This is a genomic window from Vibrio misgurnus, from assembly GCF_029635775.1.
Taxonomy (GTDB): domain Bacteria; phylum Pseudomonadota; class Gammaproteobacteria; order Enterobacterales; family Vibrionaceae; genus Vibrio; species Vibrio chanodichtyis.
The window spans coordinates 57,672-115,342 of sequence record NZ_CP113242.1; the positions used below are offsets into that span (position 1 = coordinate 57,672).

Annotated in this window: 48 protein-coding genes, 1 pseudogene and 1 riboswitch (2 of these 50 cut by a window edge); of the genes and pseudogenes, 24 read left to right on the top strand and 25 right to left on the bottom strand. The window is 48.4% G+C overall.

Translation table 11 applies throughout. The annotated features are described in order from the left end of the window. Nucleotides 1-297, bottom strand: partial view of a fused PTS fructose transporter subunit IIA/HPr protein gene (gene fruB, locus OOK74_RS11660; RefSeq protein ID WP_278183425.1) — the 5' end (the start) only. It extends 861 nt beyond the left edge of the window; only the first 297 of its 1,158 coding nucleotides appear in the window; the start codon lies at nucleotides 295-297; its stop codon lies beyond the left edge, outside the window. A gap of 351 nt (nucleotides 298-648) precedes the next feature. Between fruB and cra the strand changes: the two genes are divergently transcribed. The 7 genes from cra to secF all read left to right on the top strand — a co-directional run bounded on the left by cra (nucleotide 649) and on the right by secF (nucleotide 10,029). After that, complete coding sequence (cra, locus tag OOK74_RS11665) at nucleotides 649-1,629, top strand: catabolite repressor/activator (RefSeq protein ID WP_166015377.1); 981 nt, start codon at nucleotides 649-651, stop codon at nucleotides 1,627-1,629. Between the two features lie 52 nt (nucleotides 1,630-1,681). Continuing rightward, the gene (locus tag OOK74_RS11670; protein WP_278183426.1) at nucleotides 1,682-2,821 is read left to right on the top strand and encodes an exonuclease SbcCD subunit D; all 1,140 of its coding nucleotides are present in this window, start codon (nucleotides 1,682-1,684) and stop codon (nucleotides 2,819-2,821) included. A 1-nt stretch (nucleotide 2,822) separates the two neighbouring features. After that, entirely contained in the window at nucleotides 2,823-5,864 is a 3,042-nt protein-coding gene (locus OOK74_RS11675) for an SbcC/MukB-like Walker B domain-containing protein (RefSeq protein WP_278183427.1), read from the top strand. A gap of 116 nt (nucleotides 5,865-5,980) precedes the next feature. After that, the gene (locus tag OOK74_RS11680) at nucleotides 5,981-6,646 is read left to right on the top strand and encodes a hypothetical protein (RefSeq protein WP_274723110.1); all 666 of its coding nucleotides are present in this window, start codon (nucleotides 5,981-5,983) and stop codon (nucleotides 6,644-6,646) included. A 75-nt stretch (nucleotides 6,647-6,721) separates the two neighbouring features. Then, nucleotides 6,722-7,228, top strand: a complete 507-nt coding sequence (locus tag OOK74_RS11685) for a hypothetical protein (RefSeq protein ID WP_278183428.1) — start codon at nucleotides 6,722-6,724, stop codon at nucleotides 7,226-7,228. Nucleotides 7,229-7,284: 56 nt separating this feature from the next. Further along, nucleotides 7,285-9,123 (top strand): protein translocase subunit SecD, encoded by a 1,839-nt coding sequence (gene secD, locus OOK74_RS11690; protein ID WP_277206913.1) that lies wholly within the window; start codon nucleotides 7,285-7,287, stop codon nucleotides 9,121-9,123. A gap of 3 nt (nucleotides 9,124-9,126) precedes the next feature. Next, the gene (gene secF / locus OOK74_RS11695) at nucleotides 9,127-10,029 is read left to right on the top strand and encodes a protein translocase subunit SecF (RefSeq protein WP_278183429.1); all 903 of its coding nucleotides are present in this window, start codon (nucleotides 9,127-9,129) and stop codon (nucleotides 10,027-10,029) included. 112 nt (nucleotides 10,030-10,141) lie between these two features. On the opposite strand, the gene OOK74_RS11700 is transcribed toward secF, so the two are convergent. From OOK74_RS11700 to napF, 6 genes are all read right to left on the bottom strand, one after another. Further along, a complete protein-coding gene (locus OOK74_RS11700; protein ID WP_000105480.1) occupies nucleotides 10,142-10,270 on the bottom strand; it encodes a TIGR02808 family protein in 129 nt (42 codons plus the stop codon). 11 nt (nucleotides 10,271-10,281) lie between these two features. Next, nucleotides 10,282-10,857, bottom strand: a complete 576-nt coding sequence (locus OOK74_RS11705; protein ID WP_166015385.1) for a NapC/NirT family cytochrome c — start codon at nucleotides 10,855-10,857, stop codon at nucleotides 10,282-10,284. A 17-nt stretch (nucleotides 10,858-10,874) separates the two neighbouring features. After that, nucleotides 10,875-11,330, bottom strand: coding sequence for a nitrate reductase cytochrome c-type subunit (locus tag OOK74_RS11710; RefSeq protein WP_274723070.1), 456 nt, complete (start codon nucleotides 11,328-11,330; stop codon nucleotides 10,875-10,877). Between the two features lie 66 nt (nucleotides 11,331-11,396). Beyond that, nucleotides 11,397-13,886 (bottom strand): periplasmic nitrate reductase subunit alpha, encoded by a 2,490-nt coding sequence (napA, locus tag OOK74_RS11715; RefSeq protein ID WP_274723069.1) that lies wholly within the window; start codon nucleotides 13,884-13,886, stop codon nucleotides 11,397-11,399. Nucleotides 13,887-13,992: 106 nt separating this feature from the next. Then, the gene (locus OOK74_RS11720; protein WP_278183430.1) at nucleotides 13,993-14,271 is read right to left on the bottom strand and encodes a chaperone NapD; all 279 of its coding nucleotides are present in this window, start codon (nucleotides 14,269-14,271) and stop codon (nucleotides 13,993-13,995) included. A 26-nt stretch (nucleotides 14,272-14,297) separates the two neighbouring features. After that, nucleotides 14,298-14,807 (bottom strand): ferredoxin-type protein NapF, encoded by a 510-nt coding sequence (gene napF, locus OOK74_RS11725; protein ID WP_278183431.1) that lies wholly within the window; start codon nucleotides 14,805-14,807, stop codon nucleotides 14,298-14,300. Nucleotides 14,808-15,057: 250 nt separating this feature from the next. Between napF and narQ the strand changes: the two genes are divergently transcribed. After that, nucleotides 15,058-16,725 carry a nitrate/nitrite two-component system sensor histidine kinase NarQ gene (gene narQ, locus OOK74_RS11730; protein WP_278183621.1) on the top strand — a complete coding sequence of 556 codons (1,668 nt, stop codon included), beginning with the start codon at nucleotides 15,058-15,060 and terminating at the stop codon, nucleotides 16,723-16,725. Between the two features lie 51 nt (nucleotides 16,726-16,776). Next, a complete protein-coding gene (locus tag OOK74_RS11735) occupies nucleotides 16,777-17,400 on the top strand; it encodes a response regulator (RefSeq protein ID WP_274723065.1) in 624 nt (207 codons plus the stop codon). A 149-nt stretch (nucleotides 17,401-17,549) separates the two neighbouring features. On the opposite strand, the gene OOK74_RS11740 is transcribed toward OOK74_RS11735, so the two are convergent. Next, nucleotides 17,550-19,316, bottom strand: coding sequence for a methyl-accepting chemotaxis protein (locus OOK74_RS11740; RefSeq protein WP_278183432.1), 1,767 nt, complete (start codon nucleotides 19,314-19,316; stop codon nucleotides 17,550-17,552). A gap of 145 nt (nucleotides 19,317-19,461) precedes the next feature. Here OOK74_RS11740 and OOK74_RS11745 point away from each other — a divergent pair, with 145 nt between their 5' ends. Beyond that, on the top strand, nucleotides 19,462-20,127 hold the full coding sequence (locus OOK74_RS11745) for a beta-phosphoglucomutase family hydrolase (protein ID WP_277206923.1): 666 nt from the start codon (nucleotides 19,462-19,464) through the stop codon (nucleotides 20,125-20,127). A gap of 108 nt (nucleotides 20,128-20,235) precedes the next feature. Here OOK74_RS11745 and bamJ read toward each other — a convergent pair whose 3' ends face one another. After that, nucleotides 20,236-20,709, bottom strand: coding sequence for a BamJ family beta-barrel-assembly machinery protein (gene bamJ / locus OOK74_RS11750; RefSeq protein ID WP_277206924.1), 474 nt, complete (start codon nucleotides 20,707-20,709; stop codon nucleotides 20,236-20,238). A gap of 260 nt (nucleotides 20,710-20,969) precedes the next feature. Here bamJ and OOK74_RS11755 point away from each other — a divergent pair, with 260 nt between their 5' ends. Further along, nucleotides 20,970-21,584: an OmpA family protein gene (locus OOK74_RS11755; RefSeq protein WP_278183433.1), complete on the top strand. Its 615-nt coding sequence runs from the start codon at nucleotides 20,970-20,972 to the stop codon at nucleotides 21,582-21,584. A gap of 188 nt (nucleotides 21,585-21,772) precedes the next feature. On the opposite strand, the gene glpD is transcribed toward OOK74_RS11755, so the two are convergent. Continuing rightward, nucleotides 21,773-23,311, bottom strand: a complete 1,539-nt coding sequence (gene glpD, locus OOK74_RS11760; protein ID WP_278183434.1) for a glycerol-3-phosphate dehydrogenase — start codon at nucleotides 23,309-23,311, stop codon at nucleotides 21,773-21,775. A 342-nt stretch (nucleotides 23,312-23,653) separates the two neighbouring features. Between glpD and cscK the strand changes: the two genes are divergently transcribed. The 6 genes from cscK to OOK74_RS11790 all read left to right on the top strand — a co-directional run bounded on the left by cscK (nucleotide 23,654) and on the right by OOK74_RS11790 (nucleotide 30,954). Next, nucleotides 23,654-24,574: a fructokinase gene (cscK, locus tag OOK74_RS11765; protein WP_274723059.1), complete on the top strand. Its 921-nt coding sequence runs from the start codon at nucleotides 23,654-23,656 to the stop codon at nucleotides 24,572-24,574. Between the two features lie 319 nt (nucleotides 24,575-24,893). Further along, on the top strand, nucleotides 24,894-26,258 hold the full coding sequence (locus OOK74_RS11770) for a carbohydrate porin (RefSeq protein ID WP_278183435.1): 1,365 nt from the start codon (nucleotides 24,894-24,896) through the stop codon (nucleotides 26,256-26,258). A 215-nt stretch (nucleotides 26,259-26,473) separates the two neighbouring features. After that, nucleotides 26,474-27,514, top strand: a complete 1,041-nt coding sequence (locus tag OOK74_RS11775) for an AbrB family transcriptional regulator (RefSeq protein WP_278183436.1) — start codon at nucleotides 26,474-26,476, stop codon at nucleotides 27,512-27,514. Nucleotides 27,515-27,743: 229 nt separating this feature from the next. Continuing rightward, a protein-coding gene (locus tag OOK74_RS11780) for an IS3 family transposase (protein ID WP_100068541.1) occupies nucleotides 27,744-28,921 on the top strand; the annotation gives its coding sequence in 2 pieces (ribosomal slippage) (nucleotides 27,744-28,002 and nucleotides 28,002-28,921; 1,179 coding nt in all). An 82-nt stretch (nucleotides 28,922-29,003) separates the two neighbouring features. Next, a complete protein-coding gene (locus OOK74_RS11785) occupies nucleotides 29,004-30,194 on the top strand; it encodes an AAA family ATPase (RefSeq protein WP_278183437.1) in 1,191 nt (396 codons plus the stop codon). A gap of 1 nt (nucleotide 30,195) precedes the next feature. Next, nucleotides 30,196-30,954: a hypothetical protein gene (locus tag OOK74_RS11790; RefSeq protein ID WP_278183438.1), complete on the top strand. Its 759-nt coding sequence runs from the start codon at nucleotides 30,196-30,198 to the stop codon at nucleotides 30,952-30,954. 24 nt (nucleotides 30,955-30,978) lie between these two features. On the opposite strand, the pseudogene OOK74_RS11795 reads toward OOK74_RS11790, so the two are convergent. The 3 genes and pseudogenes from OOK74_RS11795 to tal all read right to left on the bottom strand — a co-directional run. After that, nucleotides 30,979-31,089, bottom strand: a pseudogene (locus OOK74_RS11795) (TrmH family RNA methyltransferase); the annotation flags it as partial. Between the two features lie 89 nt (nucleotides 31,090-31,178). Continuing rightward, entirely contained in the window at nucleotides 31,179-33,173 is a 1,995-nt protein-coding gene (tkt, locus tag OOK74_RS11800; RefSeq protein WP_278183439.1) for a transketolase, read from the bottom strand. Nucleotides 33,174-33,264: 91 nt separating this feature from the next. Next, a complete protein-coding gene (gene tal / locus OOK74_RS11805; protein ID WP_274722341.1) occupies nucleotides 33,265-34,215 on the bottom strand; it encodes a transaldolase in 951 nt (316 codons plus the stop codon). Nucleotides 34,216-34,734: 519 nt separating this feature from the next. Here tal and OOK74_RS11810 point away from each other — a divergent pair. Beyond that, nucleotides 34,735-35,727 carry a sugar-binding transcriptional regulator gene (locus tag OOK74_RS11810; protein ID WP_166015402.1) on the top strand — a complete coding sequence of 331 codons (993 nt, stop codon included), beginning with the start codon at nucleotides 34,735-34,737 and terminating at the stop codon, nucleotides 35,725-35,727. A gap of 117 nt (nucleotides 35,728-35,844) precedes the next feature. Here OOK74_RS11810 and OOK74_RS11815 read toward each other — a convergent pair whose 3' ends face one another. The 3 genes from OOK74_RS11815 to moeA form a co-directional block, all read right to left on the bottom strand. Beyond that, entirely contained in the window at nucleotides 35,845-36,687 is an 843-nt protein-coding gene (locus tag OOK74_RS11815) for a sulfurtransferase (RefSeq protein WP_278183440.1), read from the bottom strand. A 62-nt stretch (nucleotides 36,688-36,749) separates the two neighbouring features. After that, nucleotides 36,750-37,508 carry a molybdopterin-synthase adenylyltransferase MoeB gene (gene moeB / locus OOK74_RS11820; protein WP_277206941.1) on the bottom strand — a complete coding sequence of 253 codons (759 nt, stop codon included), beginning with the start codon at nucleotides 37,506-37,508 and terminating at the stop codon, nucleotides 36,750-36,752. An 8-nt stretch (nucleotides 37,509-37,516) separates the two neighbouring features. Continuing rightward, entirely contained in the window at nucleotides 37,517-38,752 is a 1,236-nt protein-coding gene (moeA, locus tag OOK74_RS11825; RefSeq protein WP_278183441.1) for a molybdopterin molybdotransferase MoeA, read from the bottom strand. A gap of 154 nt (nucleotides 38,753-38,906) precedes the next feature. On the opposite strand from moeA, the gene folE reads away from it, so the two are divergent. After that, the gene (gene folE / locus OOK74_RS11830; RefSeq protein ID WP_166015406.1) at nucleotides 38,907-39,560 is read left to right on the top strand and encodes a GTP cyclohydrolase I FolE; all 654 of its coding nucleotides are present in this window, start codon (nucleotides 38,907-38,909) and stop codon (nucleotides 39,558-39,560) included. Nucleotides 39,561-39,690: 130 nt separating this feature from the next. Here folE and eat read toward each other — a convergent pair whose 3' ends face one another. Genes eat through OOK74_RS11845 form a run of 3 tightly spaced genes read right to left on the bottom strand, consistent with a single transcriptional unit; the run spans nucleotide 39,691 to nucleotide 43,340 of the window. Then, nucleotides 39,691-41,082, bottom strand: a complete 1,392-nt coding sequence (gene eat, locus OOK74_RS11835) for an ethanolamine permease (RefSeq protein WP_274723037.1) — start codon at nucleotides 41,080-41,082, stop codon at nucleotides 39,691-39,693. 15 nt (nucleotides 41,083-41,097) lie between these two features. After that, on the bottom strand, nucleotides 41,098-41,940 hold the full coding sequence (gene eutC / locus OOK74_RS11840) for an ethanolamine ammonia-lyase subunit EutC (protein WP_278183442.1): 843 nt from the start codon (nucleotides 41,938-41,940) through the stop codon (nucleotides 41,098-41,100). Beyond that, nucleotides 41,937-43,340 carry an ethanolamine ammonia-lyase subunit EutB gene (locus OOK74_RS11845; protein WP_278183443.1) on the bottom strand — a complete coding sequence of 468 codons (1,404 nt, stop codon included), beginning with the start codon at nucleotides 43,338-43,340 and terminating at the stop codon, nucleotides 41,937-41,939. The genes eutC and OOK74_RS11845 overlap by 4 nt, the downstream gene beginning before the upstream one ends. A gap of 198 nt (nucleotides 43,341-43,538) precedes the next feature. Here OOK74_RS11845 and OOK74_RS11850 point away from each other — a divergent pair, with 198 nt between their 5' ends. Beyond that, nucleotides 43,539-44,561, top strand: coding sequence for a helix-turn-helix domain-containing protein (locus tag OOK74_RS11850; RefSeq protein ID WP_274723034.1), 1,023 nt, complete (start codon nucleotides 43,539-43,541; stop codon nucleotides 44,559-44,561). A gap of 100 nt (nucleotides 44,562-44,661) precedes the next feature. Here the strand turns inward: OOK74_RS11850 and OOK74_RS11855 are convergent, their stop codons facing one another. Further along, nucleotides 44,662-46,410: a formate--tetrahydrofolate ligase gene (locus OOK74_RS11855; RefSeq protein WP_278183444.1), complete on the bottom strand. Its 1,749-nt coding sequence runs from the start codon at nucleotides 46,408-46,410 to the stop codon at nucleotides 44,662-44,664. Nucleotides 46,411-46,892: 482 nt separating this feature from the next. Then, entirely contained in the window at nucleotides 46,893-47,303 is a 411-nt protein-coding gene (gene mscL / locus OOK74_RS11860; RefSeq protein WP_274723032.1) for a large-conductance mechanosensitive channel protein MscL, read from the bottom strand. Nucleotides 47,304-47,587: 284 nt separating this feature from the next. Between mscL and yjjG the strand changes: the two genes are divergently transcribed. Continuing rightward, nucleotides 47,588-48,262 (top strand): pyrimidine 5'-nucleotidase, encoded by a 675-nt coding sequence (yjjG, locus tag OOK74_RS11865; RefSeq protein WP_274723031.1) that lies wholly within the window; start codon nucleotides 47,588-47,590, stop codon nucleotides 48,260-48,262. A 110-nt stretch (nucleotides 48,263-48,372) separates the two neighbouring features. On the opposite strand, the gene OOK74_RS11870 is transcribed toward yjjG, so the two are convergent. The 4 genes from OOK74_RS11870 to phnW all read right to left on the bottom strand — a co-directional run bounded on the left by OOK74_RS11870 (nucleotide 48,373) and on the right by phnW (nucleotide 54,918). Continuing rightward, nucleotides 48,373-50,991, bottom strand: coding sequence for a glycosyl hydrolase family 18 protein (locus tag OOK74_RS11870; RefSeq protein WP_277206943.1), 2,619 nt, complete (start codon nucleotides 50,989-50,991; stop codon nucleotides 48,373-48,375). Nucleotides 50,992-51,043: 52 nt separating this feature from the next. After that, a riboswitch (cyclic di-GMP riboswitch) is annotated at nucleotides 51,044-51,135 on the bottom strand. A gap of 442 nt (nucleotides 51,136-51,577) precedes the next feature. After that, nucleotides 51,578-52,390 carry a phosphonoacetaldehyde hydrolase gene (gene phnX / locus OOK74_RS11875; protein WP_274723029.1) on the bottom strand — a complete coding sequence of 271 codons (813 nt, stop codon included), beginning with the start codon at nucleotides 52,388-52,390 and terminating at the stop codon, nucleotides 51,578-51,580. Between the two features lie 9 nt (nucleotides 52,391-52,399). Continuing rightward, nucleotides 52,400-53,797, bottom strand: coding sequence for an aspartate aminotransferase family protein (locus tag OOK74_RS11880; RefSeq protein ID WP_278183445.1), 1,398 nt, complete (start codon nucleotides 53,795-53,797; stop codon nucleotides 52,400-52,402). 17 nt (nucleotides 53,798-53,814) lie between these two features. Then, nucleotides 53,815-54,918, bottom strand: coding sequence for a 2-aminoethylphosphonate--pyruvate transaminase (gene phnW, locus OOK74_RS11885; protein WP_278183446.1), 1,104 nt, complete (start codon nucleotides 54,916-54,918; stop codon nucleotides 53,815-53,817). Nucleotides 54,919-55,160: 242 nt separating this feature from the next. On the opposite strand from phnW, the gene OOK74_RS11890 reads away from it, so the two are divergent. The 3 genes from OOK74_RS11890 to OOK74_RS11900 form a co-directional block, all read left to right on the top strand. Beyond that, entirely contained in the window at nucleotides 55,161-56,171 is a 1,011-nt protein-coding gene (locus OOK74_RS11890; RefSeq protein ID WP_277206990.1) for a putative 2-aminoethylphosphonate ABC transporter substrate-binding protein, read from the top strand. A 144-nt stretch (nucleotides 56,172-56,315) separates the two neighbouring features. Continuing rightward, nucleotides 56,316-57,488: a putative 2-aminoethylphosphonate ABC transporter ATP-binding protein gene (locus tag OOK74_RS11895; protein ID WP_277206945.1), complete on the top strand. Its 1,173-nt coding sequence runs from the start codon at nucleotides 56,316-56,318 to the stop codon at nucleotides 57,486-57,488. Nucleotides 57,489-57,498: 10 nt separating this feature from the next. Continuing rightward, on the top strand, nucleotides 57,499-57,671 hold the start of the coding sequence (locus OOK74_RS11900) for a putative 2-aminoethylphosphonate ABC transporter permease subunit (RefSeq protein ID WP_277206946.1). The gene runs 1,528 nt beyond the window's last position; the window shows 173 of its 1,701 coding nt (coding positions 1-173); its start codon is at nucleotides 57,499-57,501; its stop codon lies beyond the right edge, outside the window.

Consider the following 57,671-nt stretch of genomic DNA (forward strand, 5'->3'; position numbering starts at 1 on the left):
AATCCCAATCGCGACATAGACGCGATTACCATCACCCCAATCTAAACCTTGTGGAAAATGCATCGCCGTTACGCCCGTTTGCTTGACCAGCTCACGGGTATCGGTGGTGCCATGAGGGATGGCAATCCCATTGCCCAGATAGGTGGAGTGCTGTGCTTCACGATTCAGCATGCCTTGCGCATAACCTTCGGCTACCAAACCTTTAGAGGTCAGTGCTTGTGCCAGTCCTAAAATCGCCGCCTGTTTATTTTCAAACTGTTGCTGCAATTGAATATCTTGTGTGGTGAGTTCCAACATCGTTAACCCCTGTTTGCCTATGTGAGCTGGATGAATGGTGGCTTGCCTTGCGGCGTCTGAGCCATCTGCAGTGCGTCATCCTAGCTTGGTGTGACTTAAAGCTGAATCGGTTCAGCTTTAAGAGCAAAAAAATTCAGCAAAACCTTAAATCATCATGATTTTGCCGTGCGATCTGATTGACCATCCTTTGCTGACTCTTATTGCAGACTCTTAGTCGAGAGTGTGAGTCAATCGCACTTTTGCTGAATCCTTTCAGCTTTAATACTGAATCGATTCAGCTTATAATTCAACTCTCAGTTAGGAGCGAAAATCGCATTCTATGATCAGACCCACAAAAATAAGGTGAGGATGATGACTCTTGATGAAATCGCTAAATTAGCCGGTGTTTCGAAAACTACAGCCAGCTATGTGATTAATGGTAAAGCCCAAAAATATCGGATCAGTGCCAAGACTCAGCAAAAAGTGATGGCGGTGGTGGAGCAGTATAACTTTCGTCCCGATCACGCCGCATCGGCACTGCGCGCCGGTAATAGCCGCTCGTTCGGTTTGATCATTCCCGATCTGGAAAACATCAGTTATGCGCGTTTAGCCAAACTTTTGGAGCACAATTCGCGGCAGGCGGGTTACCAAATTTTGATCGCTTGCTCAGATGATTCGCCAGAGATTGAAATGGCCGCAGCGCAAGCGTTAGTCTGCCGGCGAATTGATGCACTATTTGTTGCCAGCAGTATCCCCAACGCCAGTGAGTTTTACTTGCAGTTACAACAAGCCGGCACGCCAGTGATCGCGATTGACCGGGCACTGGATGATGAGTATTTCTGCTGTGTGATCAGCGAAGATTTTGGTGCCGCATTTGAATTGACTCACTCATTATTGAGCGATCAAGTTAGCAGTATTGGTTTAATTGGGGCGTTGCCGGATTTAAATGTGTCGCGTGAGCGTGAGCAAGGCTTTTTGAGTGCAGCGAGCCAGCACCACTTGTTGACCCAGATCGCCTACGGCGAGCACTTTAATCGCGAAGAGGGGCGTAAAGTCTTCGCCCAGTGGGTCGCGGCTAAACAGTTACCGGATGCGGTGGTGGCAACCTCTTATACCTTGCTTGAAGGGATCCTCGATGTGCTATTGGAGCAGCCTGAGCTGATGCACAAAGTGCGTCTTGCTACATTTGGTGATCACCGACTGCTCGATTTTTTACCGATCAAGGTCAACTCATTACCGCAGCAATTTGAATGGATTGCCGATAGCGCGTTAGCTTTGGCGCTCAATGCTTCGGCCAAACGTTATCAAACTGGGATCGAACTCATCCCACGTCAGTTAAAAGTGCGTGCTTGAACAAAATAACGGTATGATATTGACCAGTTTTGTTTCGCTGCATGGGTAATGTATGAAGTTTCTCCACACCTCGGATTGGCATCTTGGCCGCCAATTTCACCAAGTTTCCCTTTTGGATGATCAACGGGCGGTACTTGGGAAATTGCTGGCCTACTTACGCGCTAACCCAGTTGATGCGGTCGTGGTGGCCGGGGACATTTATGATCGCTCGGTACCTCCTACCGCAGCGATCGATCTGCTTGATGAGGTGGTGAGTGTGATTTGTGGTGAGCTGAACACGCCACTCTTACTGATCCCCGGTAATCACGATGGTGCGAAACGCTTAGGTTTTGCTGCCAAACAGATGAAAAATTCGGGTTTACACATTTTTGCTGATTTTGAGCAGATGATGCAGCCGATCACTTTACACTCCGCGCAAGCCGGTGCCGTCACTTTTTGGGGTATGCCGTATCATGACCCAGAATTGGTGCGTCACCACTATCAAAATCAGCTCACCACTCATGATGCCGCACATCAATTTTTGTGTGAGAAAATCTTGGCGCAAGCGGATGCTACGCAGCGCAATGTATTAATTAGCCACTGTTTTGTTGATGGTGCGATGGAGTCCGAATCGGAGCGCCCGCTGTCGATTGGCGGCTCGGATCGCGTCGATCATCGACACCTCTTAGCTTTTGATTATGTGGCCCTCGGGCATTTACATCAGCCGCAAACTAAGGGGGCAGAGCATATCCGCTATTCTGGCTCGCTGATGAAATACAGTTTTGGTGAGCAGCATCAAAGCAAAGGTGCCACGTTAGTTGAACTGGATCAGCACGGTTTTGTGCGCGCCAGCTTAGTGCCACTGCAAGCGCCACATCAAATGCGCATTATTGAAGGGGAGTTGGCGACGATTTTGGCGCAAGGAGCCACCGATCCACAGGCTGATGATTATTTGCTGGTACGCCTTTTAGACCAGCACGCTATTTTGGATCCGATGGATAAATTGCGTCAGGTTTACCCCAATGTGCTGCATTTAGAAAAACCCGGCATGTTGATTGGTGTTGATCAAGCGATGGGTAAAGCCCGTTTAGCGCGTGGTGAGCTAGAGATGTTTAGTGATTTTTTCTTAGAAGCGCAATCCGCGTCGCTGACTGAAGCACAGCAGCAAGTGGTGATTGAGGTGATCCAACGCCTAACCGCGCAAGGGGAGTAACATGCGTCCATTAACACTCACACTGCAAGCGTTCGGCCCTTTTGCTGGGCGCGAAGTGATTGATTTTACCGAGCTGGGCGAGGCTCCGCTGTTTTTGATTAACGGTGCTACAGGAGCCGGCAAAAGCTCGATCTTAGATGCGATTTGTTACGCGCTATACGGGGAGACTACGGGTAGTGAACGCACCGGCGATCAAATGCGTTGTGATTTTTCCGCGCCAGATTGTCTCACTGAAGTGGTGTTTGAATTTGAACTCAATGGCAAGTGTTACCAAATCACTCGCCAGCCAGATCAAGAGATCCCGAAAAAACGTGGGTTAGGCATGACCAAAAAAGCGCACTCGGCGCTGTTGCTGGCTCTGCAATCCGACAACACTGAACTGATCGCCAATAAGCCCAATCCGGTCGCTAAAGCGGTAGTGGATCTGATCGGTTTGGATGTGAAACAGTTTCGCCAGGTGATGGTACTGCCACAAGGTAAATTTCGTGAGTTACTGACCGCGAATTCCAAAGAGCGCGAGCAGATCTTCGGTCAGCTATTTCAAACTCAGCTTTACAGCCGCATTGAACAGGCTCTGTTTGAGCGCGCGGCGGGGATCCGCAAACAGAAAGAGCAGTTTGATCAGCAGATCACCGGGACGCTCAATGTCGTCGGCTTAGCCAGTGAACTGCAATTACAGCAAGATCTTGAGCAAGTGAAGCCATTACTTACCGCAGCACAGGCTAAGCTGCATACTGAGCAGCAACAGCTCGATCACGCTAAAGCCCACTATCAAACCAGCTTAGAACTTGAGCAGCTCTTTACTCGCCAGCAGCAGCTCGCGATCGAGATTGCCGAGCATCAACAGCAAGCGGAGCACATTGAGCAGCTGCGCCAACACAAACAGCAGGCGCAAAAAGCGGCCAATTTAACCCCAGCCTATCAACAGTGGCAGCAGACTCAACAAGCGTTACAGCAAGCCGAGCGTGGGGTTGAGCAGCAGCAACTGTGGTTGCAACAAAGTGAACTGCATCAGCGACAAGCGGCACAAACCAACCAACAAGCCAGTGAGGCATGTGCCGCAGTGCCGAAACTCAATGAGCAGCGTCTGCTCTGGCAACAAGCGCAGCAAAAACTGCTGGCACAGGCGAGCGTTGAGCAGCGCATCGGCCAAGCGGAGCATGAATGGCACAGCTGCACGCAACACACTCACCACCTTCAGCAGCAGGCAGAGCAATTTAATCAAACCATCCAAGCTTTGCGGCTGGAGCGAGAGCAACAGCAGCAACAATTAATTCATTTGGAGGCGCAAAAAGCGCAGCTACAGCAGCTTGGTAGCTATCTCAAGGCTCGCGAGCGTGAACAACAGTTACAGCAACAACGGCAAGCCGCCGAGCGACAGTGGGCGCAACTGCAGCCGTTGCAGCAGCAAGCGCAAACTCAAGTTGTGCAGGCTAAGCACGTTGCCGATCAGTTGGAGCTCAGTTGGCATACCCAGCGTGCGGCGGAGTTGGCACAAGCGCTGCAAACCGATCAACCTTGCCCGGTCTGTGGCAGTGTTGACCATCCCCAACCAGCGCAATATCTTGGTGACGCGGTCACTAAAACTCAGGTTGAACAGGCCAGAGCCGCTCAGCAGCATAGCGTGGAGCAGTTGCAAGCGGCGAGCAATGCCGAGCAACAGCAACGGTTTAAATGGCAACAACTTGAGCAAGAATTGACCAGCTTAAGTGCCGATCTGGATGTACAAGGTGTCGCACCATTCGCCGTATTATTGGAGCAGCAGCAACGCTTACGCGGCGAAATTGAAGTGTTGCAACAACTGAAACCTGAACAGTTACAGCGCCAACTCGCAGAGTTTGAGCAGCATTTGATCCAGAATCAACGAGCGTTGGAACTGCAACAGCAGGCTGAGCAGCAAGCTTGGCAGCGATTGACGCTGGCCCAGGCCGAGTTGGCGAGTTTGCAGCAGGATATTCCCGAAGGCTTGGCTGATCTAGAGACACTGCGCAGCGAAATTCAGCGCGTGATTGCACAAATTGACGCATTGCAAGCCGCCGAGCAGACAGCGCAAGCGCAATCACTCCAAGCACAAAAGCAAGCCGCGAGCGCCCAAGCGGCTTATCAAGCCGCGTTAGAGCAGCACCGACAAATACAGCAACAAGCGCAGCAGGCGCTGAATCAATGGCAACAAGGCTTGCAGCATTATGCCTTGATTGATGAAACACACTATTTGGCCGCGCGGGTGACCGAGCCGCGTATGCTTGAGCTGGAGGCACAGATTGCCCACTATGAACAGCGCGGTGCAATGCTTGGTGGTGAGCAACAGGCATTAGCGCGTAAATTGCACGCTAAAAGCTGGCCACAACTTGCGCCACTGTTGGCGGCGGTGGCTGAGCAGCAGCAGCGCACCGATCTGGCTCTACAGCAAATGACCGAGCAGCAATCACGGTGGGATGGTTTACAACGGGTGGCCAATCAATTGGCCGAGTTGTATCAAAAAAATCGTGCGTTAGAAGCGGAATACCAAGTGGTGGGGACTCTGAGTGATGTGGCTAACGGTAAAACTGGTGCTAAGGTCAGCTTACATCGCTTTGTCTTGGGAGTGCTGCTCGATGATGTGTTGCTGCAAGCCACACAGCGGTTACTGAAAATGAGCCGCGGTCGCTATCTGCTGAAGCGCAAAGAGCAGCGTGCTAAAGGCAATGTCGGATCGGGACTCGATCTGATGGTTGAGGACAGTTACAGCGGCAAATGGCGCGATGTGGCGACCTTGTCTGGTGGGGAATCCTTTATGGCGGCGCTCGCGTTGGCGCTTGGTTTGTCGGATGTGGTGCAGTCCTACAGTGGTGGCATCCGTTTAGATACACTATTTATTGATGAAGGATTTGGCAGTTTAGATCCGGAGTCACTCGATTTGGCGATCCAAACCCTGATCGATTTGCAACAAGGGGGACGCACCATCGGGATCATCTCTCATGTTTCTGAACTTAAAGAGCAAATTGGCTTAAGGTTAGAGGTGTCGGCGGCACGGGTGGGGAGCACGCTGCGCGTTATCGCCTAGATTCAACTGGCCGCGATGTGTTCCGCTCAGGTTCAAAAATAACGATCTAAAAACAACACCGAACATTGGAAATATAGAAAACATTGGATAAGTGAGGAAAGATGAAAAAATGGCTAATGTTAGTGGTGCTGCTGTTTGGCTTAGGCTGTGCCGCCGCAGGGATTTATCTGTTTTATCTCAAACCGCACATGGATGCTGAAGCGGTCGATACCAACGCCTCGCGGGAAAGTGTCGCTGAGCCACCATTGCCAACGCTGAGCTTGACTCCAGCTCTAGAGGCGAGACCTGAAGTGATGGATTTTTATGTGAGCGCGGTCAGTTTAGGGGTGCGCGAACAGCCGGATCTAAGTGCTTATGTTGACCTCAATAATCTGCTCTATCGAGGTCAACGGGTTCATCTGCTTGAAAAACAATCGGGGTGGGGACGCATTTCTGATTACTACGTTTATCAAGAAGGTGGGCCTGAAGTGGCTGAGTGGATCCCTCTGGATGGCTTAAGCGTTGAAGCGCCGATCATTACGCCACAAGAACGGAGCAAAACCGTAGCTGGCTATATTGGCGCTTCTGATGACTTTGGGTTATACCAAGAGCAATTTGTGACCAGCACCGATCGGTTACTCAATGATGGGCATTGTGCCCCACAAGATTTTGCTGAGCTCGGGGGATGGGTACGCTCAGTCACCTACGCGAGCCAACCGGTTTACTTTATCTACTGTGGCGGCTTGAACCAACGTAATAAGATTTATCTGAATGCGCAAACTGGCCAAATTTTCTATCGTTAGATCACATTTTTTCGCTTGAGCTTGGTGAAACATCCACCTACACTGCTGACATCTTTCAGTGGTTAGAGCGACATAATGTTCTGGCGAGCCCTTATTGCGTGTTGGTTGGTGGTCGTTGCGTTTGCGCTTCCTGCGCCGCTGTTCGCCTGTGCGCTAGAGCAAAAAGCCAGTGAGTCGCTTGATCACGCTAAGCCCTCCTCTTTACCGTTCAGCTCCGCATTGAGCCTTACTAGGGCTGAACGGGTAGCTCATAGCGCACCGCCACCGAGCTCGATACCTCGCTCACAATCTGATGTCACACCAACGCCACGCGCGATTTTAAATCATGCACTGAACGGGTTAGCTCAGCGCTTAGCGGCGGGAAGCTCGGATTTACCGTTTGATAGTGATCCCGAATCGTCGCCATGGCCAATGTTAGTCACCACTCCATACTCGGTGGTGATCGATGGCTCTAACCATCATCTGAACCGCAGTTACGATTTTTTTAGCGCAACTCACCGCCTTGCCGGCTGGAAAGAGAGTAACGCGATGTATGTCGCGCTCAATAGTCAGTTTTTATTTTCCCACACCAAGTTTAATTAACACTATAGTAACAATCATAACTTGTTGAATAACTCAGTTTAGGCTGAGAGGGAACTATGAAAAAAACCACACCTAAGCAGTCGGCTAAGCGATTGCTCAATCACTATGCTGCGTGGAAATACGTCGTACTAGTGACGACCATTGTTATTTTGACTTTAAGCGCGATCCCAACTTGGTATGGTGAGCAACCATCCATTCAGTTACAAAGCCAACAAACCAGCAGTGTGCTGCGTAATGTGCCAGAGCTTGCCCAACTGTTGAATAAGCACAACATTCAAGCCGATGAAATTACCCAACGTGGCGATCAAACCACGTTAGTGTTTGCCAATGAAACGCAGCAATCCCAAGCTCGCAATGTGCTCGATCCACTGGTGCAAGAAGGGGATACCATCAGTTACTCTTATGTGTCGGTCGCCCCGAAGTGGCTCGATAATTTAGGTTTTTCACCGATAAAATTGGGATTAGATCTGCGCGGTGGCGTGCAGTTTCTGCTCAATGTGGATGTTGATAAAGCATTCCAAGAGCAGCGAGATAGCATGATGGATGCGGTGAAAGATTCACTGCGCGCTGCGCGGATACGGGGAGTCACCGTGCAAGCGATGGCCAGTGATGGCTTCGAGGTAAAAACCGATCAACCGGCGGCGCTGCAGCATGTTCGCCAATATCTGCAAGAGAATTATCGTGATTGGGAGATCCGCCAAGGTTCGAGTCATTTGCAGGTTCAACCTTCCGCTCACAATAAAGCCGAATTTCAAACCACAACCATTCAGCAGAACTTAAAAATTATGCGTGATCGGATTGAAGAACTTGGCATCACCGAAGCGCTGGTCCAGCGGCAAGGTGAACACGCGATCCGTATTGAGCTGCCAGGGGTACAAGATCCATCACAAGCAAAAAATGTGATTGGTGCCACTGCCAGTTTGGCTTTTTATCAAGCAAAGTCGGCGAGCGAAGCCCGCAGCATGGAGGATTTGCTGCTGGAAGATGCCAATGGTCGCACGGTGATTTTAGCCAAACGGCCTGTGCTGAGCGGCGAGCATATTGTCAATGCTCGGGCAGGGGTTGATAACATGGGAATGTCTGAGGTGAATATTTCCCTCGATCACGCCGGCGGTAAAATCATGAGTGATTTTTCTGGTAAGCACATCGGTCAGCCGATGGCGACGGTGTACCGTGAATATAAAACTAATGCGCAGGGTGAAACGGTGCGTAGTGAACGCGTGATCAGCGTTGCCACTATTCAATCTCAGCTCGGCAGCCAATTTCGGATCACCGGAGCGGGTTCAATGGAAGAAGCGCAGCAATTAGCGCTGCTGCTGCGGGCGGGCTCTTTAACCGCACCAGTGACCATTGTCGAAGAACGCACGATTGGTGCGTCATTAGGGGAAGAAAACATCGCTAACGGTTTTGCCGCATTAGCACTCGGCATGGCCATGACGCTGACGTTTATGGCGCTGTGGTATCGCCGTCTTGGCTGGGTGGCGAACTTGGCGCTATTGATCAACATGGCGTGCTTGCTGGGCTTGATTGCACTACTGCCGGGGGCAGTATTGACCTTACCCGGTATTGCGGGATTGGTGCTTACAGTTGGCATGGCGGTGGATACCAACGTGCTGATTTTTGAGCGGATCCGTGACAAGTTGGCGGAAGGGCGTAATTTTGCTCAAGCGATTGATACGGGTTTCCAGAGTGCTTTTAGCACGATTTTGGATGCCAACATTACTACGATGATCACGGCCGTTATTCTGTATTCGATCGGTAATGGGCCGATCCAAGGCTTTGCATTGACCCTAGGTCTGGGTTTGCTGACCAGTATGTTCAGTGGTGTATTTGCTTCACGAGCATTAATTAATCTGATTTGGGGACGCGATACGCGTCGTGATGTAAGGGTATAAGCCATGATTGAATATTTTAAAGCGCGCATTCGTCCTATTCGTTACATCACCGGCCTAGTCTCGATGTTGTTGGTGGTTGTGTCGGTGGCCACATTGGCCAGCAAAGGTCTCAATATGGGGCTGGATTTTACCGGTGGTATGGTGACCGAGGCGATCATCGATCGTTCGGTCACTAAAACCGAGCTTATCGCACAGCTACAGCCGGCATTAGGTGATTCGGTTACCGCTACCCCATCGGGTGAGGATGGACGCTGGGTGATCCGTTACCCATTAGCGGATCAAGCTGCCGCTCCGCTAGAGATCGACGCGCTACTTCACCAACTCTCGACGCAGGTTGAGATTGTTAGCAATAGCATGGTTGGATCGCAAGTCGGGGAAGATTTGGTCAACCAAGGTGGCTTAGCGTTATTGATCTGCCTGCTGTCGATCCTTGCTTATTTAAGCTTTCGCTTTGAATGGCGTTTAGCCAGTGGCGCTTTGTTGGCTTTGCTGCACGATGTGGTGTTAGTGATCGGTTTTTTTGCGCTAACGCAGATGGAGTTTAATCTCACCGTGTTTGCGGCAATATTGGCGGTACTCGGTTACTCACTGAATGATTCCATCATCATTGCGGATCGGATCCGTGAGCTATTGATAGCCAAACAACAGACCCCGACCGCTGCGATTAATGATCAAGCGGTGATCGCGACCTTCTCGCGCACTATGGTCACCTCTGGCACGACCTTGATGACGATTGCCGCATTATGGTTAATGGGCGGCGCACCATTGCAAGGCTTTGCGATTGCCATGTTTATTGGGGTGATCTCTGGTACCTGGTCATCGATTTCGATTGGTACCGTATTACCGGAGTGGTTTGGGCTAAAGGCCAAGCATTATCTCAAACCAGAAATCGACAGTGCACCATAGCCAGCGTGGCACTGAGAAGGGTTAAATATTTTAAGGTCTGCCAATGACAGACCTTTTTCTCTATACAAAAAAATCCGGCGCTGAGCACCGGATTTTGGAGGTTTAACTGTGTCTATTTATCTTTGGTCATGGCCAGTAGGCCAAGTGAAACCACGGCCACCCCAAGGAAACCGGCCAGAATGATCACTGGCATGGCGCTGTAACCGAGGACGTGCCAAAAAATCGATTCAAGAGTACTCATAGCGGATCTCCTTATTGCCAGCCTTCAACACCATGCATGTCGGGTAGGTTATGTGCGATACCTTTATGGCAGTCGACACAGGTTTTTTCACCAGAGGCGAGTGCGGTGGAGTGCTGTTGCGCGGCACGCGTACTTTGCTCTGAAAAATCCATGTAGTTGAACTGGTGACAGTTACGACATTCCAACGAGTCATTCTTTTTCAAGCGTGCCCATTCACGTTCTGCTAAGTGAGCACGGCGTGCTTGGAACTTCTCTTGAGTATCAATGGTACCAATAAAGTGGGCGACCAATTCTTTGGAGGCTTGCACTTTACGCACAATTTTATCGCCCCACTCATGGGGTACATGGCAGTCAGAGCAGATGGCTCGAACGCCTGAGCGGTTTGAATAGTGAATCGTCTCTTGAATTTCAGCTACAATCGGAGCGTGACAACCTGAGCAAAACTCTTCGCTGTTGGTGGCTTCCATCCCAGTGTTGAATGCGCCCCAAAACAGTAGGCCACCAATAAATCCCATCAGTAATACTACGCCAACGGCGGCTTTACTTGGACGAGATAAACGAAGCCAAAACGCTTTTAGAAATTTCATAAATGGCCTCTTTGGGGTTAACGAAGCGCATCAACGCGTTCGAAATCGTTCTCAACCAGTGGCTTGGCATCGGCTTGAGGCACGTGGCACTGCAAACAGAAGTAGCGACGTGGAGAGACATCCGAAAGTACCGCATCTTCACGATTGATAAAGTGCGTTACGCTGATCTTGGTCGCGCCCATCTCTTTGGCATTTTTCCAACTGTGGCAAGCCAGACACTTATTCGCGTTTAACGAGACTTCGTAATTACGAATATTGTGTGGGATCAGCGGTGGCTGATAGACAAAATCACTTTCCAACGCTTGTTCACGTGGAAATTTTTTCATGGGATCCGCGGCGCGCGTATCTTCAATTTCGCTGGCGCCACGCAGTGATTCTAAACCACCAATTCCGCCTGGATTATTCAGCTCAGCATGTGCGATACCAGCCAGTACCGTAAACACTGAAAGTAAGGCAATGAGTTGTTTTTTCATCGTAAATTCTCCGCCTTGCGGCTTAATTCTTTATCTGGGCTGACGAGCAGCCCAGTACAATCAGGGTTACGCGACTTTAGTGATTTTCACCGGGCACTTTTTGAAGTCAGTTTGCTTCGAAAGTGGATCGGTCGCATCGAGGATCAACTTGTTGATCAAAATGCGTGCATCAAAGAAAGGCACGAACACTAAGCCTTTAGGCGGCTTGTTACGGCCACGGGTTTCAACGCGAACTCGTACTTCACCACGTGAGTTAGACATCAGCACTTCATCACCGCGGCGCAAACCACGAGCTTGCGCATCTTCGTGGTGCATATAACACAATGCATCCGGTACGGCTTTGTACAGCTCAGGCACACGACGAGTCATGGTGCCGGTATGCCAGTGTTCCAGAACCCGTCCGGTACACAGCCACAGGTCATATTCTGCGTTTGGTACTTCTGGTGGAGCTTCGTAAGGGGATGAAATGATCCACGCTTTACCATCTGGCTTACCGTAGAAATCCCAGCCTGAACCCGCTTTAGCGTAAGGATCCAAACCTTCTTTAAAGCGCCATTTGGTCTCTTTACCATCGACCACTGGCCAACGTAGACCACGAACTTGGTGGTAAACATCGTAAGGGGCTAAATCATGGGCATGACCGCGGCCGAACGAGGCATACTCTTCAAATAAGCCTTTTTGAATGTAGAAGCCAAAGTGATGGGCATCATCGTTCAGTTCACGCGCTTCGCTGAGTGGGAATTTATCCACTTGACCATTTTTGAACAAGACATCAAACAGAGTTTTGCCACGCCATTGTGGGGCTTTCGCCAGCAACTCTTCTGGCCACACTTCTTCAACTTTGAAGCGTTTTGAAAACTCAATCACTTGCCATGAATCTGAACGTGCTTCGCCGACGGTTTTCACTTGTTGGTACCAAGCTTGGGTACGACGCTCTGCGTTACCGTAAACCCCTTCTTTTTCTACCCACATCGCGGTTGGCAGGATCAGGTCCGCCGCTTGCGCAGTGACGGTTGGGTAAGGATCTGAGACGACGATGAAGTTTTCAGGGTTACGATAACCCGGTAAACGCTCTTCGTTGATGTTCGGACCGGCTTGCATGTTGTTGTTACATTGTACCCAGTAACAGTTCAGCACCCCATCTTTGAGCATGCGATCTTGTTGTACCGCGTGGAAGCCCGGTTTATCAGGAATAGTGCCTTCTGGCAGTTGCCAAATTTTTTCGGCAATCGCACGGTGTTTCGGGTTGGCCACCACCATATCCGCAGGTAAACGGTGTGAGAAAGTCCCCACTTCACGAGCGGTACCACAAGCCGATGGCTGACCAGTCAGTGAAAATGGACTGTTACCCGGAGTAGCAATTTTACCGGTTAGCAAATGTAGGTTGTAGACCAAGCTTTGCATCCAAACTCCACGAGTATGTTGGTTCATACCCATAGTCCACAGTGACATCACTTTGGTATTTGGATCGGCATACTGTTTCGCCAATGCGATCAGTTTATCTGGCGCAACACCTGAAATTTCAGCGGCTTTTTCAACCGTGTACGCGGCAACCGATTTTTTGTACTGCTCAAATGAAATATCGCTAACGCTGTCGACGTTGGGATTCTTCGCTTGTTTTTGCAGTGGGTGCTCATCACGCAAACCGTAACCGATATCGGTGGTCGCTTGTTTGAAATGGGTGTGTTTGTTGACAAAATCCCAGTTCACCGCATTGTTTTGAATGATGTAGTTGGCGATGAAGTTGGCGATCGCAAGATCCGATTGCGGGTGGAAAATGTAGCCGTGATCCGCCAATTCAAACGAGCGATGGTAATAAGTCGACAATACGTTGACTTTGACGTGCGGGTGGCTCAAGCGACGATCAGTGATCCGCGTCCAAAGCACTGGGTGCATTTCTGCCATGTTTGAACCCCACAGCACGAAAGCGTCGGCGTGTTCAAAGTCATCATAGCAGCCCATTGGTTCATCAATACCAAAGGTACGCATAAAGCCCACTACTGCAGAAGCCATACAGTGGCGCGCATTCGGGTCAATGTTATTGCTGCGGAAACCGGCTTTCATCAGTTTCACTGCTGAGTAACCTTCCATCACCGTCCATTGACCAGAGCCGAACATCCCAATGCTGGATGGGCCTTTGGCTTTGAGTGATGCTTTCCATTTTTCTGCCATCACATCAAAAGCGGTGTCCCAAGAGACAGGGGTAAAATCGCCGTCTTTATGATATTGACCATCTTTCATACGCAGCAGTGGCGTCTTGAGACGATCTTGGCCGTACATGATTTTAGACAGGAAGTAACCTTTGATACAGTTCAGACCTTTGTTTACCGGAGCTTCCGGGTCACCTTGGGTGGCGACAACGCGACCATTTTGGGTTCCGACGAGTACAGAGCAACCAGTACCACAAAAACGACAAGGCGCTTTGTCCCAATGAATAGCAGTTTGATCGGAACTTGCGATCAAATTAGCGGCAGAAGCGGGGAGGGTGATCCCTGCAACCGCTGCGGCGGAGGCAGCTGCATTTGCTTTCACAAACGCACGTCTGGTCATTTTCATACATTACCTCGAGTTGAGAAAAGGCATTTCTAGTGTGTAATTATTGCTTGCCACTTGATTGTCACCCACCCTTAGGGTAGGTGAGCGCGTATTTCAAGTGGCAGGGTTATAGTTCATCTTCTTCTGCGCTTTCTACTTGGTGAAATACCAAGAAAGCGTTCAGCACATTAGGAAGATGATTGATGTGTTCAATGGTTTCGGTGATGAAGCCTTGGCGTTCAGTTTCCACCACCACGACGAGTTTTCCTTGCGGGTCCTCGCCGTAAATTTCGACATCAGCCAGTTGGCTAATTTGTTGTTTTACGGTGGCGAGATGCTCTGGCAAAGTGTGGATCACTAAGCTTGAAATGTGGATTTCATGCAGTGAATCTAAAGGTAGTGACATCTTGCTCTCCAATTTTGCCTCGCGGTTTAAGCGATATTCTTAGTATAGTCAACGGCAGTATAGTAGACGGCGATTGCGCTGCTTGGACAAACGGCAACACAAGCACCACAACCGGAACAGTTTGGTTGATTGACCTGTGGCGTTGCTGTGCGTCCAAGTTGTAAAGCAAACTGGATCGCCTCGGCAGGACAAGCATCCTGACAAGAACGGCACTCCACTTGGTTATGCGCCAGACACTGGCTGGCAATTTGAGCGCTGGCTTGCCAAGGTGCGGCACTTTGCGGCAGAAAAATCGGTTCCGGACAGCTTTGGGCACATTGATAACAGAAAGTGCATTCATCTAGCGAAAAATCGATGCTGGGAAAGCCACCATCGCCGGTTTTGATGATCTGGGTTTCACACGCTTGGAGGCATTTACCACAGCGAGTACAGTCATCAATAAATGCTGATGGGTTGGCTATCCAAGGCAATCTGACTTGGCTTGGCGGCGTTTGCTGGTCAGCGGTAAACCAGCGTCGTTTGCTTAAATCGACCATTGTTTCCCCCCCGCGCGCTCACAACCAACCCTATTTCCATACACAAATTGTAGTTTTTAACCTATTTGTATAAATACCTCTTAGGAGGTAATTAGGCGGGGCGGTTGTTTTGGATCAATAAATCTACCTACTCATTTCGGATAGTGTAGCCCCAAATCGGATAATGTTGGCGCAAAGAGGTGGCAGCTTAGTGAGTGATGAGAGAGAAATGGCGTTGTCGAGTTCGGTACCCAAATCATTAACGCGCACCATGGCGAAAGCTATGCTGCTGATCCTATTCTTATCCGCCTTGACCACAGGGGTGGCGATTGTCACGTTGGCTTCGTCACTGAATGATGCCGAAGCGGTCAACGTTTCTGGCTCGATGCGCATGCAAAGTTATCGACTGGCGTATGATATTCAAGCCCAATCGAAAGATTACCAAGCACACATTTATCTGTTTGAGCATTCACTGTATTCACCTTCGATGTTGGCACTGTTGCATTGGACGGTACCGAGCGATATTCAGCGTGATTATTACCAATTGATCGACCGTTGGCATCAGCTCAAAAAAGTGCTCAATAGTGAAAACAAAGCGCAATATTTTGATGAAGTGGCCCCTTTTGTCAGTTTGGTGGATAGCTTTGTGCTTAAGCTGCAACGCTTTTCTGAACGTAAGCTGATTGCCTTGGCTGCGGTCGGCAGTTTTGGTCTTGGTGGGATTTTCGCCGTCTCGCTGTTTGTGGTGTATTACATTCGTGAAGAGGTGGTCAAACCGTTAAATGCGCTGGTGGCCGCCAGTGAAAAAATCAAAAATCGCACCTTTGATGTCGCCTTAGATGAAACCAGCAGCACCGAAATGGGCATCCTCACGCGTACTTTTAACAGCATGGCCGGTGATCTCGGTAATTTGTATCGTGGACTAGAACATGCGGTGAATGAAAAAACCCATAAACTACAAGCCGCGAATCAAACCTTACAAGTGTTGTACCACTCATCGCAAGAGTTGACCGCTTCACGGATCACTACGAGTAATTTCCAAAATATTTTGCGTCACTGGGTAGCAGTGGATGGGATCTGTGCTCTGCGTTTAGAAATTGATGACCAAGCTGGTAAATCTTTGATTTTAGAGGAAGGCAAGCCAAGTGGCGGATTGATGCTGCAAACCCCACTCACTTTAGATGGACAGCATCTGGGGTTGTTATATTGGGATGCCAGTGCGCCGGGGCCCGATCGTGCATTGATTGATAATTTCGCGCAGATTTTGTCACGCGCAATATACTACAACCAAGCGCAGCGCCAAGCCGAACAGTTGCTTTTGATGGAAGAACGCGCCACTATCGCGCGCGAATTGCATGATTCACTTGCGCAATCGCTATCTTATTTGAAAATTCAGCTCACCTTGCTGAAGCGTTCGGTGATGTCACTGCCTGCCGAAGCCAATTTGAGCAAAGCGGAAACCATCATTGGCGATATCGACCAAGGTTTATCGGATGCTTATACCCAATTGCGCGAGTTACTGACCACTTTTCGTCTCACCTTAAGTGAAGGCAGTTTTGGGCAGTCATTGCAGAGTATGTTGACTCAGATTGCGGCACAAACCGAGGCTAATATTGAACTGAATAATGCCTTGTCATCGATGGATCTCGATGCCCATCAACAAGTGCATTTAGTGCAGTTGATCCGTGAAGCTACGATTAACGCCATTAAACATGCTAAGGCCAGCACGATTAGGATTAATTGCCAAGAGCAAGCCGGGGAGGTGCTGGTCACGATTGAAGATGACGGGATCGGTTTTGATCCACAAGGTCACAAGCTTAACCATTATGGGATGAGCATTATGCAAGAGCGTGCCGCCCGTTTAGGTGGCACGTTACAGGTTGACTCTGCACCGGGTAAAGGGTGCAAGGTGAGGCTGACTTATGCCCAAGCCACTTGAGACACCAGGATCAGATCGGGTGATAACCATTGAACGAGGAGATACAGAATAATGAGCTATAAGGTTCTTTTGGTGGATGATCACCCATTGATGCGCCGCGGCATTCATCAATTACTCAATTTTGAAGCGGAATTCGACGTCGTGGCCGAAGCAAGTAATGGCGCCGAAGCGATTGCGCTGGCACACGATTTGCGACCGGATTTGATCTTGCTTGATTTGAATATGAAGGGCATGTCCGGTTTAGATACGCTTACCGCACTGCGTATGGATGAGTGTGATGCCTATGTGGTGATCTTAACGGTTTCCGATAGTGCGGCGGATATTGAAGCGCTGGTTAAAGCGGGGGCGGACGGTTATTTGCTCAAAGATACGGAGCCGGATCAATTGATCGCTCTGCTTAAACAAGCGTTGCAAGGGGATAAAGCTTACAGTGAGGCGGTGACACGCTATTTGCTGAATCGTGGTGAGGTACGCAATCCTTTTGCCACATTGACGGAACGCGAAATGCAGATCATGTCGGAAGTGGCGAAAGGATTTCGTAATCGAGAGATCGCTGAGCGTCTGTTTATCTCAGAATCGACCGTGAAAGTGCATATGAAAAGTTTACTGAAAAAGCTGGATGTACCTTCACGCACTGCCGCCACGATTGTCTATTTGGAGCATTATTCTAACTGATTGCATCTTTGCTCCGTTGTGGGTAATAGCAATAGAGGCGATATGTTCAACTAGAAGAATTACGGCTCGATTATTCCGCGGTTTGATTAACTCACGAAGGCTCAAGCAGAGCCTTCGCGCAGGCTTAAGTGATACGCTGGTGCCTTTACTTATTGATTTCGATTAGTATGAAACTCGGCAACCGTTTCATCCATTTCATGGGCTTGGCGAGAAACCATGTCCACCTCAACTAGGCAGTGCTGTGCCGAATGCATATTGTTGTCAGAAATGGTATTCAGTTCGGTGATCGATTGACTGACGTGATCCATCACACAACCTTGCTCTTCAATTGCCGCTGCAATCCGCTGCGAGTTATCTTGAATAGTGTTCATATCAAAAATAATTTGCTGCAAGCTTTCATCAAGTTGACGTGATGCACTGAGCGTCTCTTGCCCTTGATGATTACACTGTACAATCTCTTCGACCACTTGGCTCATCTGAGACTGAATATCCGACACCACTCGGGTGATCTCTTCGGTGGATTGATGGGTACGAGTGGCCAGTGAACGTACTTCATCAGCCACCACGGCGAATCCACGTCCTTGTTCACCGGCACGCGCAGCTTCAATCGCAGCGTTGAGCGCCAGCAAATTGGTTTGCTCGGCAATGCCCTGAATAATGCTGACCGCACCTCCAATTTTTTCCACTAAGGTGTTCAGTGAACCAATCGAGATTTGGCTTTTCTGCAGAGTTGATGAGAGTAGATCGATGTTTTTCACTGTGGTGACGACTACGCTGCGCCCATGTTCGGCATTGTGAGTGGCTTGGTTGACGCCATCGACCGCAATATTGGTGCTTTGCGAAATTTCACTGATGGTGGAGACCATCTGTTGTACCGAGGTTGCCATTAACGCAATATGTTCCGACTGGACATTAAACTGTGTAATTACCTGCTCAAGTTCGTTATGCATGCTCGAAGTGCTGGTATACAACTGATGAGATTTAGTTTGTGAGCCGCTGATCAATTGCTCAAATTTATCCAGTAGTCCATTGAAGTAACGGGCGACCGCAGTTAATTCATCTTGACCAGTCAGTTTGGCACGCAGAGAAATATCATTGGTTTGGGCAATGCGCTGGATCACCGCGAGTAGCTGGGTGATCTGTAAGTTAATCGAGCGGCTAATTTGGTAAATCACCAACAAAATGGCGAACACTACGCCAACCGTGACCGTGATTTGAACCGTTTTCATGGTGTGCTGTTTTTGCTCAACCGCTTGGCTCAACATGGTTGAGAAGTTTTTAAAGCGCTCTTCTACCGCATGAGACTTGGCTCGTGCTTGGCCAAGTAAACCTTGATTGTAGGTTAAACCAATCACCTTTTTTTGGGCTACGACGGCTTGTGCGGCATTGATGAGCTGAGGATATTGGTTAAATGCGTTGCTGGTGATGGTACCGTCCAGCAGTTGTTGATGAAAATCGTGCAGGGCTAAGCGCGCATCGGTTGATAGCTGCTGTTGAGTGTGGTTGAACGCTTGATAGTAGCTGTGCCATAAACCACGTTGTTGATCTAAACCTAGAGTTTGATAAGCATTGACCAATTGTTCAAAACTGCGTTTGTATTCGAGTAAATCACTGCGTAGCGCGTTAGAATCCCCAAGCTGATACTTGAGCATGACCGCATCGAGATCACTTTGTAGAGCGAGAAAAAGGTCACTATTTTTCTGGAAAGTTTCGAGATATTTTGCATCACTGCGCAGCAGAAAGTCTTTTTCGTTACGTCTTAAATTGAGTAATCGGACTTCGAGTTTATCGACTTGGTTGACGGCTCGATTAAGCTCATCGTTGGTGGTGGCGAATTGTGAGGTAGTAAAAAAAATCGCAATCGATCCTAAAATGGCTATGATGGCCAAACTATACAGCTTATTTTTAATATTCATGGTATTACCTAGTTATTATTTTACTTAACAGACTGTTGCAAGCGTAAATGAATGTCTGAATCTAAACTGCGCTGCAGTGTACTGGTAATAAGCAAACGATCAATAGCTTAGAAGCTTATCCGATTCGGTTTTCTATGAATTATTAATGACAAATTCCTTATTAAGCGTGGGAGATAACGTGATTAGTATCAATTTTAATCAGTACCATGGCTTCATCTTTGATATGGATGGAACTCTTCTTGATACCATGCCGGCGCATATAGCCGCTTGGCAAGCCACTGCTGAGCAGTTTGACTTTCCCTTTGATGCCGCGTGGCTTTATGGCTTAGGAGGCATGCCTAGTGCAAAAATTGTTGAGCAGATCAATCACAAATTAAATATGACGCTGGATCCTGAGCAGGTGGCGGCTTATAAGATGGCGCAGTTTGCTAAGTTGGGTTTGCAAGCGGATCTGATCCCTGCTACCTATCAGCTATTGTGTCAGTGGCATGGTCAGAAAAAGATGGCGATTGGCACAGGCAGTCAACGAGCAAGTGCGCTGGGTTTACTCACTCGTGCCCAAGTCGTGGATAAATTTGATGTGATTGTCAGTGCGAGCGATGTCACTGAGCATAAACCGCATCCCGAAACCTTTTTGAGTGCCTGTGAGCAGATGGGATTACAGCCTAAGCAGTGTCTGGTGTTTGAGGATACTCAGCTAGGTATGCAAGCGGCGCATGCTGGAGGGATGGATTGTGTATTGGTCAGCGAGCAAGGATTGGCGTTTTATCCTGCTGCGGCTCAGCCAGCTTCAGCGGTGAGCATTATTTAGCGCCAAAAAAAGCTGCCGCGGCAGCTTTTTCTATTCTATGGATGGCGTATTAAATGGATTGCTCGGTTCAGCGCGATATCCAATCTGTTTGCGGCAAACTCAGCGAATTTATTCAATCGCCAGCAGTTCAACCTCAAAAATTAATACGGCAGAAGGTGGGATAGGGCCAGTGCCACTTTTGCCATAGCCTAGATTGCTTGGCACATAAAAGCGTGTTTTTTCGCCGACCACCATCAGTTGTACACCCTCTTGCCAACCTTTGATCACTTGGTTCAACCCAAAGCTGATCGGTTCTCCGCGTGCTACTGAACTATCAAACACCGTACCATCGATTAATTCACCGTGGTAATGCACTTTTACCCGACTTTTCGGCCCCGGATGCTCGGTTCCGTTGCCCGCTTGTAATACCTGGTACTGCAAGCCACTATCGGTGGTGATCACATCTTCACGTTGGCCATTTTCGGTCAGAAAATGCTGTCCAGCCGCAAAATTAGCATCGGCCGCTTTATGGTTAGTCCAAGTGCGATAAATCATAAAGCCAGCGAGTAGAAAAACAACTAAGGGAATAATAATTTTCGACATAAAACGTTTAACGTCCTTTAACAGCAATATTGCCTTGCGACTTGAAGCGCTTGCGCTCAAGTAATCAAGAGAGTTGATCCGCTTGAAATCACAGACCGGATTCCGTGAGTCGCTGTCCATGCGGGAATGAACAACCAGCCACATTCTAACCATGGATTATGTGATGGCAAGCTAGCGCTGGGTAAATTGTTATTGATCAGCAATAAAGTTTTACCAAATGCGCCGATACTATATAAGAGATCAACAACTGAGTATGGGATATGAAATTCTGGATTTGCTGCATGGCATTATGCTTGGCGGGATGTGGTTCACTGGCAACCGATCGTATGCTCAGTAACAATTTGTTGGATGTTGCGCCGCAAAGTGATGCGGATGTGCGTCATCCAGAGTGGGGCTATGCCACCAAGAAGAGTGTGGTCGCACTGCCGCACAACATACCGCAACCACAACCGAATCGCTATATGCTGATCCAGCAATATTTGCTCACGAGCGGTATTGAGCATGAATTTATTGCCGGCGCTCACCCCACGATAAAGTTAAAACAAACCGTCAAGTTTGCCACTGGATCGGCTCAGCTTTCCAATCAATCTCTACAATGGTTAGATCGCGTCGCGCGCTTTTTATCCACTCAAAATGGAATTGAAGTGGTGTTAGAAGGCCACGCTGATAGCACCGGCACAGAGCGATTTAACGATACCCTGTCACAAAGAAGAGCCAATGCGGTGAAAAATGCGCTGATCCAGCGTCAGGTGGCGCAAAATACCATTTATACCCGCGGCTTTGGCGAGCATGTGCCTGCGTGTAGCAATAACACGCAGACTGGTCGTGCCTGTAACCGCCGAGTTGAAGTGCGTTTTATCTTAGCTGGACAATAAGTTGAGTATTGCAGTACTAAAACAGACACTCAAACCATTCAAAATGATTTGAAAAAGTGGGGTTAATATGGTTACCCCCATCTTTTGAGTGTCTTGATCAATAAAATTCACACCATTACTTTCTTCAAGAGTAGAGCACTTCAAGATTAGAGCACTTCAAGAGTATAGCTATTCAAGGCTATGGCTATTTAAACCGCTTGTTGGGCAATCCGCTGATTGAGCTCTCTTTGCTGCAAATAGCTTTCCACTTTGATCATTAACGCATGATCATGATTCAAGCCAAGTTTGCTTCTGCGCCAGAAAATATCGCTCGCCTGCCGAGCAAACTCTTGCTCACACAAATAGTCGATTTCTTTTTGATACAGCTCATCACTAAAAGCCATCCCGAGATCATCGATCGCGGTGACGCCCATTAACAGTTGCCGGGTACGGCTGCCATAACTGCGTAGCCAGCGTGCGATTAAAGGTTCGGCAATAAATGGAAACTCAGTGAGTAGCTGATTTTTTAACGTGAGATGATCAAAACCTTCACCGCCGGGCAATGAGGCATTAGCGGTCCATGGCGCACCCATCTGTGGCAGGAAAGGGGCAAGTTGGGTCATTGCTGCTTCAGCAAGTTTACGATAAGTGGTCAGCTTGCCACCAAAAATGGACAGCAATGGTGCTTGATCGTCTGGGTGATCCAGCGCCAACGTGTAGTCTCTGGTTATCGCCTGTGGGGAATTGGATTCATCATCACACAGTGGCCGCACTCCGCTAAACTCCGCAATAATATCAGAGCGTGTGATTTGATGGATAAAATGCTTATTCACAATCGCAATCAAATAATCACGTTCAGCATCGGTGATGGCGACTTGTCGCGGATCTCCGTGGTATTCCACATCGGTGGTGCCGATCATCGAATATTGTTCAAGATAAGGGATCACGAACACAATTCGCTTATCCTCATTTTGCAAAATATAGGCTTGCGGCTCAGCGTGAATGCGCGGCACGATAATATGTGAGCCTTGAATTAAGCGAATGCCATAAGGCGAATTGAGCTGGGCATGGTGATGTAAAAATTGTTTGACCCAAGGACCGGTTGCATTGACTAATGCATGGCTACGGCGCTCAAAGCGTTGCTTGGTTTGCTCATCAAACAGCGTCACGTGCCATAACTTACCCACGCGTTGGGCTTTTTCTACCGTGCAGTAATTGAGCACTTCACCGCCTTGTTCATGGGCTTGCAGTGCATTGAGCAGTACCAAGCGCGCATCATCGACCCAACAATCGGAATATTCAAAACCCACCGCCATTTCCGGTTTGGTGATGGTTCCCGCTTTAAGCGCCACTTTATGGCTGGCGGGCAGTGAAGTTCGTTTGCTTAAGTGATCATAAAGAAATAACCCGGCACGGATCATCCAAGCTGGGCGCAAGAAAGGTCGGTGCGGCAGACGAAAACGCATTGGCGTGACAATGTGTGGGGCTTTATTGAGTAGCACTTCGCGTTCGGCCAGTGCTTCACTGACTAAGCGAAATTCATAATGTTCTAAATAGCGTAGACCGCCATGCACCAACTTCGAGCTCGCCGAAGAGGTGGCGCTGGCAAAATCTTTTGCTTCATATAAACCGACTTTGAGTCCGCGTCCGCTGGCATCGGCGGCGATACCAGCACCATTGATGCCACCACCGACAATAATCAGGTCGAGCACTTCATTGGAGGTGAAACGTGTTGAGCGACTATTCATGGTTATCTCCGCATTATTTATTTTCGTTTTTGCTCTTTAATGTTCGTATGAAAACATTAAAGCACACGAGTGCGCAATATTTCTACTATGAAATTTGATCTTGATCAGAAATGAATCAAGAGTCGATGCTTGATGAGTCGATCAGCAAAGGAGTCATCGAAAGGGTGAACATTCGATAGGTATCGTTCCCAATAAGGTAAAGTGGAAATGCGCGACAAATTGCCAATCTTTATCTGAGCTCACAAATTTCATCAATTTCTGGATCGTTTTTAGTGTCGCTAGTGTTGCCGCTGAAACGCTTTAGTTAGACTTCAATCCAACAATCATTTCAGGAGTAGTTTGATGTCTAAAGTATGGTTAACCGGTGATGCAGTGGTGGATTTGATCCCCGATGGAGATCAGCATTATTTAAAATGTCCCGGTGGTGCACCGGCTAATGTTGCGGTCGCGATTGCACGGCTGGGTGGTGAGTGTGCTTTTTTTGGTCGTGTCGGGAACGATCCCTTTGGTCGTTTTATGCAGCAGACCTTGATCGAACAGCAGGTCGATTGTCAGTACTTAGCTTTTGATCCTGAGCGACGCACTTCGACCGTGCTGGTGGATCTGGATGAGCATGGCGAGCGCAGCTTTACCTTTATGGTTAAGCCGAGTGCCGATCAGTTTCTTCAGCCGAGTGATATTCCGCGCTTTGAATCCGGCCAATGGTTACATGTCTGTTCGATCGCGTTGGCCAATCAACCCAGTCGCAGCAGCACCTTGAGTGCCATTCAACAAATGAAACAAGCTGGGGGTTACATCAGTTTTGATCCTAATTTACGTGAAGAAGTGTGGGCGCAGCCAAGCGAGCTAAGAGCGGTAGTGATGGAGGCGGTGCGTTTGGCGGATGTGGTCAAATTTTCAGCCGATGAGCTGCAATATTTAACCGAAACCGATTCGATTGAAGAGGGATTAAAGGCACTTGAGCAGTACCAGATCCCATTAGTGGTGGTGACGCTTGGCGCGCAAGGCGCATTAGTGGTCACCCCGGACGGGCAGCAGATGGTGGCCGGTAAAGTGGTTAAGCCGCTAGATACGACCGGAGCTGGTGATGCTTTTGTCGGCGGGCTGCTTTATCACTTGTCAGTGGCCAAAGATTGGCAGCATCCGGCGCTGATTGTAGAGGCGGTGACAGCGGCCAATGGCTGCGGCGCATTGGCAACCACTCAAAAAGGTGCGATGACGGCCTTGCCAACTCAAGCTGCGCTAAAGCTTTTCTTAGCATAACGCGAGAAAGCATCAGTGGTGGTTGGAGCGAGTGGTTGGAGAGTTCAAATTTACAGCATCAACAAATAACGTGATGAAGTTATGAATTCTCCATTATTTTCGGGATCGTTCCCGTTTGCTTGTGTATAGTGAGTGAGCTGAGAGATTAAGCCAAAGTAATCGGTCTTTGCCAGTGAAGACAATCGCCGAATTATTTTTTGCTTAGCAGTCAAAGATTTTAGCATTGCGCCTCTTTCGAGGTTTCTTCGCACATATTGGTCATATCATTGGGAACGTTTGCAGGTTCTGGTGATAATTCAATAAGTCATGGAGATACAAAATGAAAAAACACTTAATCGCAATCACGTTGGCCAATCTATTTTTAGTCTCACACGCTGCGTATGCCAATACAGATCTCGCTGCTTTAGAAGCGCGGATCCAGCAACTTGAGCAAGCGGCGGCTGAGCGTCCAACTGCATCGGCCGCCGATTCATCTTTTGAATTTCATGGTTATGCACGAGCAGGTTTGCTGACCAACAGTGATCTCAATGGTGCGGTTGGAACCGGGCCTTATATGACCGCGGCAGGAGCGTTAGGCGCACCGGTTGGTCGATTGGGGCTAGAGGATGATAATTACTTAGAAGCCAACTTGATCCATAAACGTCAGATGCAAAATGGCTCTAGCGCGCTATTTAAAATCATGTTGGCCGACAGTACCGAAACCAGTAATGAATGGACTGCCGATGAGAGCAAGCTCAATGTGCGTCAAATGTATGCGGAATTAGCCAACTTACCTTCATTCAGCGGCGCTTTTGCGGAGAGTACGCTGTGGGCGGGTAAACGTTTCGATCGTGATAATTTTGACATTCATTTCTTCGATTCCGACATCGTGTTTCTTTCTGGAACTGGGGCCGGGATTTATGATGTTAAATTAGCCGATCAATGGCAGGCCAATTTCTCGATTTATGGGCGCGATTTTGGGCAAATTGATAGCTCAGACACTGAAATTGAAAACTATATCGTGACCATGAATAACCGTTTTGGCCCTTGGCAATTGATGCTCAGTGGCATGCATGCCGCCGATAACGCGAAACGTAGCGATAGCGTGAGCAAAACGGCTGATAGTGGCGTACATGCTTTGTTGGCTTACCATGCGCAGAGTTTCTTTGGCCTCAATGAAGGCTCATCTCAATATGGTTTATTAGTTGGTGAAGGTTTAGGGGCCGAGCTGAAAGGCATTGGCTCTAATGGCGAATTGTACAACGATGCGTTTGCGACCCGAGCTTTTGCTTCTGGGGTGACGTATTTGGCCGAGGGCTGGCGCGTAGCCCCAGCACTAATGGCCGAATACAGCCAAGATCGCTTGAAGAAAAATGATGAGTTTTTCTGGGCATCGCTGAATGTGCGTTTAGCCCAAGAGATGACCGAAAACTTTGAATTAGTTTATGAGGCTTCCTACCAATATATGGATTTGGATAATAGCCAAACACAGGCCAAAGGCAGTTTTTATAAAGCGACCTTTGCGCCAACATTTAAACTGGCGACATCGGCAGGATTTTTTGATCGACCAGAGCTGCGCTTTGCGGTCAGTTATGTGGATTGGAGCGATAAGTTAGATAACTACGCGATCGACTCAAGCAATGGCCAAACCATGGGCTCTGGCGGTGAAGCTATCTTTGCACTGCAAATGGAAACTTGGTTCTAACGATTATCCCATCGCTTTGCCAATAAAACTCGACGCCACTCGTTTCACCGCGAGTGGCGTTGTTGTTTGTAAAATGGTTGTCTGACAATGTTTGTCAGGCAATGGCCGTGCGACAACACGGCTGCCAATAAGCCAGTACAGTGTTGTTGATTGCTACTGCAAAGCGTAAGATTCGGATCTGTGATGTTACGCTATCTACCTGAAAGGAAAGCAAGATGTTCGAAAGAGCTTGTTTTACTCTCGTTATCCAAATTCTGTTGATTGCCGCTCTTGCCTCTGGGCTGGGGAGCCTGCTTGCGATCCCGTTATCGGAAATGTTTATTGCCGCCGCTATAGTGATTGTGCTGCATAAAAAGCGCTGGCTGAGCATGCAAACGCCACGCTGGTTATTATTGGTGGTGCAAATTGTGCTTGGCATCAGCGTCGGTACAACCATTAGTTTGACTGAGCTGGGCGTGAGTTTAACTCTGCCGCTGTTGATTGGCCTGTTATGTTGTTTAACCCTGCAAATCAGCATGAGCTATCTGTGGCTCACCAAAAAAGAAGGTTGGACGCCGTTTGAATCGCTACTCGGCGCTGTACCGGGTGCTATGGCGGCGATTTTAGTTATCAGCGAATCAAACCAAAAACCGTCCACCAAAGTGGTTTATGCTCATTCAATCCGGCTGATGATCCTGACATTGCTCGCACTACTGATCTCCAACCACGTGCCGGATAGCGCCGCTATTACCAACAACGTGACGCTTTACGCTTGGCTGATTTTCTTGGCTCTGGCGCTGCTCAGTTTGCTACTCGGTAAAGCCTCTACCTTACTCGGCATTCCCGCCCCTTATATGTTGGCGGCGCTACTGGTCACCGCCAGCTTTAATAGCTTCTCCATCACTATGGAAATGCAACTGCCGCAATGGATGGTGCTGTTCGCTACCGCCTTACTCGGTATTTTGATTGGCTCACGAATTGCCGATAGTACATGGCGCGAAGCCATGGCATATGCTCGCGCTGGGGTGATGGTGACGATGATTGGCCTGTTGATGGCGGTTGGCGTATCTGGCATTTTTTCGATTCTGCTCGATAAATCATGGGTGGTTCTGCTACTTGCTTGGGTCCCCGGCAGTGTCGAAGCCATGACCGCCGTCGCCTTACTGCTCGGCATGGAACCCGCATTTGTAATGATCAACCACGCCCTGCGCTTATTGTTGCTCTATTCACTGCCCGCCATGCTGAAAAAGCAGTTAGAGGCGTTGAGGGAGAGGTGATGGGGGCGTTCTTCAGTAAGAGCCAGCTAGCGAGTACAGTTAGCTCAGAATTATCCTATTCTAATTTAGAACGAACTCTATTCACGTTAATTTGTCGTCATTTATCTGAAGATAGGCTGTGCTCCCTGGTTGCATGAGTCAATATCATTCGCTAGACTGTAGTGGTACGGTGAATTTGGTCACTTAATTAGAGGTGATATTATCATCTCATAAGTTAATAGGTGACATTATGACAAAACGTACAAGACGGCTATTTAGTGCCGAATTCAAACTGGAAGCGGCACAATTAGTGCTCGATCAAAACTACTCAGTGACTGAAGCGGCTCAAGCCATGAATGTAGGTAAATCTACGATGGATAAGTGGGTTCGCCAATTAAAACAAGAGCGCCAAGGCAAAGCACCCAAAGCGTCACCAATGACGCCTGAGCAAATTGAAATTCGTGAATTAAAAAAGAAGCTCGCTCGTCTTGAAGAGCATAATGAAATATTAAAAAAAGCCACGGCTCTCTTGATGTCGGACTCACTGAACAATTCTTGATGATCAAGAAACTCAAGCAGAGCCACAGCATAAAAACATTATGCGAAGTCTTCAATGTTCATCGAAGCAGTTATAACTATTGGCTGAAACGGCCAACAGAAATAAAGGCGGAAACCGTAAAACTTCGCAGTTTGATTAGCGAAGCTTATGCGGCAAGCAATGGTTCTGCGGGAGCAAGAACCATTGCCGATATCGTAACAAACCAAGGCGTGAGTCTGAGTCGTTACCGAGCAGCAAAGCTGATGAAAACGCTGGGATTAGTAAGTTGCCAAGTCCCAAAACATCGTTACCGTAAAGCCTCACAAGAGCATATTGAAGTCCCGAATCACTTAGATCGTCAGTTTGCTGTCACGGCACCAAATGAAGTCTGGGTGGGTGACGTGACCTATATTTGGACGGGAAATCGTTGGATGTATTTAGCGGTAGTCATCGACCTTTTTGCTCGAAAAGTGATTGGTTGGGCAATGTCAGTATCACCTGATACACGATTAACAAGCAAAGCGCTTTCGATGGCTTATGAGTCTCGTGGAAAGCCTAAAGGTATCATGTTCCACAGTGATCAAGGCAGTCACTATACGAGTCGTCAATACCGTCAGTTACTGTGGCGTTTTCAAATAAAACAAAGTTTATCTCGCCGAGGAAATTGCTGGGATAATGCGCCTATGGAGCGCTTCTTTAGAAGCTTGAAAACGGAATGGGTTCCAACGGTAGGTTATCGTAGCTTTGCAGAGGCTCAACAAGAGATCATCCGCTACATTATTGGATATTATAGCCAGCTCAGGCCCCATCAGTATAACGGTGGTTTGACACCCAATGAATCAGAACGATTGTATTGGGAAAACTCTAAAACCGTGGCCAATTTTAGTTGACCACTACAAACATCTTGATGTAGTAACTACCTTAGAAAGAAACTATAATATCAACAATAAGTTAAAAATGAGATTCTTGTGAATGGCACATATTAAGCGTTTAACTATCAAAGGATTTAAATCCATATATGATCAGGATATTGATTTAGGTAGGTTGAATGTCTTTATCGGTACGAATGGTGCAGGTAAGAGCAACTTGCTTGAATCTATTGCTATGCTTTCCGCTTCAATTGAAGGGGGGATTGATTATGAAAGACTATCAAGACGTGGTGCTCGCCTCTCTTCTCCCAAGATATTTCGGACATCATTACGTAATAAAGACCGAAAAAATACATTTTCTATTGAGGCAGAAACTGAGTCACTGTGTTACAAAATGAGTGTCAATGCAGTAGATGGTTTTTCATATAATGCTGAATCCCTTAAAAAAAATGGCAAGTCAGTTTGTGGTCGTTCGAATAATGGAGCGACGATTTTTGGAAGCCAAATAAAAAACAAGCTAGATAGAGAGAAAAGTATTATTCCCTTATATCGTTCGTTTGAAAGTGATATTGAAGATCTAAGTGTTTTGGAGCAGTTTGCGATATTTGCCCCTTCAACACCTATTTTGAGAGGTGTTGCAACAGATAATAGCAACAAGTCCCCCTTAGGGCTATATGGTGGACGTCTTGCCGAGTCATTAAGTGAAATATTGGCTGACAATTCAAAAAGGAAAGAGCTTCAGCGATTCTTTAAGTTACTCGATTGGTTTAAGGAAGTTGGTACTTCAAATCAGCCGAATAGTGATCTTATGTCTGAATATATGACAATTGGAAGAAGAGTTGTTAGCTATAAAGATAAGTTCATGAAGACTAACTTTAACGACTTATATGCTTATGACGTTAGTGAGGGAGCATTATTTATTCTGTTTGTTTTAGCTCTTCTTTCACATAAAGATTCGCCTGATTTTTTTGCGCTAGATAATATAGACAGCGCTCTGAATCCAGGTTTGGTCAAAAACCTTATGGGCCATATAGCTGATTATATTCAGGCTGATACTTCTAAACAAGTTATGCTCACAACCCATAATCCAACGACATTAGATGCTGTTGATTTATTTAATCCGGATCATCGACTATTCATAGTTAGTAGAGCTGAGGATGGTCAGACCGTTATCGATAGAATGTTGCCCCCTAAAGGAATGACAAAAGATGAGTGGGAGAAACAGTATTTTGGGTTGAAGCTTTCAGAAATTTGGTTATCGGGAGCATTTGGCGGTTTAAATACAGGTATTTAAAATGAAGAAAGTCAAATACTTGTTAGTATGTGAAGGTCCAACTGATGTTGCTTTCTTGAAAAGATTATCTAGTCAATTGGGTAAAGGCTTAGGTGCTGAAGTTACAATTCAAGAGCTGTCACCACAAAGAGATGCGACCACTGGAGAATGGCCAGCTCATGGTTGGAATGCAGTAAGGACTTGGTGTAAATCTTGGAGCGTAAAATCAGATGATGATCTTGCCAATATTCCAAATCATTTCGTAGAGTTAGCCAAGCGTAGAACTTGGAAAGCATTGGTTAATACTAGTGCTGATGGTTTGATCATTCAGATGGATACTGATATCGCAGAACATATTACTGATTTAGACGAACGTTTCCCTAATACTGTTTTAAATAGAAGAGAGTTTTGTGAGCAAGCTCTTTTTAATTGGATTAATGAAACTGAAACTTCCAGAGAAAAGCCATTTTTCTTGCTACCGAGTTATGCAATAGAGACATGGTTATTAGCACTGTATGACCCATCTGAAAGTGTGTTTTCTGATTTAACAACTGGTTTCAATTATGAAGATATTGTCAACTTGGAAGATAGGTTAATTTCACTAGGCTTTTCTTCTAAGAAGAAAAAAGGGGTGGTCAGGTTAGCTAAAAAAGATAATCAGTATGTGAACTATGCAGATCGAGTTTTTATTAATTTTAAAACTGTTAAGTCCCGTTGCTCAGAAGCTGAAAAGTTTGAAAGTTTTCTAATTGAAAGCATAGGAAACCAACGTGTTAGCTAGAAGCTTAATAAATAAGTACGGTATAAATTTCACGGCGCGAGCATAACGCGTACCGTTGTAACGCACTTGAGTAGCGTTGTAGCAGCCTGCCGCACGCATCACGGCGCCGACGTTGGTTGGGCTTTTCGGGTTGTGTGATTCAGATCGTCAGGCTTGCTTTAGTGAAAACAAAAAATCCCGCCTAAGCGGGATTTTTTGATCAAACATGCTTGGCTATTGCACCATTACGCCAGTAGCTCTTTGGCTTGTTTCACCACGTTTTCGGTGGTGAAGCCAAACAGTTTGAACAGTTGATCGGCAGGGGCCGATTCACCAAAGCTGGTCATGCCGATGATGCGGCCATTTAAGCCGACATATTTGTACCAGAAATCAGCAATCCCGGCTTCAATCGCAATACGCTGAGTCACGGCCGATGGCAGAACCGCTTCACGGTAAGCTGCCTCTTGTTTATCAAACGCATCGGTGGATGGCATTGAGACCACGCGAACCGCTTTGCCTTCTGCGCTCAGTTGCTCGTAAGCCGCCACTGCGAGTTCCACTTCAGAGCCGGTCGCAATCAGGATAAGCTCAGGTTGACCTGCGCAATCTTTGAGGATGTAGCCACCTTTGGCGATGTTCGTCACTTGCTCAGCGCTACGTGGTTGCTGCGCCAGGTTTTGACGCGAGAAAATCAGCGCCGATGGTGCATCTTTACGCTCAATCGCCAGTTTCCACGCCATCGCGGATTCCACTTGGTCACATGGACGCCATGTGCTCATGTTTGGCGTCATACGCAGAGACGCGATTTGCTCTACCGGCTGATGGGTTGGACCATCTTCGCCGAGACCAATCGAGTCATGAGTGTAGACTTGGATATTTTGCACTTTCATCAGTGCGGCCATGCGCATCGCATTACGCGCGTATTCCATAAACATCAGGAAGGTTGCACCGTAAGGCACAAAGCCACCGTGCAGCGCGATCCCGTTGATAATCGCCGTCATACCAAACTCACGCACCCCATAGTGGATGTAGTTGCCTGAGAAATCTTCGCGGGTTAGTGATTTTGAGCCTGACCACATGGTGAGGTTAGAAGGCGCCAAGTCCGCCGAGCCACCCATAAATTCTGGCAGCAGTTTGCCGAACGCTTCTAGTGCATTTTGTGAAGCTTTGCGTGAAGCAATGTTGGCAGGGTTGGCTTGCAGGTTAGCGATAATCTCGCTAGTCGCAGCTTCCCAATTGGCTGGCAGCTCACCGGCGATACGGCGTTGGTATTCTGCCGCTTCGCTTGGGTAAGCTTTGGCGTAAGCGGCGAATTTCGCATCCCAAGCCGCTTCTTTGCTTGCGCCTGCAGCTTTGGCATCCCACTCGGCGTAGATGTCCGCAGGGATTTCAAATGGCGCGTATTGCCAACCGAGGAATTCACGGGCGGCTTTGATTTCATCGTTACCCAGAGGCGCGCCGTGACAGTCGTGTGAGCCGGCTTTGTTTGGCGAGCCAAAACCGATGATGGTTTTGGTACAAATCAGGGTTGGGCGAGACGTGTCCGCTTTCGCCGCCTCAATTGCTGCGTTAATGGCTTCCGCATCGTGACCGTCAACCGCTGGGATGACCTGCCAGCCATAAGCTTCAAAACGTTGTGGTGTATCGTCAGAGAACCAGCCTTCCACGTGACCGTCGATAGAAATACCGTTGTCATCCCAGAATGCAATCAGTTTGCCCAGACCCAGCGTACCGGCTAGTGAACACGCTTCATGCGAGATACCTTCCATCAGACAGCCATCACCCATGAATACATAAGTGAAGTGGTCAACGATGTCGTGACCCGGCTTGTTGAACTGCGCGGCCAGTGCTTTTTCAGCCAGCGCCATACCCACCGCATTGGTAATACCTTGGCCAAGTGGGCCAGTGGTGGTTTCGATGCCCGGCGCGTAACCGTATTCTGGGTGACCCGGAGTTTTTGAGTGCAGTTGACGGAAGTTTTGCAAATCCTCAATCGACAGCTCATAACCAGTAAGATGCAGCAGCGAGTAAATCAGCATTGAGCCGTGGCCGTTAGACAGAATAAAGCGGTCGCGGTCAGCCCAATTAGGATTGCTTGGGTTGTGGTTTAAGTGTGAACGCCACAGCACTTCGGCGATGTCCGCCATGCCCATCGGGGCGCCTGGGTGGCCAGAATTAGCTTTTTGAACGCCATCCATGCTCAGGGCGCGGATAGCATTGGCAAGTTGTTTGCGATTCATAGGGTTACTCATTTTCAAGAAATTGGAGAGCAGCAATGCTCAATAAAAAACAGCATAAAAAAGCGAGCCTCAGCTCGCTTCAAAATCAGCATCACAGCTTAGCGGCGATCATTGCTTCTAGTTTGCCTTGGTCAACTGCGAAGTTACGAATGCCTTCCGCCAACTTTTCAACCGCCATCGCATCTAGGTTGTGCTCCCACAGAAATTCGCTGTGGGTCATGGCGGTAGGGCGAGCGGTGGTGCCTTGTGAGTCAACCAGTTTTGCAACCACTTCACCTTCGGCCGCTTCAAGTTCAGCCAGTAGTGACGGCGCGATGGTCAGACGGTCACAGCCAGCCAGCTCTAAGATCTCACCGATGTTACGGAAGCTTGCGCCCATCACCACAGTTTTGTAGCCGTGCTGTTTGTAGTAGTGGTAGATCTTAGTCACTGACAGTACGCCCGGATCTTCGCTGGCGGTGAAATCACGACCTTGTTTGGCTTTGTGCCAGTCCATGATGCGGCCAACGAAAGGCGAGATCAGGTACACGCCCGCTTCGGCACAGGCGCGCGCTTGCGCGAAAGAGAACAGTAGCGTCAGGTTACAGTTGATGCCTTCTTGCTCAAGAATTTCCGCCGCGCGGATCCCTTGCCAAGTTGAAGCTAGCTTGATCAAGATACGATCGTTGCTGATCCCCGCATCGTTATACATTTTTACCAGTTGACGAGCTTTAGCTACGCTGCGCTCGGTGTCGTAAGACAGACGCGCGTCCACTTCAGTCGAAATACGACCCGGAATGGTTTTTAGAATTTCTTTACCAATGTTGACTGCCAGCATGTCACAGGTGTCTTGTACTTGCTGCGCTTTATCGCTGCTTTGCGTTTTGGCGTAGGCGATCGCTTGATCGATCAGCGGTGCGTATTCAGCAATTTGCGCCGCTTTTAGGATCAGAGATGGGTTGGTGGTGGCATCTTGGGGTTGGTATTTTTTGATCGCATCAATTTCACCAGTATCTGCCACGACGGTAGTCAGTTTACGAAGTTGCGCTAATTTATTGCTCATTTCGATCGTCCTATTGGGTTAGGTTCATCTGCCGCTTAACAGTTTGAGGATGTCAGCAGTTGAGTGGCTCATGCTCTTTCACCGCGAAAGAGTGAGTCAGTAATGCAAAATTTCAGCGCCCGAACCTTTACGTTGAACATTTGCTTTGAACATTTGTCCGCACACTGAGTAAATGATGGAATTATATTTATCCTATCTAGCGTGAAAGTCAATTTGCTAAGCGGGTTTATGACAGCTTAAACCGAAAATTTATGGTGTTAAATCTTCGATATAGGATTAAATCGTTTGCTTAAATCCGTCGCTGGGCGAATAACCAAACTTAGTGCCGCAAACTGCCGCTGAGAAAATGTAATGCAACTGAACATTTGATTGATGCGCTGTGAATGGTTACCATAGCCAGTAAATTGGTTTTAAGCACATCATTATCAGTAGTGTAGTGCTTGTTTGCGCACTATGTTGGTTGAACTCGCCGTGGGTTGAACCCGCAGCGTGCCCGCTGGTAATAAAGGAAACGCCACAATGACCCAACTTGCCGATATGCCATTAGAAAATGGTGATTTACTGACCGAAATTGCCATCTCTTATTATCAGGATGGTGCAACTCAAGAAGAGATCTCTAAAAAGTACACGCTTTCACGGGCCAAAGTGGGCCGCTTACTGAAACAGGCTCGCGATGAGGGGATTGTTGAAATTACGGTTAAGTATCATCCAGTCTTTAGCGCCAAAATTGAACAGCGCCTGATTGAGCGTTTTGGGGTGCGCCGCGCGTTAATTGCCCTAGATCATCCCAATGATGAAGCGCAGCGTCAGCAAGTCGCGAGTTTAGTCTCCAATTATCTCACCAGCACGCTGAAAAATGGCATGGTGGTTACGGTTGGGCAGGGGCGCAATGTCTCAGCAGTGGCGCATCATATTGGGGTGATCACGCCGCGTGATTGCAAATTTGTGTGCAGCATCGGCGGCATTCACCCACGTGGCGGTATGTTTAACGCCGACCACATTTGTCGTCAGTTAGCCAAGAAATATGGCGGCAGTTCGGAGACTTTATACGCTCCTGCTTATGCAGAAAACCGCGAGCAAAAACGAGTCTTTATGCAAAATAGTACGGTTAAACAGACCCTCGATCTGGCACGCAAAGCCGATATCGCCTTGGTCGGGATTGGCGATATGAGTGAAAACAGCTACATGGTTGATCTTGGCTGGTTTACGCCGCAAGAGGTGGTGCAATCACGCTTAACTCAAGGCGTGGTCGGCGATTTCGCGGGGCATGATTTTTTTGATGTGCATGGTCGAGTCGCCAATACGGTGATGAATGATCGCGTGATTGGCCTTGGGATTGATGAGTTTCGCCCGATTGCCGAAGTGATCGCCATTGCCGCGGAAAACAGTAAGCCACTAGCACTGCTCGGAGCATTACGCACTGGTGCGATTGATGTGCTTGCGACCAGTGTCAGTAATGCATTGACCGTTCTCAACTTAGATGAGCAAATGCAACGTGCATTAAGCTCATAACGGGAATTAACGTTAGTCACTCATCATTAAAGCGATGAAAAAGCGAGCGGGTTTTAATATCCGCTCGCGGTTGATTATTAGCTATTGATTATCACCGATGTGGGGTTGGACTGTTCACTACTCACTGCTTATTTCAATCGGCAGATCCTGCCTTTGGCCCCATTCGGTCCATGAGCCATCATACAGCGAGAGGTTTTGATAACCGCATGCATACGCGGCGAGCAGTACAATGCAAGCGCTAACCCCGGAGCCACAACTGAACAGATATTCTGATGCGCTGGGCTGTAAAACATCGCTCAATACAGGACGCAGCTCTGTTTCTGGCTTGAGCTGATGTCCGTTCATTAATTGTGTAAACGGTAAGCAGACTGAGCTGGGAATGTGGCCGCTGCGCACGCCAGCGCGCGGTTCAGGTACTTGCCCTAAAAAACGCGCCAATCCACGCGCATCAATGATTTGGCTGTGAGGGTTATCGATCTGTTTGAGGAGATAACTCGCATCCACCAAGGCTTGTGGTCTGAGTTTGCCGGCAAAGTTGCCTTTTGTACTGGGTTGGCGATAAGTTTGAGTGACGTTGTAACCCTGAGCCTTCCACTCAGTGAGACCGCCATTGAGCACAAACACGTTATCATGTCCCATGGCTTTGAACATCCACCACGCACGGGGAGCGGCAAAGGTGCCACTATTGTCGTACACCACAATCATCGAGTCTTGATTGATACCGAGTTGTTGAGCAAGCGTATTAAAGCGCTGCTCAGAAGGCATCATGTGCGGCAAGGCGGAATCAAGATCGCAAAACACTTTGTCGTAATCAAAGCGTAGCGCCGTTGGGATTTTGTTGACCCAATCTTTTTCAGACTCGCTGGCGATTTGAAACTCGATACTGCTATCAAGGATCACCAATTTGCGATCGGACAACTGCTGTTGCAACCATTGTGCGCTGACTAGTGGTGAAGTCATAAGTTACTCCTTGTATGGCGCTTAATCAGTGGGGGTTGGAACGATGGTCATGGTTACGATACTTAGCCTTGTGGGTGACAAATCGGGCAATCGGCCAATTGGATCAGCTTCATTTCTCGCCACGACATGCTCATCGCATCCAAGATCAAAATCTTACCTTGTTTCGGTGTGCCTAAACCGGTCAGCACTTTGATCGCTTCCATGGCTTGCACGGCACCAATAATGCCGACCACCGGAGCCATCACTCCGGCCTCGACGCAGCTGAGCGCCGCCGAGCCGAATAGGGCACTTAAGCATTGGTAACAAGGCTGGGTCGGATCTTGATAAGTAAACACGCTGACTTGGCCTTCCATGCGAATGGCCGCGCCGGAGACCAGTGGTGTTTTGTGCTTAAAACACAGGCGATTGAGCTGGTTACGTGTATCCACATTATCACTGGCATCCAGCACCAGATCGTGGCGCGCAATCAGCGTATCCAGAGCTTGATCGGACAAACGCGCTTGGATTGTCTCAACGTGCAGATGAGGGTTGAGTTGCCGCAGCGCATCGGCCGCCGAAGCGACTTTCGCGCGGCCAATATCCGCATCGTGGTGTAGCACTTGGCGCTGCAAATTGGAAAGCTCGACGACGTCATCATCAATCAACGTCATCTGCCCGACACCTGCGGTGGCGAGGTATTGGCTCGCGGCACAGCCCAAGCCGCCCGCGCCGAGGATCAGTATTGAACTCTGCTTAAGCCGTTCTTGCCCTTCAAAATCAAATGCTTTGAGAATGATTTGCCGGTTGTAACGCAGCATTTCGTCATCGCTGAGAATATCCACCATCACTCCTAGTACAGGGTTGGGTTAAACAGCTGGATGTGTACCGTTTCGCCGACTTCCACGCGGCCACGCTCACGCTCAAGCACCACAAAACAGTTGGCTAAACTCATCGAACGGAATGCGCCAGAGCTTTGGTTACCGGTGCTTTCCACCACGAATTGACCATTTTCAATCCGATAAATGCCGCGTTGGAAATCCGTTCGTCCTGGGGCTTTTTTAAAGGGGCTGCGCGTGATCGCTGGGATCGACTCTGGCGCTTGCCAAGCTGAGTGTCCGGCTAATTTAGCCAGCATAGGTTGCACCAGCACATACATGGTCAGCATCGCGGAAACGGGGTTACCCGGTAGACCGCAGAACCAAGCATCTTGCAATGCACCAAATGCAAAAGGTTTGCCCGGTTTGATCGCCAGTTTCCAAAAACCGATTTCACCGAGTTGCTCCAAAATATCTTTGGTGTAATCCGCTTCACCGACACTGACGCCGCCGGAGGTGACCACCACATCGGCCAAGCGTTGCGCTTGCTCAAACGTGGCCGCCAACGTTGCAGGGCAATCTGGTACGATGCCGAGATCAATCGCTTCGCAGCCGAAGTTTTCAATCAAGGGTTTAATACCGTAGCGGTTGCTGTCGTAAATTTGTCCGGCTTGCAGCGGCTCACCGAGTGGCTTGAGCTCATCACCGGTGGAGAAAAACGCGACTTTCGGTTTGCGATACACAGTGACGTGGCTAATGCCAAGAGTGGCAATCATCGGAATATCACGCGCGGTTAAGCGTGCGCCACGTTCTAGCACCACATCGTTTTGACCAATATCATCACCGGTTGGGCGGATATTGTTATTGTGTTTGACTTCATGCTGGCAGAACACCACACCCTCTGCGGTGACGGTCGCTTGCTCTTGCATGATCACCGCATCACACCCGACAGGGATCGGCGCGCCGGTCATGATCCGCACGCAGGTCATGGCCGGCCAGTCACCCACCAAAGGTTGCCCAGCAAAAGATTTACCGGCCACCGGTAGCGGTTGTTGCTGAGCGAGTTCTGCGCGGCGTACGGCATAGCCATCCATCGCTGAGTTATCAAACGGCGGCACGTTAATTGGCGATAAAATCGCCTCGGCCAGCACATAACCGAGCGCATCTGCCAGTGGTAAAAGTAACGTGGTTGAGACAGGAGTAATGCGTGACAGCATGTTGTCGAGCGCATCTTCTATCGGCATTAAGCCAGGAGCATCGCAGCAGCCCATTCGGGAATGTCCTATGTTGGTGTTCTTTTGCGGCAAACTGTAGCACACAATCGCTTGTACGCTGCAGTATCCACGCGAATTTTGGGGATGTAATTGTCACTAAATCCGCGTATTCTTGTCAGCCATCCAAAAGGGGTATTTAAGAGGTAGAACAATGTCTGGTTTGAGCGAATCTGCGAAGTTGGTCAAGAATGCGCTAGATCTGCGTGGTTTGGAAACGCCAATGCAGGCCAACTTGGCAACCCCAGCACAAAAAAAACAACAAATTGAACATCATATGCGCGAGATCCTCAATTTACTTGGACTCGACTTAACCGATGACAGTTTGGAAGAGACACCACAACGAATTGCTAAAATGTACGTTGATGAGATTTTCTCTGGCTTGGATTACGCCAATTTTCCTAAAATCACGGTAATCGAAAACAAGATGAAGGTGAGTGAGATGGTCAAAGTCAAAGACATCACACTGACCAGCACTTGTGAACACCATTTAGTCACCATCGATGGCACGGCAGCGGTCGCGTACATTCCGCGCGGTAAAATCATCGGTCTGTCGAAAATTAACCGCATTGTGCGCTTTTTTGCCCAGCGCCCACAGGTGCAAGAGCGGATGACCCAGCAGATTTTGGTCGCGTTGCAAACTTTACTGGAGTCTGACGATGTTGCGGTCACGGTGGATGCCACCCACTACTGCGTAAAATCCCGCGGCGTGATGGACGCCACCAGCGTTACCACCACCACTGCGTTGGGCGGGATTTTCAAATCCAACCCTGCCACCCGCGCTGAATTTTTGCATGGTTTGCGTTAGTTTTTAGGCCGTTAATTCTAACCGATTTTTTAAACCGATTGTTTTGTTTAGAAATAACCGTAAAAAAGCACCTATGAACAGGTGCTTTTTTGGTTGTGCTGAACACATGTTTGCGGCTTGTTGCATCAATTTATGCCGCTTCCAGTTCTACTTGTGCCTGATATAACAGAGCGAATTCTTCTTCAGCGCTTTTCGCAATTAAGCGATGCTGGCCAATCATAAAGTAATACAGCATACCCACCGCAAACAGGATCAGAGTAAATAGAAATGCTCGTATATCATAAGCATACACCCCAGTTAGCGCGACCATCGATAGGATCAAAGCAACGCCTGATGTAACGGTACCGCCTGGTGTTTTGTATGGGCGAGGAATATCAGGATACTTAATACGCAGCATGATGTGGCTGGCGGACATCATCGCGTAAGAGATAGTCGCACCAACCACTGCCATCGACAGGATCAAATCGCCTTCACCAGTTAATGAAATGATAAAGCCGAGAATCGCCGGGTAGATGAGGGCGCGAACCGGTGCTTTCCGTTTGCTGGTCAGTGACAGATTTTTAGGCAGATAACCCGCGCGTGATAGAGCAAACACTAAGCGGCTGTAACCGTAGATAATTGAGAAAAACGATGCAATTAAACCGGCTAATCCCAGCACGTTGACGAATGTCGCCAGTTGTGAATGACCTGCAATATTCAACGCATCGACTAAAGGCACCGCGCTACTGCCAATGACTTTAGCACCGACGGCACCACTGAGTAGTACCACAACCAATACCGCAGTAAACAACAGGAACAACATCGCGGCGATGATACCTTTAGGAACATCTTTCTTTGGATCTTTGGCTTCTTCAGCTGCCAGCGGCACACCTTCTACAGCAAGGAATAGCCACATTGCAAAAGGTAATGCGGCCCAAACGCCGTAAAGCCCCATTGGCATCATCAAATCACCACCGCTGATGGGTTCAATATCAAACAGATTAGCGCTATTGAACTCAGGGACAAGTGCGATGCCGGTAGCAAGAATGGCTAATACCGCCAGACCGCTTATCACCATCATGACTTTTAGTGCTTCGCCGACTCCAAAAATGTGTATACCAACAAAAGCAAGGTAGAACAGCGCATAAACGATTGGGCCATCAAATCCCGTGAGTTCATTTACCGCTGAACCAATAAAGATGACGATGGCGGCTGGAGCTAACGAGTATTCGATAAGCACGGCCAACCCAGTGAGAAATCCCCCCATTGGTCCCATAGCCTGACGAGCAAAACTGTAGCCCCCACCAGCCGCTGGAATGGCTGCTGACATTTCGGCCAATGACAGTACTAGCGCTAAATACATAATACCCATTAATACCGCTGCGATAACGAAACCGCCCCAGCCAGCTTGAGCAATTCCAAAGTTCCAACCGGCAAAATCACCGGATATGACGTACGAAATTCCCAATCCGGCGAGCAAGATCCAACCTGCTGCGCCCCGTTTGAGCTGGCGTTGTGCCAGATAGTCGTTTGATGTGGTCATACTAATATCCTTATGTTATGACGTTGAAGTTAAAGAAAAAACCTTAGTTTGCTGGTGTTCAAGGATCATGTCGTCAGACCGATCTTTCAGTTCTACCCCCGTGAGTTTCAGGCGGCGAGATTCAGCCAGCAGATAGAAACATTTCATCGCCGCCGCCTGATAAGGTAGGCCTTGAGGACGAACATTGGAGATACAGTTACGTAATGAATCTTCGGTGCCGCGTTGCGGATGCCAAGTCAAATACAGTCCTAAACTGTCCGGTGAGCTTAAGCCCGGACGCTCACCAATCAATACCAAGACTTCACGAGCATTTATCGCTTCACCTACATCATCACCGACCGCAACTCGGCCCTGATGCACAATGCTCAATGGCGCGATATTCCACTCATGTTGTTGATCTAGGTTAAGTTGCATGATTAATGCGTCAATAAAGGGTGCAGCATGATGACTAATGGCATAAGACGAGAGGCCATCTGCGATGACGATCGCCAAGTCATAAGGCGCCAGTGTGGCATCACTGTGTGTTTTTAACTGCTCAATCGATGATTGGCAGAGTTGGCGGCCTAGATCGGGTCGCTGTAGATAAGTGAGTCGATCATTGGCCTGACTATGCAATGAAAATGCAGGAAGATAAGGGATCAGCGCTGTTTTTTCTGCCAGTTGTGCAAGCAATTGTTGTTCATCCAACGGTACATGTACCGCATCTATCGCCTGAGCATGAGAAAGCTGAAAGCGCAGCAATTCTTCGGTTGGAATACTGGTACCAACGCGACCGATCCCAATGCGCGCTTGAGTAAACTGGCGCAGTTTGTGCCACGGATCTTGGTGAATGAGCGCTGAAATTGGGATCACACTCATACGGCCTCCTGGATCAATCGTAACGGTTGGCTAAAGTGAGGCGATAATTGGTCAGCAAGTTGTTTGTCGGCATCCTGACTGACGATCTGCATTTTTTCTAGCCAAGCTTCAAATTCCGGAGCGGGTCGAGAACCTAGTACTCGTCGTGCATAAAGTGCATCATGAAATGAGGTGGTCTGGTAGTTGAGCATGATGTCGTCAGAACCTGGAATGCCCATAATAAAAGAACACTCAGCGACACCGAGTAGAGTCAACAGGTTATCCATGTCATTTTGGTCTGCATAAGCGTGGTTGGTGTAGCAGATATCACAGCCCATCGGCAGTCCGAGTAATTTGCCACAGAAATGATCCTCAAGCCCAGCACGAGTAATTTGTTTGCCATCAAACAGGTATTCAGGGCCAATAAAACCGACCACGGTATTGACTAATAGTGGTTTGAATTTACGAGCTAACGCATAGGCGCGGACTTCACAAGTTTGTTGATCAACCTGGTGATGACCGTTGGCCGAGAGCGCGCTGCCTTGGCCGGTTTCAAAATACATCACATTGTTACCGACGGTGCCTCGTTTAAGGCTCAGCGCTGCATCATAGGCTTCCGCAATCACATTCAAGTTGATACCAAACCCTTGGTTGGTGGCTTCGGTACCGCCAATCGATTGGAATACTAGATCGACCGGAGCGCCTTTTTCGATCGCCTCTATTGTGTTAGTGACATGAGTTAGCACGCACGATTGGGTCGGGATCTCGTAATACTGAATCACGTCATCCATTAATTTCATAAGTTTTATTGCCTGACTTACGCTGTCGGTCGCAGGGTTGATCCCAATCACCGCATCGCCGTTGCCGTACATCAAACCATCAAAAATGGATGCCGCAATTCCACTCATATCATCGGTTGGGTGATTAGGTTGCAGACGCGTCGATAAGCGTCCCGGTAAGCCGATAGAATTACGAAATGCTGTCAATACCTGACATTTTTTTGCTACTAAGATCAGATCTTGATTACGCATGATCTTACTAACTGCTGCGGCCATCTCTGGTGTAATACCAGCACAAACTCTTGTCAGTTCTACCTGTGTGGTGGTCTCTTGCAAAAGCCAATTACGAAAGTCGCCAACGGTTAGGTGGGCAATTTCCAGAAATGCACTGGCGTTATGTTCATCAATAATTAAGCGGGTAATTTCATCTTGTTCATAAGGGATCAATGCTTCATTCAGGAAGGTTTTCAGCGGCAGTTCAGCAAGTAGCATTTGTGCGATCACTCGCTCTTCCGCCGATGTTGCCGCGACACCTGCAAGTTGATCGCCAGAACGCAGTGGCGATGCTTTTGCCATCACTTCTTTTAGGCTAGCAAACTGATAAATATGACTGCCTAACTGGTATCGGTAGCGTGAACTCATGATGCCTCTCTACAGTAGTATTCTTGGTTCAGTTGCACTTAGGCCTGAACATTGCAATTTGGATTACGGAATCAACCAAAAAAGTTTGCGAAAACTGTTCCGTATCTATGACGGAAATAGGCAAAACAAAATAAATAAATAAAAACAATTGGATATGTTTTTCGTTGTTTAATGCTGGTGCAAAATGGGGAGATGAATTTGTCTCAGTTGCTTTATGAAGGGAATTCATGTGCACCAATCAGGTGCAAACAATACAGTTTTGATGTTAACCAACAAGCACACAGCTTGACGGCTTGGGAGCAAAAATATGATCAGCATAGTGCGGGGCAATTTTATGGGTATCTGGATGAGATTCAGTTGCCCGGTTTGCACTTGTTCGAGGAGTACACCAGCCATGCGGTGCAGCAAGAATGTTGTCTCAAGCCTAATGCAGTATGGATTGGTTTCTCAATGGGTAGCTCACGCCCGAAAGTGAATGGTTTGCACGCTGCCGCTCATCAATTGATGATTCGTCCGGCACAGCAACAGTTTGAGCTGGTGACACCTGCAGATTTTCATATTTTTGGTATTGTGATTGACCATGACCTACTCCTCAATCAATTACCAAGTAGCGATAGTGCGCAGTGGGAGAGGGCAACCCTGATTGGAAATGATCAGCCTGAATACGGATGCTGGTCGCTGATCCGTTTGATCCGAGATGTGCTGAATTCGCAGTCGATGTTTGGTCAAAAGCTATTAGAACAGGGGGGGGCGCAAGGACATTTACAAGCTATGTTAAGGCAAGCGGTGCTTGAGCGGCTGGGGGCTTTTCAAGCCTCTGCTGAGCGTGAACCTCGTAGCCATCATTCTCGACGTCAGGCGCTACAGCGACTTTATAAATACATCAAGCAGAGTGGTGATTATCCGCTGAGTATTTCGCAAATGTGTACTATCGCGTGCGTTAGTCAGCGAACACTGCAATATTGTTTTGAACAAGAATTAGGGGTTAGCCCTGTAAGTTTTGTGCGTGACGGTCGTTTAAATGCAGTGCGTCGGGTGTTATTGGCTCAATCAGAAGCTTGTGCGATTAGCGATGTGGCGCTCAGTTTTGGTTTTTATCACCTTGGGACGTTTAATTACTACTACAAGCGGCTATTTGGAGAAACACCTAGTCAGACGCGTGAGCGCGCAGAGAGGTATCAATCTGCTGCTGTAGTCAAACCATGGGGCATGACAGTTTAAGGTATCATACGAGATATTGTTTTTCTCAAGCAGCCATGCCCAGAGGGCATGGCATCATATATACAAGTTAGTGTGCATAGTCAGTCGGCGTGCGGGTGGATTAACTCAAACCGACAATATTGCCATCGAGATCGAGATCCAGCGCCATAAAGGCGGGCTTTTCTGGCAATCCCGGCATGGTCATTACATTGCCACACAATGCGTAGATAAATTCTGCCCCTGCACATAAGCGCAGTTCTCGGATCGGTACTATAAAATCGCGAGGTGCACCTTTGATCTGTGGCTCGGTCGAGATGGACAGTGGGGTTTTGGCTAAGCAGACGGCCAGTTTGTCAAACCCTTGTGCTTGCAGCTGGGCTAATTGTTGCGCTGCTTTATCGCTGAGAGCAATCTTGGCCGCGCCATAGCCTTTGCTGGCAACCGCTTTAAGTTTTTCATCCAATGGCATCGCGGCATCATACAACGGAGTAAATGACATGGGTGTTTGGCACTGTTCAACCACTTTTTCGGCTAGCAAGCGAGTACCTTCGCCGCCGAGAGCAAATCCTTCGGAAATTGCCACTGAGACATGATTGGGTAGCGCGGTAATCCATTGTTCTAACTGTTGCAACTCTTGCGCGCAATCTTGTGGGAAGCGGTTGATGGCTACCACGGCAGGGACACCATATTGACTAACGTTATCAATATGCCATTTAAGATTGGCAAAGCCGGCCTGTAATGCCGCGCTATCTGGGCGGAATAGTGAATCTGGCAGCGCTTGACCGGGACGTAAATCGTACAGGCCAGAGTTGGCTTTCAGCCCGCGCAGGGTAGCGACAATCACTGCGCAATCTGGATGTTTACCCGAAGCTTTCGCCTTAATATTACAAGCTTTTTCAAAGCCCATATCTGAGCCAAAGCCGCCTTCGGTGACGGTATAATCCGCCAAGCGAGTGGCGATTTCATCAGCAATGATCGATGAGTTGCCATGGGCAATATTGGCAAACGGGCCGGCGTGGATCAGGGTTGGTACCCCTTCTAAAGTTTGCATCAACGTGGGTTCAATCGCTTCTTTCATGCTGACAGCCATCGCACCTGCCACTTGTAAATCTTCCGTGGTGATAGGTTGATTATCGAGATCATAAGCCAGTACCACGTTGCCGATCCGACGGCGTAAATCGCGCAGATCGGAGGCAAGAGCCAGAATCGCCATTAATTCTGATGCGGCAGAAATATCAAAGCCATCTTCACGCTCAAACCCGTTAATGGTTTTGCCGGTTTCGTTACGTCCGACAGTGACCATGCGTAGAGCTCGATCGTTATGATCCATCACTCGTTTCCATACCACCCGATGTGGGTCGATACGCAGCGCTTGCATGCCGGTGCGCTGCTCAAAATCTTGATAACCGAGGCGCTGCTCATGGTAAATTCGCGCATCAAGCGCGGCGGCGGCTAGGTTGTGCGCCGCCGTTACCGCATGAATATCGCCGGTTAAATGTAAATTGAGCTCTTCCATTGGGGCAACTTGGGAATAACCACCGCCCGCCGCGCCACCTTTGACGCCAAAAATAGGGCCCATCGACGGCTGGCGAATACAGGTCATCACTGAGTGATTAAGCTTCGCTAGCCCTTGGGCCAAGCCAATCGTGGTGACGGTTTTGCCTTCACCCAGTGGGGTAGGGGTAATTGCGGTGACCAAAATCAGTTTGCCTTGCGGTTGGTTGGCTAATCGTTGTAGACAGCGCAGTGATACTTTGGCTTTATATCGACCGTGGCTTTGGTATTCTTCGGCCAATAAACCGGCTTGGTTGGCGATGCTATCGATTGGTGCTAGTGATGTTGCGCGGCAAATTTCAATATCTGGCAGCATAAAACCCTCATCGGAAGTGGTTATTGTGGTGAGGCAAACGTTTGCGCGCAGATCATAACGATAAAATATGGCTTGTAAAGGGGATTGTGCAGCCAAATCTGCGTGTGAGAGGGATTGTAAAGGATTGCTGATTTTGATCAATTGCAGCACGTGTTTTTCGCGCATTTTTAAGATGTTAGGTAAGCAGCGTGGTGGGTACGCGGCAAGATGAGCCTGATGTTTATTCCCTACTTGAAGCTGCAGTGATGTTGGCTAGGTTGGTTCACCCCAGTCAGATAGTTTGTCTATGCTCATGGGAACTCACTCACTTGCCGCCTACCTGCAACGCCAAGTGGTTTGGGTATAGTGAGCAATAAAAATAGCGTTGACGATCAACGTCGACGCTATTTTTGCAAGTCGGCGAGTGGGATAAATTAAGCGAGCCACAGAAATAATCGAATTTGTTTCTGGGTTGGCTTGGATCCTACCGGTGAAAAACGAGTTTATTTATCTTGCTGTGCTTTTAATAAATCACGGATTTCGGAGAGTAGTTGCTGATCTGGGGTCGGCGCTGGTGCAGCTTTGGGGGCCTCTTCTTCCTTACGTTTCAAACTATTGATCGCTTTTAGCCCCATGAAAATCGCAAACGCAATAATGGTAAAGTCGACCACGGTTTGAATAAATTTACCGTAGGCAATGACCACCGCCGGTGCATCACCTTGGGCCGCGAGCAGTACCATACTGAGGTCGCTAAAATTCACCCCACCTAAAATAATACCAATCGGCGGCATAATAATATCGGCCACAAACGATGAGACGATTTTGCCAAATGCAGCACCAATAATGATACCCACTGCCATATCAATCACATTGCCGCGCGATGCAAACGCTTTGAACTCTTTGAGTAAGCTCATGAGATTCCCTCCAAACTTGAATGAGATGTTAATATTAGGATGCAACGCGATCAGGAAAACCGAGTGGTTTTGTGCTGTCTGTTACCTTATCAAGCTTAGAAGTGCTTCAAGATTCTTGCCATTTGATAGTGAAAATTTTTTGTAAATCAACTGTTAATCTTAAGTGAGGCAACCATCTCACTTATGGTTGATCATTTGATGCGATGGCGCACCCGTATTCATTCTAGCTAAAAAACACTACACTGGCGGCGACTACACTGGCGGCAAAGAGTTGGGAGAGCCTTATGCAGTACGATTGGATTTTATTTGATGCCGATGACACCTTGTTTGATTTTGATGCGTTTAAAGGGATGCAACTGATGTTTGCCCGTAAAGGTGTGCAGTTTACTGAGCTGGACTTTCAGCAATACCAAGCGGTCAATCAGCCGTTGTGGGTCGAATACCAAAACGGCGAGATCACCGCCGACCAGCTTAAAGAGACCCGTTTTGCCAGCTGGGCCGCTAAGCTAGAGACAACCACCGCAGAACTTAACCGCGCATTTTTACAAGCGATGGCCGATATTTGCACTTTACTGCCCGGAGCGATGGAACTGATGCAAGCGCTGCAGGGTAAGACTCGCTTGGGCATTATTACCAACGGCTTTACTGAGCTACAAGCGGTGCGCTTAAGCAAAACTGGCATGAGTCACTTTTTTGAGCACATTGTGATTTCCGAGCAAGTTGGGGTCGCCAAACCGGATGCCGGGATTTTTGCCCATGCTTTGCATCAAATGGGCAATCCGGATAAAAAGCGTGTTTTGATGGTAGGGGATAATCCGCATTCAGATATTTTAGGTGGTTTGAATTTTGGTATTGAGACTTGCTGGTTGAATGTACATCAGCAGCCTAAACCGGAAGGGATTGTGCCGCATTATGAAGTTGCTTCGCTCGATGAGCTGAGAAAGATTTTGTTGGCTTAACCAGATCTGGGTGAGGTTGATAGTCAGTATGTTAAAGCAATGGTCATAAAAGAGGAGCGCATTTTGCGCTCCTTAATCTGTGACTGCATCTGTAGCTGTGACGCGGTCAATTAATTACATGATGCTTGACCAATGTTGACCCATACATCGGCAGTGCCTGGTTCATCACCTTGTGTCCACCATTTTGCTTGCCAACGCGAGCCATTATGGTTGGTTTGATCGGTGCCGCTATAAGCAATACCCGCCGACCATGGTAACTCAACGTTAGACACGAGTTGCCATGCTTCATTGCTCGGTGTCGGCTCAGAGCCTTGTACCCACCATTTGGCGGTGTAAACTAAACCATTGTGACTAATCGTTTCGTTGGTATACACAGTCGATGCATTCCATGCTGGATAGTTACCGGCATTAGGATCGGTCACTGCGCATTGGTCGTCGCCGGTTCCGCCATCTTCAATATTTTTCACCTGCACTTGAGTGGCCGCCGTAGCTGACGCTTCACCATCATTCACGGTAACTTCAATTGTGAATTGAGTATCGGCATCGACCTCTGGTGCGCTAAGGGTTACTGAACTTTCATGACCACCATCCAGTAGCACAAACTCACTTGGAATACTCCATGTGTAAGCTAGGGTGTCGCCATCAGCATCATACGCGTTGGCAGTCAGGGTAAACTGCGCTTGCTCATTGACATAAGTGACAGGAGATAGCGTCACGGTTGGCGCTTGATTACTCGCCGCAGCTTGGTTGGTGATCACCACGCTGTCAGTCGAGGAGGCCCCTTTCGGATCCGTTACGCTAAGGGTAAAGGTGTACGCCTGATCGATCTCTGTGGCAGGAACCTCAATGCTGGCTTGCGCGGTATGATTATTAGAGATGGTCAGTGGATTACCGCCGGTTTGTGCCCAATGGAAAGTCAGCGTTTCACCTTCAGGATCGCTAGACTGTGAACCATCTAATGTAACAGTGATTGGACCGGTAACCGTTTTATCCGCGCCGGCACGAGCAATTGGTGCTCGGTTTTCTGGTTCAGTTGAACCATCACCATGGCCTAAACCTTCATGCATGGCATTGAGTAAATCACCATTATCTGCATCCATCTCCCAGTGGAAGATACCGCCCATACCTTGCTGCATCACATATTGAGCTTTGGCTTTGATTGAGCGTGGATCATCGTAGGTGATCAAATCACCGGTTGAGGCTTTAAACAGGTACGGCGCTTCAGCCGCTTGGTCATAACCGTATTCAAATCCTTGACTTGCACCGTGGTTATTGACGATATCGCGATAATCCACCACGCCATTTTCCCAAGTGCCTTTAATTGGGCCAGTCGCAACGCCAGTAAATGGATTACCATTGGTGTAGTTGTGTACACCGGTCCAACCACGTCCATAAGCGGCTGCGCCAATCACCAGTTTTTCCGCTGGAACACCTTGTTCTAGTAACAGCTCGACACCGCGCGAAGCGTAGTATTTGGATGCCGATTCGGCGCTGTTGACGCTAGACTGATGTAGTCCGGTTTGATGGTTTAATACGCTGTTATCCCAAGCTCCATAGAAGTCGTAAGACATCATATAGATGTTATCAAGGTATTTAGCCGCTTCAGCATAATCAACCACTGCCAGCTTATCGTAACCGACGTTAATCGCTGAAGTGAGCTCATAGTAGCGGCCATTTTTGCTGCCCAGCTCATCAAGCATGGTACGTAACTCTTTAAGAATTGTTACATACAGCTCACCATCGCGCTCTTTATCGCCAAGATTTGGGTTAGCACCGCCACCGCCTGGGAATTCGAAGTCAATATCGACCCCATCGAAAAATTTCCAAGTTTCGAGGTATTCACGGACTGAGGCAACGAAGGTATGTCGTTTCGCATCGTCGTGCATCAGGAAGAACGGATCAGACAGCGTCCAACCGCCAATCGATGGCAGAATTTTTAGATCGGGATTGGCTTTTTTCGCCGCCATCATTTGTCCAAAGTTGCCTTTGTAGGGAGCAGACCAACCTTCAACACCAAGTTGTGGTTTTTGAATTGCTGCCCATGGGTCGTGGATTGCCACTTTAAAATCGTCACGGCCAGCACAGGCGCTTTGCAGTGCTTGGAAAGATCCATCGATAGTTTTGAGCGAGTCATTGATGCCATCGCCGCCACAGATTGGCACAAAACCGTAAAGAATGCGGTTTAGGTTAGCGGTCGGTACTTTATCCATCGGATAATTACGGCCATAAACTCCCCACTCAACAAAGTAGGTACCGACAATTTTGCCCGATTGATTCTGGTATGGTTGGTTGTTTTCAGTCCAAATGGTCGACATGGGTTCTAAATGGCTGCCATCGGTATCGGCAATGGTGAGCAACTGGGTCTCTGAGCGACTGGTGCCGTCTTGGTTTTCCAGCTCCACCGCCATATTATAGCGGCCACCTTTACTCATTTTAAACACCGCTCGGTTGGCGGAGGCTGCACCTTCCCAAACCACTTGATCATCGAGCAAAATCCGCGCGGTTTGCGCTGCATCGCCAGACCATACATCCCAAGTGACTTCAATGCTGATCTCATCATGTACCGCTTTAACCAGCTTTTCATAAGCGACTTGCGATTGATCAACTTCGACTAGTGCGTAAGTGTAATCGCCCCAGCCTAAGGTTGGTTTACCCGGCGCAGCAGCGAATACGCTGGCGCTGGTGAGCGCCGTTAAAATAGACAGGGAGAGCATAGATTGTTTAAGCATAAACATAACCTTGATGATTAACCCATAAGATCATCAAAACAACCATTGGTTGATTTGCAACCCCGCTACCATAGAGTGCAATAAGCACTCGACAGGCCGGAAGCTTTGCGTCTCATCTTTTCAGATGATTTGCCAAATGGATATGATTGATAAACAACAAACATAGACAACGGCTTAACAGTGAGTCCGCTAGTTTATGTGTAAAAAATGCTTTTTTAAGCGTTGGTTATGATCGCACAATCAAACCAAGCCAAAAGTCGCTGCGGATTATCGCCGTTGCAAAGCCATAGATACAAACGATTTGCTGTGATACTTATTCAAAAAAACGGAAGTGGTTGATGAACTTTTCGTTGAATAATAACTGCGTCGAATAATCGTGATGTGAATAGTTTTTTCTCTAGGTAGGAGTTAACACTACGGCATCATTTCTGCTATGGCTAAGCAGTTTGTTTTTACACCGTTAGTTTGAGCGTGAGGGCGTGGGTGAGTGATATCTGCGCCGTGTATTGGGGCAAAAAACCTGCCGTAGCAGGTTTCTGAGTCAGAGTGTGAATGGCTTCATTCGACCATTGACCGCACAGCGAGTTTAAGGTTGCTCACCGGCTAAGAGTCGGCGTTCAATGTCGGCTAGGGCGGCTGGTAAATCGGCAATTGTATCAATTAAGTAGTGAGGTTTACCTAGTTGCAATTTAGCGCTGGCGCGTTCACGGGCCGCTTGTAGCGTTGCCGCGTCGGCATTTTGATACTCTTCGAGGGTTAACCCGGCCTCGTTGCCCGACAGCAGTAAACCCACTGTCCACATGCCGGCATTGTGGCCTTCTTCAATACCTGGCAGCGCATCATCGACTTTGACGCAAGCGCGCACATTGGTTACCCCAAGTTCAATTACATTTTTCAGTGCCATAAAGGGGGCTGGTCGGCCGCCTTGCGCTAAGTCATCCGTTGCGACCACATAATCTGGGTGATAACCGTAATCGGCCGCGACCGGGATCAACACATCCATGACTGGACGTGGGTAGCCAGTGCAAGATCCAATCTTAATGCCTTGCTTTTTCAGTTGATTAACCACCTCTAACGCGTGTGGGATCGGCGCTGCGTGATCGGCGACTTTAGCGATTTGCAACGGCATAAAGGCGGCATAAATCGCATCAATATCGCTGGCATCCATGGCACGACCGAATTGATTTTGCCAACGCTCGGCAACGCTCGGTAGTTTGCCAACTGCTTCAATGTGCTGCCATTTACCCAGCCCCATTGGCTCGCGTGCTTCATCAAGGCTGATCGCAAAATCAAAACCTTGTTTGAACGCTTCAACAAAAATCGAGGTTGGCGCAAAGGATCCAAAATCAACAATGGTGCCAGCCCAATCAAAAATAACCGCTTGAATCGGAGAGTGCATAGTGTTTCCTTAATGTGAATAACCCATTTGCTGGCTTACGGCGAGCAAAGCGGAGTGCAAAATATCCAGAGCTTTATCCAGCTCTTGACGGGTGATAATTAAAGGCGGACTGAGTTGCAGAACGTTGCCTTGCGAAACTTTAAAACTGAGCCCATGGGCTAAGCAGTGGTAGAGCACCGCTTCGGCTGCTTGGTGTGCGCGCTGCTTAGTGTGGCGATCGGTCACTAGTTCCAGCCCCCACAGCAAACCGATGCCACGCACATCGCCAATTAAGGCAAACTGTTGCTGCAGCGTAGTCAGGCGTTGGCGTAGGTAAGCACTGTCGGCTTGTACTTTGCCGAGCAGATTTTGCTGCTCAATCACTTCAATGGTGGCTAATGCCGCGGCGCAGCCAAGTGGGCTTTTTTCATGGGTGTAGTGTCCCAATGACACCTGAGCGGCGGTGTTGTATTTTTCTTTGGTGAGTAGCGCGGCGATAGGGATCAGCCCTGCGCCTAACCCTTTACCAATACACAAAATATCCGGTTCAATACCAAAGGCTTGGTGGGTAAACCATTCACCACTGCGTCCCATGCCGTTAGGAATATCGTCAATGATCAGTAATACGTTGTGCTTATCACAGATTTCACGAATTCGCTGCCAATAGGCACGGCTTGGCACTTGCACATCGGTATTGCGTACGGCTTCGGCAATAAAGGCGCCAATGCCGCCTTCTTTTTCGATCACGTATTCCAAATAATCGGCGTAATGTACATCGCTACCATTTTGTTCAGCAAAGGCACCACGGTAAGTGATGGCGGGTGGAATGCGTTCGACGCCGGCCATTAATGGCCCCATGCCTTCACGAAAACACGCTTCGCCACCGACCGAGATAGCATCGAGTGACGCACCGTGAAAAGAGTCCCACAGACTGACCACTTTAAAGTTGCCAGTGACATGACGGGCTAATTTAAGCGCCATGCCAATCACTGAGGTACCACCGGGGGCAAATAACACCCGATTGAGCTCTGGGCCGGCAATTTCGGTTAGTTTTTCTGCGCAGCGCACCGCGGTTTCATGGGTAAAACGGCGGGGCGCAAACGGTAGATCTTGCATCTGTTGGCTAATCTTGGCGATCACCTGCGGGTGACCATGGCCAAGCTGATGAACATTGTTGCCATGAAAATCCAGATAAGCTTGACCCGCAACATCATGCAAATAGCACCCTTCAGCCCCCGCTAACGCATCCAGACAAGGGGTTGACATGGCTTGATGCAGAAAAACCTTCGCGTCACGTTGTAATAAATCGTGGGTTGCTGGGTCATCAATCTGCGCCAACCAAGCTTGCCGTGCCGCGGTGGTATTAATATCCCCCTCGCTGCGCCAATGGGTCGGATTCTCGGTCGGTGAATTCGAGCATAGTTTCATCGCTGATCCCTAACCGCTTACGCGTGATCCCAGTACATCGCTTGCTGCATGGCTGCCAGTAAGCGCTCAATATCACGCGGGTAGACTTCGCCAATATTGCCAATTCGGAAGCAATCGGCATTACTCACTTTACCCGGATAAATCACAAAGCCTTGCTGTTTTAAGCGCTGATAAAACTCAGCAAACTGATAAGCAGGGTGCGATGGTGAGTAGAAAGAGGTAATAATTGGTGAATGTAACTCTTCAGCCAGCAGCGGGGTAAAACCAAGCTGACGCATACCGCTGACTAACGTGCGCTGATTGGTCTGATAACGCTGGTAACGGGCAGCAATACCGCCTTCCGCTTCTAATTCTAACAATGCTTGATAGAAGGCGCGCACGGTGTGAGTGGGGGAGGTAAAACGCCATTTACCGTGATTGTGCTCCATGCACTGCCATTGATCGTACAGATCTAGAGTGAGCGAGCGAGCGCGGCCTTGGCACTGTTCAAGTTCGCTGCGTTTGGCAATCACAAAGCCAAATCCCGGAACGCCTTGGATACATTTGTTGGCAGAACTGATCATAAAATCGATCCCCAGCTCACCAATGTCCATTGGAATCCCACCAAAACTCGACATCGCATCCAAGATCACCCGTTTACCATGCTGTTTCGCCAGTTGTGCGACAGCCGCGATCGGGTTGAGCATGCCGGTGGTGGTTTCACAATGTACAATCGCCACATGGGTGATCGCGCTATCGGTCGCCAGTACGTCGGCGATCTGTTGCAGATCTGGCTGTGCGGTTTCACCCGGCGCAATCACTCGGTAAGCAATGTTGAGATAATCGGCAATTTGCGCAATACGTGCTCCATAAGCGCCATTGTCAACCACCAGCAGTTTATCATGTGGAGTCATCACTGAGCCGATGGTAGCTTCTACTGACGCTGTACCGCTGCCTTGCATTAAGACCGAGGTATAACCTGTTTGCGTGGTGGCCAAGGTGACTAATTTGCGGCGAATCACTTCAACAATCTCTAAGTTGTAGTCATCATCCCAAGTACACCAGTCTTTGAGCATCGCTTCACGTACCGTTTCGGAAGTAGAAAGCGGGCCGGGGGTGAGCAGCAGATACGCGTTTTTCATACAAGATTCCTTTTTTGGACTATACCAATTAATTCGCTCTATCTAACAACGAGAATGGCCGGCGGTAAACCCTGTGCCGTGCGATTTCATAAAAGTTTCATAACTGGGAATCGATGTATTGGTCGGCAGTGAAGGCGAACAAGCTTAGTAAAACTGCCAATTTTTGTTCATAGAAACGTCATATAGGCTGGTTAGGGTAAATAGCAATTCTGGTGCATACCAAGCTAACTCAATCGGAGATGATGATGAACAAACGTTTCGTGAAAGGAACTCTGACCGCGATCGCGACTCTTGTAACCGCGCAAGTTTTTGCGGCACAACAAGTCACGGTTTATACCGCGTTTGAAACCGATCTACTGGCCAAATACAAAAACGCATTTGAGCAACAAAACCCTGATATTGAGATTAAATGGGTGCGTGATTCGACCGGGATCATGACCGCAAAATTGCTAGCGGAAAAAACCAATCCACGCGCGGATGTCGTATGGGGATTGGCTGGATCGTCGATGGCGCTGCTCAAAGATCAAGCGGTACTTAAACCTTATGCTCCAAAAGGTGCAGACCAGTTGCGGGCAAGCCTTAATGATCCACAAGCTCCACAAGCTTGGTACGGTAACGATGCTTTTTTCAACGCGTTGTGCTTTAACGAAATTGTCGCCAAGAAACTCAATTTGCCTAAACCACAAACGTGGGAAGATTTGACCAATCCAATTTACAAAGGTCATATCGCGATGCCAAACCCTGCTTCTTCCGGTACCGGTTACATGCAAGTTTCTGCTTGGCTGCAAAATATGGGTGAAGATCAAGCTTGGAATTATATGCAGCGTCTTGATCAAAATATTGCCCATTACACTCACTCTGGCTCAAAACCTTGTGTGCAAGCCGGTATGGGTGAAGTGGTGATTGGCCTGTCAATGGCAACTCGCGGTGCGAAACTGAAAACGCAAGGTGCACCTTTAGCGGTGATTGTACCGAACGGGATTGGTTGGGAATCGGAAGCGGTCGGTCTGGTTAAAGAGAGCGAGGCGGCGAAACGAGTGGTGGATTGGTCGGTCTCTAAAGCGGCGAATGAGCTGTACATTGAGAGCTATCCTATCGTTGGCCACCAAGAGGTCAGCAAGCAAGTGGATAACTATCCAGATGTTGAGAAAGTGATGGCGAAGATGGACTTTAACCAGATGGGTAGCGATCGGGCGCGAGTGCTGCAAACTTGGTCAGAAAAGTTCGATGCTAAATCGGAACCTCAATCTTAATTATGATTGATCAAGGAGGCGCAAGCCTCCTTTGTTGTTTCATCGGCCTGTCATCAGATGGTCACGCTTTAGCGATAAAACTGTCACCGCATTGCAATAAAGTCTTGCTAAGTTTGGACTATACCAAATTTAAGGATGACCGTTATGACCACGCATCAATATCGTGCCCCAGCGCAGAGTGAATCTCAGCCACTCGATAACAGTTACTTAGCTATCCGCGATGTAGTTAAGCAGTTTGGCTCATTTACCGCACTGAATAACATCAGTTTATCGATTGAAAAGGGCGAATTTGTCTGTTTTCTCGGCCCGTCTGGTTGCGGAAAAACCACTTTGCTGCGCGCGATTGCGGGGTTAGATCTGCCAACCTCGGGCAGCATCCATCAAAATCACCAAGCGATCACCTTTTTACCGCCAGAAAAACGCGACTTTGGCATTGTATTTCAATCTTATGCGCTATTTCCCAATTTAACGGTGGAAGAAAATATTGCGATTGGCCTGCGCAATCAAGGCATGTCAGTGCGTGATGCGCTAGAGAAAGTTGAACAGTGGCTAGAGATTATTGGGTTAGCCACTTCTGCACAAAAATACCCAAGCCAACTGTCGGGCGGCCAACAACAGCGGGTGGCTTTAGCCCGTGCGCTGGCATTGTCTCCGGGCTTATTGCTGCTTGATGAGCCACTTTCTGCTTTGGATGCCAAAGTGCGTACCCATCTGCGCGACGAAATTTGCCAATTACAGCGTAAGTTGGGGATCACCACCATCATGGTGACGCATGATCAAGAAGAGGCGTTAACCATGGCCGATCGAATTGTGGTGATGAACCATGGGGTAATTGAGCAAGTCGGCACGCCACAACAGATCTATCAACAACCGGCCAGCCGCTTTGTGGCGGAATTTGTCGGTACTATGAATTTCATTCCTGCATCAATGGCAACTGCGCATCAAGTGCGGATTGCTGAATCCTTGATCACTTTACCGAAAATTGAGAACGGAACACCTACGCAAGGTGAGCAGTTTGATTTGGCGGTGCGTCCTGAAAATCTTGAACTGGTGACGCGTTATAGCGATGCGATTCCCGTGGTGATCCGACACATCGAGTTCCTTGGTGCGTTTTATCGCATTGAATGTTTATTGCAAGAGGAACGATTGGCTCCGCCAGTGTATGTCGATTTACCGATTAACCAAATGCAAGCGCTGAATTTAAAAACCGGTGATGTGCGTTATTTAGCATTGCGTGAAGGGCAGTTACTGGCTTATCGACGCAAAGTGGTCGCGGCGGCATCAGCCACCGCGAGCGCTTGTGCATATGCGGCGTAAGGAGATGAGTATGCTGAATTTAACCGCGACGCTGCCGAGAGGTGTATTACCACGCTGGAGCCGTGATAGCGTGATTTTGTCCGCCACCTTGCTGGTGTTACTAACCCTGATGTTGGTGTTTATTGTTGCGCCGCTGGTGGCGATGTTGGCCAAAAGTGTACAGAACGGGCAGGGTGAATTTGT

Excerpts from the sequence above, each read along its gene's own strand:
- cra (WP_166015377.1), top strand. The coding sequence starts at position 649 with ATGACTCTTGATGAAATCGCTAAATTAGCCGGTGTTTCGAAAACTACA.
- OOK74_RS11670 (WP_278183426.1), top strand. The coding sequence starts at position 1,682 with ATGAAGTTTCTCCACACCTCGGATTGGCATCTTGGCCGCCAATTTCAC.
- OOK74_RS11675 (WP_278183427.1), top strand. The coding sequence starts at position 2,823 with ATGCGTCCATTAACACTCACACTGCAAGCGTTCGGCCCTTTTGCTGGG.
- OOK74_RS11680 (WP_274723110.1), top strand. The coding sequence starts at position 5,981 with ATGTTAGTGGTGCTGCTGTTTGGCTTAGGCTGTGCCGCCGCAGGGATT.
- OOK74_RS11685 (WP_278183428.1), top strand. The coding sequence starts at position 6,722 with ATGTTCTGGCGAGCCCTTATTGCGTGTTGGTTGGTGGTCGTTGCGTTT.
- secD (WP_277206913.1), top strand. The coding sequence starts at position 7,285 with ATGAAAAAAACCACACCTAAGCAGTCGGCTAAGCGATTGCTCAATCAC.
- secF (WP_278183429.1), top strand. The coding sequence starts at position 9,127 with ATGATTGAATATTTTAAAGCGCGCATTCGTCCTATTCGTTACATCACC.
- OOK74_RS11700 (WP_000105480.1), bottom strand. The coding sequence starts at position 10,270 with ATGAGTACTCTTGAATCGATTTTTTGGCACGTCCTCGGTTACAGCGCC.
- OOK74_RS11705 (WP_166015385.1), bottom strand. The coding sequence starts at position 10,857 with ATGAAATTTCTAAAAGCGTTTTGGCTTCGTTTATCTCGTCCAAGTAAA.
- OOK74_RS11710 (WP_274723070.1), bottom strand. The coding sequence starts at position 11,330 with ATGAAAAAACAACTCATTGCCTTACTTTCAGTGTTTACGGTACTGGCT.
- napA (WP_274723069.1), bottom strand. The coding sequence starts at position 13,886 with ATGAAAATGACCAGACGTGCGTTTGTGAAAGCAAATGCAGCTGCCTCC.
- OOK74_RS11720 (WP_278183430.1), bottom strand. The coding sequence starts at position 14,271 with ATGTCACTACCTTTAGATTCACTGCATGAAATCCACATTTCAAGCTTA.
- napF (WP_278183431.1), bottom strand. The coding sequence starts at position 14,807 with ATGGTCGATTTAAGCAAACGACGCTGGTTTACCGCTGACCAGCAAACG.
- narQ (WP_278183621.1), top strand. The coding sequence starts at position 15,058 with ATGGCGAAAGCTATGCTGCTGATCCTATTCTTATCCGCCTTGACCACA.
- OOK74_RS11735 (WP_274723065.1), top strand. The coding sequence starts at position 16,777 with ATGAGCTATAAGGTTCTTTTGGTGGATGATCACCCATTGATGCGCCGC.
- OOK74_RS11740 (WP_278183432.1), bottom strand. The coding sequence starts at position 19,316 with ATGAATATTAAAAATAAGCTGTATAGTTTGGCCATCATAGCCATTTTA.
- OOK74_RS11745 (WP_277206923.1), top strand. The coding sequence starts at position 19,462 with ATGACAAATTCCTTATTAAGCGTGGGAGATAACGTGATTAGTATCAAT.
- bamJ (WP_277206924.1), bottom strand. The coding sequence starts at position 20,709 with ATGTCGAAAATTATTATTCCCTTAGTTGTTTTTCTACTCGCTGGCTTT.
- OOK74_RS11755 (WP_278183433.1), top strand. The coding sequence starts at position 20,970 with ATGAAATTCTGGATTTGCTGCATGGCATTATGCTTGGCGGGATGTGGT.
- glpD (WP_278183434.1), bottom strand. The coding sequence starts at position 23,311 with ATGAATAGTCGCTCAACACGTTTCACCTCCAATGAAGTGCTCGACCTG.
- cscK (WP_274723059.1), top strand. The coding sequence starts at position 23,654 with ATGTCTAAAGTATGGTTAACCGGTGATGCAGTGGTGGATTTGATCCCC.
- OOK74_RS11770 (WP_278183435.1), top strand. The coding sequence starts at position 24,894 with ATGAAAAAACACTTAATCGCAATCACGTTGGCCAATCTATTTTTAGTC.
- OOK74_RS11775 (WP_278183436.1), top strand. The coding sequence starts at position 26,474 with ATGTTCGAAAGAGCTTGTTTTACTCTCGTTATCCAAATTCTGTTGATT.
- OOK74_RS11785 (WP_278183437.1), top strand. The coding sequence starts at position 29,004 with ATGGCACATATTAAGCGTTTAACTATCAAAGGATTTAAATCCATATAT.
- OOK74_RS11790 (WP_278183438.1), top strand. The coding sequence starts at position 30,196 with ATGAAGAAAGTCAAATACTTGTTAGTATGTGAAGGTCCAACTGATGTT.
- tkt (WP_278183439.1), bottom strand. The coding sequence starts at position 33,173 with ATGAATCGCAAACAACTTGCCAATGCTATCCGCGCCCTGAGCATGGAT.
- tal (WP_274722341.1), bottom strand. The coding sequence starts at position 34,215 with ATGAGCAATAAATTAGCGCAACTTCGTAAACTGACTACCGTCGTGGCA.
- OOK74_RS11810 (WP_166015402.1), top strand. The coding sequence starts at position 34,735 with ATGACCCAACTTGCCGATATGCCATTAGAAAATGGTGATTTACTGACC.
- OOK74_RS11815 (WP_278183440.1), bottom strand. The coding sequence starts at position 36,687 with ATGACTTCACCACTAGTCAGCGCACAATGGTTGCAACAGCAGTTGTCC.
- moeA (WP_278183441.1), bottom strand. The coding sequence starts at position 38,752 with ATGGGCTGCTGCGATGCTCCTGGCTTAATGCCGATAGAAGATGCGCTC.
- folE (WP_166015406.1), top strand. The coding sequence starts at position 38,907 with ATGTCTGGTTTGAGCGAATCTGCGAAGTTGGTCAAGAATGCGCTAGAT.
- eat (WP_274723037.1), bottom strand. The coding sequence starts at position 41,082 with ATGACCACATCAAACGACTATCTGGCACAACGCCAGCTCAAACGGGGC.
- eutC (WP_278183442.1), bottom strand. The coding sequence starts at position 41,940 with ATGAGTGTGATCCCAATTTCAGCGCTCATTCACCAAGATCCGTGGCAC.
- OOK74_RS11845 (WP_278183443.1), bottom strand. The coding sequence starts at position 43,340 with ATGAGTTCACGCTACCGATACCAGTTAGGCAGTCATATTTATCAGTTT.
- OOK74_RS11855 (WP_278183444.1), bottom strand. The coding sequence starts at position 46,410 with ATGCTGCCAGATATTGAAATTTGCCGCGCAACATCACTAGCACCAATC.
- mscL (WP_274723032.1), bottom strand. The coding sequence starts at position 47,303 with ATGAGCTTACTCAAAGAGTTCAAAGCGTTTGCATCGCGCGGCAATGTG.
- yjjG (WP_274723031.1), top strand. The coding sequence starts at position 47,588 with ATGCAGTACGATTGGATTTTATTTGATGCCGATGACACCTTGTTTGAT.
- OOK74_RS11870 (WP_277206943.1), bottom strand. The coding sequence starts at position 50,991 with ATGCTTAAACAATCTATGCTCTCCCTGTCTATTTTAACGGCGCTCACC.
- phnX (WP_274723029.1), bottom strand. The coding sequence starts at position 52,390 with ATGCACTCTCCGATTCAAGCGGTTATTTTTGATTGGGCTGGCACCATT.
- OOK74_RS11880 (WP_278183445.1), bottom strand. The coding sequence starts at position 53,797 with ATGAAACTATGCTCGAATTCACCGACCGAGAATCCGACCCATTGGCGC.
- phnW (WP_278183446.1), bottom strand. The coding sequence starts at position 54,918 with ATGAAAAACGCGTATCTGCTGCTCACCCCCGGCCCGCTTTCTACTTCC.
- OOK74_RS11890 (WP_277206990.1), top strand. The coding sequence starts at position 55,161 with ATGATGAACAAACGTTTCGTGAAAGGAACTCTGACCGCGATCGCGACT.
- OOK74_RS11895 (WP_277206945.1), top strand. The coding sequence starts at position 56,316 with ATGACCACGCATCAATATCGTGCCCCAGCGCAGAGTGAATCTCAGCCA.